The 57,671-nt window shown below is 71.1% G+C and carries 49 protein-coding genes (2 of these 49 running past the window's edge); 15 read left to right on the top strand and 34 right to left on the bottom strand.

The window, feature by feature from the left end; all coding sequences use genetic code 11:
- On the top strand, positions 1–375 hold the 3' end of the coding sequence (locus O7631_RS07615) for an AI-2E family transporter (RefSeq protein ID WP_278143622.1). The gene continues 729 nt to the left of window position 1, outside the view; 375 of the gene's 1,104 nt are visible here — the last part of the coding sequence; its start codon lies beyond the left edge, outside the window; it ends in the stop codon at positions 373–375.
- On the opposite strand, the gene O7631_RS07610 is transcribed toward O7631_RS07615, so the two are convergent.
- Positions 376–1,026, bottom strand: coding sequence for a dienelactone hydrolase family protein (locus tag O7631_RS07610; RefSeq protein WP_278143621.1), 651 nt, complete (start codon positions 1,024–1,026; stop codon positions 376–378).
- 146 nt (positions 1,027–1,172) lie between these two features.
- Here O7631_RS07610 and O7631_RS07605 point away from each other — a divergent pair, with 146 nt between their 5' ends.
- Positions 1,173–1,352 carry a hypothetical protein gene (locus O7631_RS07605; protein WP_278143620.1) on the top strand — a complete coding sequence of 60 codons (180 nt, stop codon included), beginning with the start codon at positions 1,173–1,175 and terminating at the stop codon, positions 1,350–1,352.
- A gap of 99 nt (positions 1,353–1,451) precedes the next feature.
- On the opposite strand, the gene O7631_RS07600 is transcribed toward O7631_RS07605, so the two are convergent.
- The 10 genes from O7631_RS07600 to O7631_RS07555 all read right to left on the bottom strand — a co-directional run bounded on the left by O7631_RS07600 (position 1,452) and on the right by O7631_RS07555 (position 14,946).
- Positions 1,452–3,824 carry a glycoside hydrolase family 65 protein gene (locus tag O7631_RS07600; protein ID WP_278143619.1) on the bottom strand — a complete coding sequence of 791 codons (2,373 nt, stop codon included), beginning with the start codon at positions 3,822–3,824 and terminating at the stop codon, positions 1,452–1,454.
- Entirely contained in the window at positions 3,821–4,624 is an 804-nt protein-coding gene (locus tag O7631_RS07595; protein ID WP_278143618.1) for a beta-phosphoglucomutase family hydrolase, read from the bottom strand. The genes O7631_RS07600 and O7631_RS07595 overlap by 4 nt, the downstream gene beginning before the upstream one ends.
- Before the next feature lie 59 nt (positions 4,625–4,683).
- Positions 4,684–5,148, bottom strand: coding sequence for a DUF4442 domain-containing protein (locus O7631_RS07590; protein WP_278143617.1), 465 nt, complete (start codon positions 5,146–5,148; stop codon positions 4,684–4,686).
- Between the two features lie 63 nt (positions 5,149–5,211).
- Positions 5,212–6,228 carry a hypothetical protein gene (locus tag O7631_RS07585; protein WP_278143616.1) on the bottom strand — a complete coding sequence of 339 codons (1,017 nt, stop codon included), beginning with the start codon at positions 6,226–6,228 and terminating at the stop codon, positions 5,212–5,214.
- Between the two features lie 94 nt (positions 6,229–6,322).
- Positions 6,323–7,624 carry an ABC transporter ATP-binding protein gene (locus O7631_RS07580; protein ID WP_278143615.1) on the bottom strand — a complete coding sequence of 434 codons (1,302 nt, stop codon included), beginning with the start codon at positions 7,622–7,624 and terminating at the stop codon, positions 6,323–6,325.
- Positions 7,625–7,744: 120 nt separating this feature from the next.
- Positions 7,745–9,955, bottom strand: a complete 2,211-nt coding sequence (locus O7631_RS07575; protein WP_278143614.1) for a bifunctional glycosyltransferase family 2 protein/CDP-glycerol:glycerophosphate glycerophosphotransferase — start codon at positions 9,953–9,955, stop codon at positions 7,745–7,747.
- Positions 9,956–9,970: 15 nt separating this feature from the next.
- Positions 9,971–11,887 carry a DUF5941 domain-containing protein gene (locus O7631_RS07570; protein WP_278147873.1) on the bottom strand — a complete coding sequence of 639 codons (1,917 nt, stop codon included), beginning with the start codon at positions 11,885–11,887 and terminating at the stop codon, positions 9,971–9,973.
- A gap of 41 nt (positions 11,888–11,928) precedes the next feature.
- Positions 11,929–12,675 (bottom strand): ABC transporter ATP-binding protein, encoded by a 747-nt coding sequence (locus O7631_RS07565; protein WP_269681388.1) that lies wholly within the window; start codon positions 12,673–12,675, stop codon positions 11,929–11,931.
- Position 12,676: 1 nt separating this feature from the next.
- On the bottom strand, positions 12,677–13,504 hold the full coding sequence (locus tag O7631_RS07560; protein ID WP_278143613.1) for an ABC transporter permease: 828 nt from the start codon (positions 13,502–13,504) through the stop codon (positions 12,677–12,679).
- Between the two features lie 71 nt (positions 13,505–13,575).
- Entirely contained in the window at positions 13,576–14,946 is a 1,371-nt protein-coding gene (locus O7631_RS07555) for an L-serine ammonia-lyase (protein WP_269681390.1), read from the bottom strand.
- A gap of 744 nt (positions 14,947–15,690) precedes the next feature.
- Here O7631_RS07555 and O7631_RS07550 point away from each other — a divergent pair.
- On the top strand, positions 15,691–15,900 hold the full coding sequence (locus O7631_RS07550; RefSeq protein ID WP_030329606.1) for a PspC domain-containing protein: 210 nt from the start codon (positions 15,691–15,693) through the stop codon (positions 15,898–15,900).
- Positions 15,901–16,127: 227 nt separating this feature from the next.
- Here the strand turns inward: O7631_RS07550 and O7631_RS07545 are convergent, their stop codons facing one another.
- The 7 genes from O7631_RS07545 to pdxH form a co-directional block, all read right to left on the bottom strand.
- On the bottom strand, positions 16,128–16,937 hold the full coding sequence (locus tag O7631_RS07545) for a DUF4230 domain-containing protein (RefSeq protein WP_278143612.1): 810 nt from the start codon (positions 16,935–16,937) through the stop codon (positions 16,128–16,130).
- Positions 16,938–17,036: 99 nt separating this feature from the next.
- A complete protein-coding gene (locus tag O7631_RS07540) occupies positions 17,037–18,200 on the bottom strand; it encodes an acyl-CoA dehydrogenase family protein (RefSeq protein WP_278143611.1) in 1,164 nt (387 codons plus the stop codon).
- 44 nt (positions 18,201–18,244) lie between these two features.
- Positions 18,245–18,550, bottom strand: a complete 306-nt coding sequence (locus O7631_RS07535) for a type II toxin-antitoxin system VapB family antitoxin (RefSeq protein WP_030329612.1) — start codon at positions 18,548–18,550, stop codon at positions 18,245–18,247.
- 187 nt (positions 18,551–18,737) lie between these two features.
- A complete protein-coding gene (locus tag O7631_RS07530) occupies positions 18,738–19,340 on the bottom strand; it encodes a nitroreductase family protein (protein ID WP_278143610.1) in 603 nt (200 codons plus the stop codon).
- Positions 19,340–20,269, bottom strand: a complete 930-nt coding sequence (locus O7631_RS07525; protein ID WP_278143609.1) for an aldose 1-epimerase family protein — start codon at positions 20,267–20,269, stop codon at positions 19,340–19,342. The genes O7631_RS07530 and O7631_RS07525 overlap by 1 nt, the downstream gene beginning before the upstream one ends.
- An 18-nt stretch (positions 20,270–20,287) precedes the next feature.
- A complete protein-coding gene (locus O7631_RS07520) occupies positions 20,288–21,586 on the bottom strand; it encodes an MFS transporter (protein ID WP_278143608.1) in 1,299 nt (432 codons plus the stop codon).
- Positions 21,583–22,212: a pyridoxamine 5'-phosphate oxidase gene (gene pdxH / locus O7631_RS07515; protein ID WP_278147872.1), complete on the bottom strand. Its 630-nt coding sequence runs from the start codon at positions 22,210–22,212 to the stop codon at positions 21,583–21,585. Before pdxH ends, O7631_RS07520 begins: the two co-directional genes overlap by 4 nt.
- Before the next feature lie 279 nt (positions 22,213–22,491).
- Here pdxH and O7631_RS07510 point away from each other — a divergent pair, with 279 nt between their 5' ends.
- The 3 genes from O7631_RS07510 to sepH all read left to right on the top strand — a co-directional run bounded on the left by O7631_RS07510 (position 22,492) and on the right by sepH (position 26,196).
- Positions 22,492–23,598 (top strand): citrate synthase 2, encoded by a 1,107-nt coding sequence (locus O7631_RS07510; RefSeq protein WP_278143607.1) that lies wholly within the window; start codon positions 22,492–22,494, stop codon positions 23,596–23,598.
- A gap of 202 nt (positions 23,599–23,800) precedes the next feature.
- A complete protein-coding gene (serC, locus tag O7631_RS07505; protein ID WP_278143606.1) occupies positions 23,801–24,928 on the top strand; it encodes a phosphoserine transaminase in 1,128 nt (375 codons plus the stop codon).
- 185 nt (positions 24,929–25,113) lie between these two features.
- Positions 25,114–26,196 (top strand): septation protein SepH, encoded by a 1,083-nt coding sequence (gene sepH / locus O7631_RS07500; protein ID WP_278143605.1) that lies wholly within the window; start codon positions 25,114–25,116, stop codon positions 26,194–26,196.
- A 155-nt stretch (positions 26,197–26,351) separates the two neighbouring features.
- On the opposite strand, the gene thpR is transcribed toward sepH, so the two are convergent.
- From thpR to O7631_RS07475, 5 genes are all read right to left on the bottom strand, one after another.
- Positions 26,352–26,933 (bottom strand): RNA 2',3'-cyclic phosphodiesterase, encoded by a 582-nt coding sequence (gene thpR, locus O7631_RS07495; protein ID WP_278143604.1) that lies wholly within the window; start codon positions 26,931–26,933, stop codon positions 26,352–26,354.
- A 2-nt stretch (positions 26,934–26,935) separates the two neighbouring features.
- The gene (locus tag O7631_RS07490; RefSeq protein ID WP_278143603.1) at positions 26,936–27,445 is read right to left on the bottom strand and encodes a hypothetical protein; all 510 of its coding nucleotides are present in this window, start codon (positions 27,443–27,445) and stop codon (positions 26,936–26,938) included.
- A gap of 102 nt (positions 27,446–27,547) precedes the next feature.
- Positions 27,548–28,831, bottom strand: coding sequence for an MFS transporter (locus O7631_RS07485; RefSeq protein ID WP_278143602.1), 1,284 nt, complete (start codon positions 28,829–28,831; stop codon positions 27,548–27,550).
- 73 nt (positions 28,832–28,904) lie between these two features.
- Positions 28,905–29,354: a MarR family transcriptional regulator gene (locus tag O7631_RS07480; RefSeq protein WP_197699303.1), complete on the bottom strand. Its 450-nt coding sequence runs from the start codon at positions 29,352–29,354 to the stop codon at positions 28,905–28,907.
- Between the two features lie 114 nt (positions 29,355–29,468).
- On the bottom strand, positions 29,469–30,947 hold the full coding sequence (locus tag O7631_RS07475) for an NCS2 family permease (RefSeq protein WP_278143601.1): 1,479 nt from the start codon (positions 30,945–30,947) through the stop codon (positions 29,469–29,471).
- 88 nt (positions 30,948–31,035) lie between these two features.
- Here O7631_RS07475 and O7631_RS07470 point away from each other — a divergent pair, with 88 nt between their 5' ends.
- Positions 31,036–31,281, top strand: coding sequence for a DUF2530 domain-containing protein (locus tag O7631_RS07470; RefSeq protein WP_278143600.1), 246 nt, complete (start codon positions 31,036–31,038; stop codon positions 31,279–31,281).
- Positions 31,282–31,299: 18 nt separating this feature from the next.
- Here O7631_RS07470 and O7631_RS07465 read toward each other — a convergent pair whose 3' ends face one another.
- Positions 31,300–32,139 carry a DUF3027 domain-containing protein gene (locus O7631_RS07465; RefSeq protein WP_269681403.1) on the bottom strand — a complete coding sequence of 280 codons (840 nt, stop codon included), beginning with the start codon at positions 32,137–32,139 and terminating at the stop codon, positions 31,300–31,302.
- Between the two features lie 89 nt (positions 32,140–32,228).
- Between O7631_RS07465 and O7631_RS07460 the strand changes: the two genes are divergently transcribed.
- The gene (locus O7631_RS07460) at positions 32,229–33,830 is read left to right on the top strand and encodes an MFS transporter (protein ID WP_278143599.1); all 1,602 of its coding nucleotides are present in this window, start codon (positions 32,229–32,231) and stop codon (positions 33,828–33,830) included.
- On the top strand, positions 33,827–34,477 hold the full coding sequence (locus O7631_RS07455) for a futalosine hydrolase (protein WP_278143598.1): 651 nt from the start codon (positions 33,827–33,829) through the stop codon (positions 34,475–34,477). Before O7631_RS07460 ends, O7631_RS07455 begins: the two co-directional genes overlap by 4 nt.
- On the opposite strand, the gene O7631_RS07450 is transcribed toward O7631_RS07455, so the two are convergent.
- On the bottom strand, positions 34,478–35,341 hold the full coding sequence (locus tag O7631_RS07450) for a GNAT family N-acetyltransferase (protein ID WP_278143597.1): 864 nt from the start codon (positions 35,339–35,341) through the stop codon (positions 34,478–34,480). It abuts the gene before it with no gap.
- Between the two features lie 422 nt (positions 35,342–35,763).
- On the opposite strand from O7631_RS07450, the gene O7631_RS07445 reads away from it, so the two are divergent.
- On the top strand, positions 35,764–36,594 hold the full coding sequence (locus O7631_RS07445; protein WP_278143596.1) for a 1,4-dihydroxy-6-naphthoate synthase: 831 nt from the start codon (positions 35,764–35,766) through the stop codon (positions 36,592–36,594).
- Here O7631_RS07445 and O7631_RS07440 read toward each other — a convergent pair.
- On the bottom strand, positions 36,555–36,941 hold the full coding sequence (locus O7631_RS07440) for a cold shock domain-containing protein (RefSeq protein WP_088986676.1): 387 nt from the start codon (positions 36,939–36,941) through the stop codon (positions 36,555–36,557). The two genes, O7631_RS07445 and O7631_RS07440, sit on opposite strands and share 40 nt — an antisense overlap.
- 27 nt (positions 36,942–36,968) lie before the next feature.
- A complete protein-coding gene (locus tag O7631_RS07435) occupies positions 36,969–37,592 on the bottom strand; it encodes an HAD hydrolase-like protein (RefSeq protein ID WP_278143595.1) in 624 nt (207 codons plus the stop codon).
- Between the two features lie 84 nt (positions 37,593–37,676).
- Between O7631_RS07435 and O7631_RS07430 the strand changes: the two genes are divergently transcribed.
- Positions 37,677–40,163, top strand: a complete 2,487-nt coding sequence (locus tag O7631_RS07430; RefSeq protein WP_278143594.1) for a helicase-associated domain-containing protein — start codon at positions 37,677–37,679, stop codon at positions 40,161–40,163.
- A gap of 46 nt (positions 40,164–40,209) precedes the next feature.
- On the opposite strand, the gene O7631_RS07425 is transcribed toward O7631_RS07430, so the two are convergent.
- Positions 40,210–40,446, bottom strand: coding sequence for a hypothetical protein (locus O7631_RS07425; RefSeq protein ID WP_278143593.1), 237 nt, complete (start codon positions 40,444–40,446; stop codon positions 40,210–40,212).
- 97 nt (positions 40,447–40,543) lie between these two features.
- On the bottom strand, positions 40,544–41,422 hold the full coding sequence (locus tag O7631_RS07420; protein ID WP_278143592.1) for a L,D-transpeptidase family protein: 879 nt from the start codon (positions 41,420–41,422) through the stop codon (positions 40,544–40,546).
- 171 nt (positions 41,423–41,593) lie between these two features.
- Here O7631_RS07420 and O7631_RS07415 point away from each other — a divergent pair, with 171 nt between their 5' ends.
- Positions 41,594–43,273: a DNA repair helicase XPB gene (locus tag O7631_RS07415; RefSeq protein WP_278143591.1), complete on the top strand. Its 1,680-nt coding sequence runs from the start codon at positions 41,594–41,596 to the stop codon at positions 43,271–43,273.
- A 110-nt stretch (positions 43,274–43,383) separates the two neighbouring features.
- On the opposite strand, the gene O7631_RS07410 is transcribed toward O7631_RS07415, so the two are convergent.
- Positions 43,384–43,956 carry a TetR/AcrR family transcriptional regulator gene (locus tag O7631_RS07410; protein WP_278143590.1) on the bottom strand — a complete coding sequence of 191 codons (573 nt, stop codon included), beginning with the start codon at positions 43,954–43,956 and terminating at the stop codon, positions 43,384–43,386.
- Between the two features lie 88 nt (positions 43,957–44,044).
- On the opposite strand from O7631_RS07410, the gene O7631_RS07405 reads away from it, so the two are divergent.
- Complete coding sequence (locus O7631_RS07405; protein ID WP_278143589.1) at positions 44,045–44,416, top strand: DUF4267 domain-containing protein; 372 nt, start codon at positions 44,045–44,047, stop codon at positions 44,414–44,416.
- Between the two features lie 83 nt (positions 44,417–44,499).
- Here O7631_RS07405 and O7631_RS07400 read toward each other — a convergent pair whose 3' ends face one another.
- The 4 genes from O7631_RS07400 to O7631_RS07385 form a co-directional block, all read right to left on the bottom strand.
- Positions 44,500–47,097: a right-handed parallel beta-helix repeat-containing protein gene (locus O7631_RS07400; RefSeq protein ID WP_278143588.1), complete on the bottom strand. Its 2,598-nt coding sequence runs from the start codon at positions 47,095–47,097 to the stop codon at positions 44,500–44,502.
- Positions 47,098–47,204: 107 nt separating this feature from the next.
- Positions 47,205–47,900, bottom strand: a complete 696-nt coding sequence (locus O7631_RS07395) for a hypothetical protein (RefSeq protein WP_278143587.1) — start codon at positions 47,898–47,900, stop codon at positions 47,205–47,207.
- Between the two features lie 194 nt (positions 47,901–48,094).
- A complete protein-coding gene (locus tag O7631_RS07390; protein WP_278143586.1) occupies positions 48,095–53,026 on the bottom strand; it encodes a carbohydrate-binding protein in 4,932 nt (1,643 codons plus the stop codon).
- 402 nt (positions 53,027–53,428) lie between these two features.
- A complete protein-coding gene (locus O7631_RS07385) occupies positions 53,429–54,181 on the bottom strand; it encodes a TIGR03089 family protein (protein WP_278143585.1) in 753 nt (250 codons plus the stop codon).
- A gap of 142 nt (positions 54,182–54,323) precedes the next feature.
- Between O7631_RS07385 and O7631_RS07380 the strand changes: the two genes are divergently transcribed.
- Both O7631_RS07380 and O7631_RS07375 read left to right on the top strand, forming a co-directional pair.
- A complete protein-coding gene (locus O7631_RS07380; RefSeq protein ID WP_278143584.1) occupies positions 54,324–55,418 on the top strand; it encodes a hypothetical protein in 1,095 nt (364 codons plus the stop codon).
- 54 nt (positions 55,419–55,472) lie between these two features.
- Positions 55,473–57,671, top strand: the 5' portion of a protein-coding gene (locus O7631_RS07375; RefSeq protein ID WP_278143583.1) for an esterase-like activity of phytase family protein. It continues 108 nt past the right edge of the window; 2,199 of the gene's 2,307 nt are visible here — the first part of the coding sequence; its start codon is at positions 55,473–55,475; its stop codon lies beyond the right edge, outside the window.

Here is a 57,671-nt window from a genome sequence, read left to right as displayed (position 1 = left end):
CTGCGGGTGCCCCTCGCCCTGCCGCTGGCACTGATCACCTTCCTCGGCGGGTTCGTGCCGATCATCGGGGCGACGGTGGCCGGCGCGGTGGCGGTGCTGGTGGCCCTGGCCGCGAACGGCCCCACCACCGCACTGCTCACCCTCGCCGCGGTGATCGCGGTGCAGCAGATCGAGGGCAACCTGCTGGAACCACTGGTCATGAAGAGGCAGGTACGACTGCACCCGGCGGTGATCCTGGTGGCGGTCACCGCCGGCACGCTAATCGCGGGGATCGCGGGCGCCTTCGTCAGCGTCCCGATCACCGCTGTGCTCTGGCGCGTCATCGACACCGTCCAGCAGCGCCGGTCCGCCTCGGCCCTCGTACCGACGGAGTGATCATCGGTTGAGGTGGGTGGTGAACCAGGCCCCCGCCTGGTCGGCCACCTGCTCAAGCGTCCCGGGCTCCTCGAAGAGGTGGGTGGCACCGGGGACGATCCGCAGCTCGGCGACGTCCCCCAACTTGGCCGCCGCCCGCTCGTTGAGCGTGATCACCTCCTCGTCCAGGCCACCGACCAGCAGCAACGTCGGGGTACGCACCTGGGCCAGGGCGCTCCCGGCCAGGTCCGGTCGCCCGCCCCGGCTGACCACGGCACCCACCCGGTTCGCGCGGGACGACGCCGCGACAAGTGCGGCGGCGGCTCCCGTACTGGCCCCGAACAGCCCGATCGACACGTCGCCGGCCGGCCGTTCCACCGCCAACCAGTCGACGATCCCGGCCAGCCGGCTGGCCAGCAGCCCGATGTCGAACCGGAGTTCGGCGGTGCGCGCGTCCACCTCGTCCTCGGCCGGGGTGAGCAGGTCCACCAGCACCGTGCCGAGCCCTCGACCGTTCAGCGCACGGGCCACCGCCACGTTCCGGGGGCTGTGTCGGGAGCTGCCGCTGCCGTGCGCGAAGAGGACGACACCGGCCGGCTGGGCTGGCAGCATCAGGTCGGCGGGCAGGTCCGCGTCCCCGACCGGAATCGTCACCGCTGCCTGTTCGTCCATGCCCCACCTCCGCGTGATCGCCTACCGCCCGCGTACCCCGCCGGCCGCGTCGCACGCCGCGTTTGCCCAGTGGGGCGTCGGGTACGCGACGAGCGACCGCAGACCGTGTCGGCGCAACCGCGCCCCGACGGATCGCGAGGATCGTCATGGCCAAGCAGCAGATCTCCGAGCAGCAGCAGAAGACCGAGCGGGCCCGGCGGGAACAGGACGCCCAGCGCAACCAGGACTTCGGGGACCAGGCCGCTTCGGCGCGGCTGCCCGACGATCCCAAGGCGGCGGCGCCCCGGGACGCGATCGGGCGCCCGTCCACCGGCGAACCGGTCTGAGACACGGTGACCGTCGCCCCGGTCTGAGACAGGTGGACCGGCGAGGCCGGTCCGACAATCGGTGCGAGGCGGTCGGGGCGGGTCATTCCGCCCCGACCGTCACTCTTCGTGCTCGGGCAGCCGCATCAGCGGAGACCGGCCGGGTGGCTGCTCGGGCGACGGGCCGGACGGCTCGGCCGGCGGCACCGGCACCGTCACCGGCTCGTCACACGTCACGCGTAGAAGTTGACCGTGGTGGCGCAACTCCACCACGTCGTCCGGGCCACCGTGGCGCAGCGAGTACGTCGCCTGGTGCGGCCGGACATCCACCCGCAACGCCAGCCCTCGCCACTGCAGGGAGAACTCCAGCCTGTCGAGTCGGCTGGAGAGCCGGGGCGCGAAGGACAGCTCGCCGTCGTGGTCACGCAGGCCGCCGAACCCACTGACCAGGGCGAGCCACGCACCGGCCAACGACGCCATGTGCACACCGTCGCGGGTGTTCTCGTTGAGGTCGTGCAGGTCCATCAGCGCTGCCTCGCGCAGGTAGGTGTGCGCCAACTCCGGGTGGCCCACCTCGGCCGCGAGCACCGCCTGGGTGCACGCCGACAACGACGAGTCGCGGACGGTACGGCGCTCGTAGTAGAGGAAGTTGCGCAGCTTCTGTTCGCTGGTGAACGCATCCCCCCGCCAGTGCATCGCGAGGACCAGGTCGGCCTGCTTGACCACCTGTTTGCGGTACAGCTCGAAGTACGGGTAGTGCAGCAGCAGCGGGTACTTCTCCGCCGGCGTGTGCGTGAAGTCCCACTCCTGGAGCCGGGTGAAGCCCTCCACCTGCTGGTGGACGTCGAGCTCCTCGTCGTACGGGACGTGGATGGAGGTCGCGGCGTCCCGCCAGCTCGCGGCCTCCTCGTCGGTGACCCCGAGGTGGTACGCCTCGTCCCGGTAGCGCAGCACCGCGTCGGCGGCGCTGAGCAGGTTCCGTTGCGCCATCAGGTTGGTGTAGACGTTGTCGTTCTTCACTGCGGTGTACTCGTCCGGGCCGGTGACACCGTCGATGTGGAACTGCCCGCGCCGGTCGTGGTGGCCGATCGAGCGCCACAGCCGGGCGGTCTCCACCAGCAGTTCCAGGCCGATCTCCCGTTCCAGCTGGGTGTCCCCGGTGACCATCACGTAGCGGCGCAGGGCATCGGCGATGTCGGCGGCGATGTGGAAGGCCGCGGTGCCGGCCGGCCAGTATCCGGACGACTCCGGCCCTTCGATGGTCCGCCAGGGGAAGGCCGCGCCCCTGAGGTTGAGCGTCTCGGCACGCTCCTTCGCCGAGTCCAAGGTGCTGTACCGCCACTGCAACGCGCTGCGCACCGCGCTCGGCTGGGTGTACGTGAGCACCGGCAGGACGAACATCTCGGTGTCCCAGAACGCGTGCCCGTCGTAACCGGGACCGGTCAACCCCTTCGCCGAGATCGGCCGCTGCTCCGCCCGCGCTCCGGCCTGGAGCACGTGGAAGAGACCGAAGCGGACCGCCTGCTGCACCTCGGGGTCGCCCTCGACCAGCACGTCGGACGCGTCCCAGAACTCGTCGAGGTAGTTGCGCTGCTCCCGGTGGAGGCCGTCCCACCCGTCGAGGCGGGCGCCGGCCAGCGCCGCGCCGACCTGGTCGCGCAGCGCGGGCAGCGACCGCCGACTCGACCAGCCGTACGTCAGGTACTTGATCACCCGCAGCTTCTCACCGGGCTTGAGCACGCAGGCGATCGTGGTGCGTACCCAGTCCTGGTAACCCTCGGACTCGATGGTGGTGTGGTCCGGGCCGTGCACCTCGTGCTCCATCGCGGCGGCGACCCGCAGCCCGGAGACCTTGGTGCGGTGGATCAACTGCCCGCCGTCCGGGGTGGTCAGCTCCTCCTCGGCCTGCAGGGGTGACTCCAGCACCGCCGCGACCCGGGGGTCCTTGCTCTGTGCCGGCAGTGACTCGTTGGCCACCAGCTCGGACTGCACGATCAGCCGCAGTGGGCCGTCGACGGCCTCCACCTCGTAGCTGATGGCGGCGACCGACCGCTGGGTGAACGAGACCAGGCGGGTGCTGCGGACCTTGACCTCCCGACCGGCAGGTGAACGCCAGTGCAGCTCGCGGTGCAGGGTGCCGGCCCGCAGGTCGAGGACCCGCTCGTGGGACAGCAACTCCCCGTAGCGCACGTCCAGCGGCTCGTCGTCGACGAGCAGCCGGATCAGTTTGCCGTTGGTGACGTTGACGATCGTCTGCCCGGACTCGGGGAAGCCGTAGCCCGCCTCCGCGTAGGGCAGCGGACGCAGCTCGTAGAACGAGTTGAGGTAGGTGCCGGGCAGGCCGTGCGGCTCACCCTCGTCGAGGTTGCCCCGCAGGCCGACGTGCCCGTTGGAGAGCGCGAAGACCGACTCGGACTGGGCCAGCACGTCCATGTCGAGCCGGGTCTCCCGGACGTGCCACGGCTCGACCGGATAGGCCCGCTCCCGGATCACGCGGGACCTCGTCCGCCGGCGGGCTGCTGGGTGGCGGTGCGGGCCGGTGACGGCGGGTCGGCGGCGGCGAGCAGGTCGGCAAGGTCCTTCACCACGACGTCGGCGCCGTGCGCCAGCAACTCGTCGGCCTGCCCGACCCGGTCGACGCCGACCACGTAGCCGAAGCCGCCGGCGCGGCCGGCGGCCACCCCGGAGAGCGCGTCCTCGAAGACGGCGGCGTGTGTCGGGTCGACGCCGAGCAGCCTGGCCCCGGCGAGGAAGGTGTCGGGGTGCGGCTTGCCGCGCAACGACTGGGCGCGGGCGACCAGCCCGTCGACCCGGGCCTCCAGCAGTGGTTCCAGCCCGGCGGCGGCGACCACCTCACCACCGTTGGCGCTCGCGGTCACCACGGCCCGGCGTAGCCCGGCTTCGCTCGCGGCCTTCAGGTAGTGCACCGAGCCCGGGTAGACCTCGACGCCCGAGGTGCGCAGGCGCTGCAACAACAGGACGTTCTTGCGGTTGCCCACGCCGTTGACGGTGTCGGCGTCCGGCGGGTCGTCGGGGTCGCCCTCGGGCAGCGTTATCCCCCGGGAGGCGAGGAACGACCGGACGCCGTCGGCGCGGGGTCGTCCGTCGACGTAGCGGTTGTAGTCCGGGCCCGGGTCGAACGGTTGGAACGGTTCACCGGAGCGGGTCGCCCACTGTCGAAGGAACTCGTCGAACGTCTGCTTCCACGCGGCGTTGTGGACGCGGGCGGTCTGCGTCAGCACACCGTCCAGGTCGAAGAGACAGGCGGTCACGTGAGCAGGTAGGCCCAGCACGGTACGAATCTATCCACCCCGCTGGGCCCGCAAACCAGAATCGCCCGGCCCGGTTCGGTTCAGTTCGGCCGTAGCGTCCAGATCACGGTCATCGCCGAGGTCGGCTTGCCTTCCTCGGTCGCGATCTCCACCTCCACGGGGAACTCGGGCCGCTGGCCGGACTCCAGTTCCTCGATCACCTCGAGCGCCGGCCGGCCCAGCCGCGCGGTGGCCAGCACCGCGCCCATGGCGAGCTTGCGGTAGGCGATGTCGGCCCGGACGGCGAGCGGCACGGCCCGGTCGAGCAACTGCCCGAAGGCGGCCATGACGACCGCGCCGGAGGCTGTCTCACCGAGGGTGAACATGGCACCGGCATGGGGGCCGCCGACGTGGTTGTGGGTGGCTGGCGAGTCGGGCAGCCGGACGACTGCTCGTACCCCGCCCTCCGCCTCGGGCGCCACCTCGACGAACTCGAGGCCGAGCGTACGGGCGAAGGGCACCGCTTGCAGCATGCCGGCCGCCACCTGGCGGGAGTCGATGGTCATGTCCTGACGCTACTCGTCGGTAACCAGGGCGGCAACCAGCGATTTCCCGGTAACGGCAGCTCGTCAGAGGTTGGCGATCGTGCGCAGGATCTCCGCGTAGAAGTTGCCGTCGATGCTGCGGAAGAACGAGAAATCCTGGCCCGGGTCACCGAAGAACGGGCGCAGCGTCCACGCCAGCTGGGTGCCGACGAAACCGAAGAGCAGGATCCAGATGTAGAGCAGGGTCATGCTCGCCGGCCGCTGGGTCGGCTCGCCGCGCCGCACCGGCGGCCGCTCCCACGGGCGCTGCACCGGCCCGTAGCCGGGGGGCACCATGCCGGGCGGGATCGCGGCGACGGTCGGCTGACCGCTCGGCTGCGCCGGAACCGGCGGGGTCGCCGCGGCACCGTTCGAGGTCGACCCGGCCGTTGCGGCTCCAGCCGGCACAGCCCCAGCCGGCACAGCCACCGGCTCGGCAGCCGGAACGGCGACCGGCGCCGCGGTCGGGGCCGGGTCGGCCGGTACGGCTGCGGGCACGGCCTGGGCCGGGACGTTGACCTGGGCGTACGCGTCGGCCTGGGTCCTGGTGGCCTCCGGCGCGAGCAGGCCGTGGTCGTTGAGCACCTGCATCCCGCCGGTCAGGAAGCGCAGCCCGACCAGCGCCGACAGGGTCAGGATCGCCACGTTGAGCAGCTTGAAGAACCCGTAGTCGGGCGCGGTGATCAGGAAGAAGAGGCTGATCGGCGCGAACGCCACAGCGAGCATCGAGGTGACCGTGATCGCCACCATCACCAGCGCCAACGACTGCCGCACCGAGAGCCGGGCGCCGAAGACCAGGTTGAACAGGTAGAGCGTGGGCAGGCAGATGGCAAGCGTGACCAGGAACAGCAGTGGCAGCTTCAGCGCCGAGGTCAGCGCCATCAGCGGGCTGTGGAAGGCCCCCAGCACCGCGCCGTAGCAGGCCAGCGCGATGGCGGAGCTGGCGAGCATCCGCCCGGTCAGCGCGTTGAGGTCACCCTCGGCCACGATCTGCTGCCAGATGCCCGCGCGATCCCGCAGGATGCGCTCGATGACGAGCGGACTGGGACGGTCACCCGACACGGATGCACCCCTCTCGGTGGTCTTGCACAGTGGACTGGGTGCGCAGACGGTAGGACACCAGGTGGCTGGCCCGCCACCCCGTCCCGGCGAGTCGTCAGCGCCAACCCACGTCGATTCGGGCGCCGCGCTCGTCGAAGAAGTGCAGCGCGTCCATCCGGACCGAGACGGCGAGCGGGTGACCGGCGCTGACCGCCGGATACGGCGCCAGCCGCACCGCCAACTCCGCCGGGCGACGGTGGTGCCGGCCCGGGTCGGGGAGCACGCTGGTCTGCGCGCCGCCGCCAACCGCGGGTGCCTGCGATTCGACCGGTTTGCCGGTGAGCCGCTGCATCACCGATCCGAACCGGCGCAGACCACGCTGGCCGACCGGTGGCGGGTCGAGCGGTGCGCCCATCTCGTCGACCATGATCGCGGTCGCGCCGATGTCGAGGAACGCCAACGACTCGTGCCCGTGGTGCTCCAGGTAGCGGATCCGCCCCCGCAGCACGTCGCCGGGGCTGTCCGGGGAGACCGGAGTGAGCGCCTCGGCCCGCATGCCGACCACGATCCGCTCACCGTGGTAGTGCGCCACCGCCCTGCTGCGGATGTCGTTCCAGGGCAGGTAGAGCGACTGCTCACCGAGGTTCAGCGTGACGTACCGGTCGAGGTGGACGTAGACCGACGCCTCCAACAGGTTCATCCGCGGGCTGCCCAGGAAGGCGGCCACGTAGAGCGTCGCCGGCCGCCCGTACACCTGGGTGGGTGTGCCCACGTCCTGGAGCACGCCACGACGCATGATGGCCACCCGGTCGGCCATGGTGAGCGCCTCGGCCTGGTCGTGCGTGACGTAGACGGTGGTGACGCCCAACTCCCGGGTCAGGCCCGAGATCTCCGCGCGCAGCTCCGCGCGGAGACCGCTGTCCAGATTCGAGAGCGGCTCGTCCATCAGGAACAGACCGGGTCGCCGGACGATCGCCCGGCCCATCGCCACCCGCTGCCGTTGGCCGCCGGAGAGTTGACCCGGCTTGCGGGCCAGCACGTCACCGATGCCCAGGGCACTCGCCACGTCGCTGACCCGCTCGCCCCTCGGCTCCGGCTCGACCCCGGCCAACCGCAGCGGAAAGGCGATGTTGTCGCCGACGGTCATGTGCGGGTAGAGCGCGAAGTCCTGGAAGACCATGGCGATCTTGCGGTCCCGTGGGGGCAGGTCGTTCGCCAGTTCCCCGTCGAGCATGACCGCGCCCTGGGTCGGGTCCTCCAAGCCGGCAATCATCCGCAGCACCGTCGACTTGCCGCAGCCGGACGGCCCGAGGAGCACCATGAACTCGCCGTCGTTCACATCGAGATTGATGCTGTCGACGGCCAGTGTGCCGTCCCTGAAGACCTTGCTGACATCCTTGAGCGTGACGGTGCTCACCGTCGTCCCCCCCAGCTAGTCCCTGCCGACCCAGAGACTGTGACCAGGATCATTCGATTCGCACATCGGGTAAACGTCTCATGTTTGGTTGATGACGCTGCTATTACACGACACAAGCGATCAACAGCGCGAAGAGCGCTCGCTCGGCTCCCCCAGGAAAACCTGACGCACGACCCGTTCCGCCGCGTGCCCGTCGTCCAATGTGCAGAACCGACTGCGAAAATGTTCGCGGGCCTTGCTCGCGGCGTCCGATCGCACCTCGCCGCTGCGGAACACGTCGACCAGGTCTCCGAAGGTGGTGGCCACCGCGCCGGGCGGCTCGGCCGTCACGTCGAAGTAGACCCCCCGAGCCAACCGGTACGCCTCCCAGTCCGGGGCGTAGAGCACGATCGGCCGGTCGAGTACCGCGTAGTCGAACATCGCCGACGAATAGTCGGTCACCAACACGTCGGCGACCAGATAGAGATCCTCCACCCGCTGATAACCGCTGACGTCACGAACCCGTTCCCAGTCCATCGGCCGACCGGGACGCCGGTCCCGGTCGTGGAAGTAGTGGCTGCGCATCAGCAGCCGACCGGAGTCACCAAGCGCGCGCACGAAACGATCCGGGTCGAACGGCGGCCGGTAGCCGGGGAGGTGTTCACGGTGCGTCGGGGCGTACAGCACGACCTGCTCGTCGGGACCGACGCCGAACTCGGCGCGCAGTCGGCGCACCTCCTCCGGGCCGGCCGTGACCAGGCGGTCGTTGCGGGGGTAGCCCACCTCCAACGTCGTGTACGTGGCCGGGTACGCCCGGTCCCACATCTGGGTGGAGAAGCTGTTCGCGCTGACGCTGTAGTCCCAGCGGTCCACCCGGCGCAACAGCCCGGCGAAGTCCATCCCGCTTGCGCCGATCGGGTAGCGCTGCTGGTCCAGGCCCATCACCTTCACCGGGGTGCCGTGGTGGGTCTGCAGGTGCACCTGCTCTGGTCGCTTGCGCACGAAATCCGGGAAGTTGACGTTGTTCACCAGCCACCGGGCGCGGGCGAGCACCCGGTAGTACGCCGGCGTGCCGGCCACCACGTACTCCACCCCGGCCGGCACGGCGTCCACCCGGTCCCGACGCACGATCCACACCCCGCGCACCCCCGGCGCCAACCGGCGGGCGACCTCGTAGATCGCCGCCGGGTTGCAGGAGTATCCGCGGTACCAGTACGCGGCGTACACCGCGAGCGTCGGATCGACCGGCCGTCGCAACTCGGCCCGGTAGTACTCACGCAGCAACCCGTCGCGGGTCAGCCGGGCACCGCGGCGCGCGACCGGGCCGACCCGCCGGCGGGCGGTACGGGCCTGCCGGCGGGCGACGTCGCGCGCCCGGCTGGCGGTCCGCAACGCGCTGAACGTGCGCCAACGGCCGGAGGCGACCAGCCGGTGCTTGATCCCCTCCACCCCGTCCGGCACCGGATAGCCGCCCGGCGGCAACCACCGTTCGTAGTCGGCGGTGATCTGCGCGAAGAACGTCTCCCGCAGCTCCGGGGCGATCCGCTGACCGTTGCCGAGCACCGTCAGGTAGTGCCAGATCATCCGCTCGAAGACCACCGGCCGCAGAGCGTCCGTCGCGGGCCCCCACTCGTCCATCAGGTGGAAGACCCGATGCCACTGCGGGAAGACCTCGAAGTGGCGGTCACCGCGGGTCCGGGTGATCGCGCCGGCGCGGCGCTGCCGGTAGTTGACGCACACCCGGTCGAGTACGCCGATCCGCTGCGCCGCCATCAGCACCGGATAGCTGAACGAGACGTCCTCGTACCAGCCGGGGGCGAAGCGCAGGCCCAGGTCGACCAGGAACTCCCGGCGGACCAGGCGGTTCCACGCGGTGTGCAGCAGGTGCATCGCCTCCGGCCGGTCCCGCAGCCGGAACGTCTCCGGGCCGGGCGACTCCGGAAACACCTCGGCCATCGCGCTGCGGGTGGCGGTGTCGTTCCAGTGGGTGCGCACGTGGTCGACCAGCAGCACGTCCGGGCGGGTCGCCCGCAACCGCTCGGCGACCTCGGTGAGGCACTCCGGGGTCAGCCAGTCGTCGCCGTCGAGGAACCACACGTACTCGCCGACGGCCCGGTCCAACCCGATGTTGCGGGCTGGACCGAGGCCGACGTTCTCCGGCAAGCGAACCGGACGGACCCGCCGGTCGCGGGCCGCGTACTCGTCGATGATGTCGCCGCTGGCGTCCGGCGAGCAGTCGTCGACGGCGATCACCTCGATGTCCGTCTCCGGCTGACCGAGGACGGAGTCCAGGCACTCACGCAGGTAGCCCTGCACGCGGAAGGCCGGCACCACGAAGCTGATCAGGGTCATCCGGCCGTCCCTCCGTCAGCGCGGCGCGGCACCTCCAGCGCCCACCGGCGTAACCGACGCCCGCGCGCTACGGGCCGGTCGCACGAACCAGGCCAGGACGACGCTCACCACGAAAAGCACGAGAAGGTACGCACCGAGTGTAGCCAGACCGCTACCCGCCACGCCGACAATCGCCGTCAGGGCCAGCAGCGCCGAGCGCCCCTCCCAGCCCAGCGTGGCCGCGTGCAACGGCGGTGCCGCCTGCCGCTTCTCCAGCCGGGCGGTCAGGTCGTAGTGGTGCACGGTGAGCACGAAGACGTACCCGAAGATCAGCCAACCCGGCACTCCGCCGACCACCCCGACCGCGATGGCGAACAGGTACTCGGCGGCCCGCAACGCGGCGGGGACCAGCCAGTCCAGCGGACCGTTGTGCGCCGCCCCCGCACCCAGACCACCGACCAGTAGCACCAGGAGCGCCACCGGCACCGCCCAGCGCAGCCCGTCCGGAGTGTCCGTCAGCAGCGCCGCGACCAGCAGCACCGCCGGGCCGAGCGCGGCGATCACCGCCAGGGTGAGCGGCCCCATCGGGCGGACCACCGGCAGCAGGCGGGCCAACGGGCCGTCGTCGCGGTGCAGGGTGGTGTCGACCGTGTCCAGCACCGGCACCCACATCCAGCGGGCCCGCAACGTGCGCAGCGCCCCGGTGTACGCGAACGCCAGCACCCCCCACACCAGCACCGCGGTCAGGCTGACCAGCGGGTTGAACAGCGCCACGGTCAGCGCGATCAGCGCCCACCGCTCGCCGATCGGGAAGACCACGGTCCGCTTCAGCCAGTACGACAACGACCCGGTGTCGGCCTGCACCCGGGTCGACGCCGCGTTGAGCCGGTCACCGATCCCGCCGCTGGCACCCGTCGTCGTCCGGGGTCGGCGGGCCGCCTCGTCGTGCAGCACCCCGTACCAGGTGTCGGTCATGTGCCGGACGGTCTGCAAGGTCATCGCGGCAATGGCGAGGGCCCAGCCGTTGCCCAACCCGGCGTGGCTGACCCCGAAGCCGAGCCCGGCGTAGACCAGGCACTCCTTCGCCCGGTCCGCCATCGTGTCCAGCCAGCCACCCCAGGCGCTGAAGTTCCGCGTGTAGCGGGCCAACTGGCCGTCCACGCAGTCCAGCACGAACCCGAGGTAGAGCAGCACCGCGCCACCGACCAGCGCGGGCCGCCCACCGACCCCGAACAGCACCGCCGCGGCCAGCGCGAACAGCACCGAGATCGCCGTCACCCCGGTGGGGGTGAGCCGCAGCCGGGCCGCCAACCGGACCAGGTACGGCGACCAGGTGCTGACGAAGTAGGTGGAGAAGAAGTCGTCCTTCTCCTTCACCGACAACCGCAGCTCGGCCCGGTCCTCGTCCACAGCCGTGACCGCCGCCTCGGCGGCGGTCAGCTCGTCGGCGCTCTCGACCCGGCGGGCGACGAGCAGGCGTACCCGCTGGGCGAAGATCAGGGTGCCGAGCGCCGCGAGGCCCGCGAAGAGCCGGTCCACCGCGGCCCCGGAGCCACCCGCAGCGGCCCGTGCGGCGGCGGCGAGGGTCGGCAGGTCGTCCACGCCGACCCGCAGCGCGCCGCCGAACACGCCCGTGGCGTCCCCGTCGAGGGCGTCCAGCGCGCCGGCGTCGACCACCTGACCGCGTTCCTCCCGGACGGCCGCCCGCCCGGGGACCGGTGGGTCGCCGAGCACCAGCGCCACCGTGGGCCCCACCGGGCTGGTGGCCAGGTGCCGCAGTACGGCGGTGTGGGCCACCAGGTCGGTGCCGGTGACCAGCACCGGGGCGCTGGCGTCGGCGACCAGCGTGCCCACCTCGTCGAGGGTGGCCGCGAAGCGCACGTCGGTCGCCCCGGCCTGGCGCAACTGGGCGGCCAGACGGTCGGCCAGCGGCTCCCCGGTCGCGGTGGTCAGGCCCGCCGCCGGCGACCCGGCGGCGAGCACGATCGCGAGCGTCACCGCTGGACCGCGGCGTGGTACGCGTCGAGCGCCTCGGCGATGGTGCCGTCGAGCGTCAACCGGCCCGCGTCGAGGTACAACCCCCGACGACAGAACCGGGTCAGGTCCTTTTCGTTGTGTGACACCAACACGAGCGTGCGCCCCTCCCCGAGCAGACGATCAATCGTTGCGTAACACTTCTTGCGGAACTCCGCGTCGCCGACCGCGGTCACCTCGTCCATCAGCAGGATCGGGTGCGGCAGGTGCGAGATGATCGCGAAACCGAGCCTCACCTTCATGCCCGACGAGTAGTGCCGCACCGACGTGTCGATGGCCCGTTCCACCTGCTCACCGGCGAACTCGACGATCTCGTCGAAGTGCCGCTTCAGGTAGCCCGTCGACAGCCCGTGCAGCCCACCGACCAGGTGCAGGTTCTCCCGCCCGGTCAGGTCGTTGGAGAAACCGGCGGACAACTCCAGCAACGGCGCCACCGCGCCGTGCACCCGGATGTCGCCCTCGTCCGGGATGAGCACCCCGGCGATCAACCGCAGCAGAGTGCTCTTGCCGGTGCCGTTACGGCCGATCACCCCGACGGTCTCGCCGGGCTCGACGGTGAACGACACGTCCCGCAGCGGCCAGAACTGGCCGGGCAGCGCACCGCGCTTCCCGCGATGGATGAACAACTCGCGCAGCCGCAGCTGACGGCGACGGTTACGGACGAACCGGATGCCCAGCCCGTCGGCCTCGATGATCGGGGCGGCCACGTCAGAGTTCCTTGAGCACGGCGGGCTCCAACCGACGGAACGACCACCAACCGGCGGTCAGCACCAGCAGGCTGCCGACAACAGTGGTGGCGAGCAGCCGGGCGTCCGGAAACTCGTCCGGGTACCAGATCGCATGGTGCAGTTGGAAGATCCCGACCAGCGGGTTCAGCTCGTACGCCACCTTCACCCAGTCGGGCAGGCTGGACTCCCGCACCAGGCTGAGCGGGTAGATGATCGGCGTGGCGTAGAAGAGCACCCGAATGATCAACCGCATCAACCGCTCGACGTCGCGCATCAGCACGTTCCACGCGGACAGCAGCAGGGCCAGCCCGGTCAGCAGGACGGCCTGGACCAGCACCGCCAGCGGCAGGGAGAGCAACGACCAACCGGGATGGATCCGACCGTGCGCCGCGTAGATCACCGCGATCGCGATCAGGATCGGCAGGCCGGCCGCGTACTCGGCGAACCGGCCGGTGACCCGGCCGATCGGGAAGACCTGACGCGGCACGTTCATCGTGGTGATCAGCCGGGACTGGCCGGTCAGCGCGTTGGTCGCCTCACTCAGCGCGGAACTGGTCCACATCCACGCGAAGATCCCGGTGATCAGGAACAACGGGTACGACTCGGCGGCCTCGCCGAGGTGCCGACCGGTGTCGCGGGAGTAGAGCACCCCGAACACGAACCAGTAGATCGCGCCCATGCCGAGCGGCTCGATCAACGACCAGAAGTAGCCCAGCACCGACTGCTGGTACTTGACCGCCAGGTCCCGTCTGACCAGGATGCGCAGCGAGTTGCGGTGCGACCACAGGGCCGCGACGCCAGAGGTCACCGCAGCCTCCCGCCTCCTGAAACGGACGCCAGGTTAGCAGTCGGTGAACGAATGCCCCGAATCGACCGGGCTCAGCACTCGATCACGTTGACGGCCAGACCGCCACGCGCCGTCTCCTTGTACTTAATCTTCATGTCGGCGCCCGTCTCCCGCATGGTCTTGATGACCTTATCCAGCGACACCTTGTGCACACCGTCGCCGCGCAGCGCCAGCCGGGCGGCCGTGATCGCCTTGATGCTAGCCACCGCGTTCCGCTCGATGCAGGGGATCTGCACCAGGCCACCCACCGGGTCACAGGTCAACCCGAGGTTGTGTTCCATCCCGATCTCGGCCGCGTTCTCCACCTGCTCCGGGGTGCCGCCGAGCGCCTCCGCCAACCCCGCCGCCGCCATCGAACACGCCGAACCGACCTCACCCTGACAGCCGACCTCCGCGCCGGAGATCGAGGCGTTCTCCTTGAACAACACCCCGATCGCACCGGCCGTCAGCAGGAACCGCACCACGCCGTCGTCATCGGCGTTCTCGACGAAGCGGCTGTAGTAGTGCAGCACCGCCGGGATGATCCCGGCCGCGCCGTTCGTCGGCGCGGTGACCACCCGGCCGCCCGCGGCGTTCTCCTCGTTGACCGCGAGCGCGAACAACGTCACCCAGTCCATCGCGTGCAACGGGTCGGTCGTGCCGGCGTCCGCCTCCAGGCCCCGCCGCAGCTCCGCCGCGCGCCGCCGGACCTTCAACCCCCCGGGGAGTACGCCGTCGCGCTCGCAACCGCGCTGCACGCACTCCCGCATCACCCGCCAGATCTCCAACAGGCCCGCCCGGATGTCCGCCTCGCTGCGCCAGGAACGCTCGTTGGCCAGCATCACCTCGCTGATCGACAAGCCGGTGCGGGACGTGACGTCGAGGAGCTGCGCCCCGGTCAGGAACGGGTACCGCACCTGCGTGCTGTCCGGCTTGATCCGGTCCGCGCCCGCCGCCGCCTCGTCCACCACGAAACCGCCACCGACGGAGTAGTAGCTGCGGGTCCTGACCTCCTCGCCGGCCGCATTGAAGGCCGCGAAGGTCATCCCGTTCGGGTGGTACGGCAGCGACCGGCGGCGGTGCAGCGTCAGATCCCGGTCCGGGTCGAAATCGATCTCGTGCGCGCCGAGGATGCTGATCCGCCGCTCGGCCCGGATCCGTTCGACCCGAGGACCGACGGTGTCCGTGTCGACAGTCTCCGGCGACTCGCCGGCCAACCCGAGCAGCACCGCCGGACCACTGCCATGGCCGTGCCCCGTGGCCCCCAGCGAGCCGAACAACTCGGCCTGCACCCGCGCGACGTCACTGAGCAACCCGTCGGCCTTGAGACCGCCGACGAACGTACGCGCCGCCCGCATCGGCCCCACGGTGTGCGAACTGGACGGCCCGATACCGACGCTGAAGAGGTCGAAAACACTGATCATGGCTGCGCTTCCTCGCCGTCGTCCCGGCGTACGGAACCGGCCGGGTCGTGGCCACCGGTAGGCGGCCCCGTTCGTGACCGCCCGGGGTGTGGGTTGCGGCCATCCGGGGTGTGGATGGCCGATCTGCCAGCCTACCCGCCCAGCTCACAGCCCACCTGGTCCGGGACGTGAACGCCCGATCACCATCTCCCGCCCCACGCTCACCGACCCGGTCGCCCGGCCGCTCACTCGCCCGGTTCGCCGCCTTGTCGCCGGGTCGCCCGCCTCGTCGCCGCCCGGTCACTCACTCGCCCGCCCGGCCCGCCACCTGCCACCTGCCGCCCTCCGCCCTCGCCCTCGCCCTCGCCCTCGCCTTCAAGATCGTGCTCGACCCAGGATCTGGTGGTGTCAGCGCGCGGTCGGTGCCACTACAACCAGGATCGAACGCGATCTTCCTGCCAGACGCTGAATCGTTTGCGACATCAACTCCAAAGCACACGCTCGCACTCGGCGCCGGCCCGTGGCGCGACGACCGGGCGATCAGTTCGGAGAGGCCGTGCAGTTGAGCGGCGCGCACGAGACGGGTGGCCGGCGACGGGTGGCCGGCGACGGGTGGGCTCGGGAGGCGTCAGCAAGGGGATGCCCGGGTAATGCACCTACGGGTCCACGGGTTGCCACTCCTCCTCGCGACCGAGGGCGAGCTGGTCACCCCCTTCTACCGTGGATTGCAGACGCGGCGCACCGCCGCAGAGTGGGAGTACGACGATGAGTCGCAAACTGGTCCGGCCCCGCGAGGGGCGCATGCTCGCCGGTGTCTGCGCTGGCCTCGGTCGACGGTTCGGCATGTCCGCGGGGATGGTCCGGCTGCTGTTCCTGCTGTCCCTGCTGCTGCCCGGCACGCAGGTGATCGTCTACCTGATCCTCTGGGTGCTCATGCCGAACGAGGACCGCTACCTGGCCTCCACCGGCCACTGATCCGTCCCCAGACCCCTCCGACGCCGGGTCCGGCAGCAACATCAGGGATGTTGCTGCCTCCCGGCCTCCCGAGGCACCAACATCCCTGATGTTGCGCGGATCTTGACGGGCGGCGCGGGGCGCGCGGCGTGAAGGCGCGCGGGGCGTGGGGTGCGGGCGCAACGTGCGGAAGCGCCCGCCTCGACGGGAGTCGGGGCGGGCGCTCTGCTGGATGCGGGTCGAGCAGGTCAGGGAGCGATGTAGGTGACCGTGATCTGCTGGTAGCCGAGAGAGCGGAGCAGCCCCTCCAGCATCTTGCGGGTGTTCTCCTCGGCTCGGGCGGAGAGACCACTGTCGCGGGCGGCGGCGGTGATCCGTTCCTCGGCGAGCTTGTAGACCTGCTGCTGCCGGTTGGGGTCGTTGCCGACCAGGTCACCGAGCCGGTTGAGCAGACCGCGCTGCTCCGCGAAGACGTAGCTCTTGTCCATGTCGAGGTTGGTCTCGCCGAGCTGCGGCGCCGGCAGCTTGATCTCGACGGACTTGCCGTCGGCCGACTGGACGATCGCCCCGTCACCGATCTTGGTGAAGTCGACGTACGCCTCGACGCTGCCGGCCCCGACGAACAGGGTGCGCTCGTTGAGCAGGAAGTCGGGGACGTTGCGCCGGTCGTTCTGGGTGTCGACCACAACCTGGAAGTTGCCCTCGGCGGCGACGTAGCGGCTGAGGTCCTGGATCGACTTCAGCAGCGGTGGCTGGCTGCGGTCGGTCTGCTCCTTGGCGAACGGGTTGCGGAACTCCGGCAGGAAGCCGGTCGCCTGGATGCCGAGCAGCACCACCACGGCCAGCGCGGCGGCGCCGAGCAGCAGGAGCAGGCCTCGGGCCGCCCCACCGCCGCCGCCAGGCGCCGGGCTGCCGGGGCCGTCAAAGCCTCCGGAGCCGTCGCCCGGTGTGTCACTGGTCGGCTCGGGTGTCGCGGCCGACCGCTCCTTGAGGTTGTCACCGGTCGGGTAACCGGGGAACTCCCTCGTGGGCTCGTTGGTGCCAGCGTCGCGGGCCATCACGCTCACCGTCCTTGTCAGACACGTCGTCTGTCAATGACGGTACGGCCCCCGTGCGACAGTCGCGCGCCGAGCGCCCGGAAAGCACAAACGGGCAGGTCAGGCGAACGCGGAGAGCCCGGTGAGCCGCTGTCCCACGACGAGTTGGTGGATCTCGGACGTGCCCTCGTACGTCAGCACGCTCTCCAGGTTGTTGGCGTGCCGCATGATCGGGTATTCGCCGGAGACACCGTTGGCGCCGAGGATGGTGCGGCACTGTCGTGCGATGGCCAGGGCCTCCCGCACGTTGTTCAGCTTGCCCACGCTGACCTGGTCGGGCCGCAGCCGGTGGGCGTCGGCGAGCCGACCCAGGTGCAGTGCGAGGAGTTGCCCCTTCACCAGCTCGACGGCCATGTCGGCGAGCTTGGCCTGGGTGAGCTGGAACCCGGCGAGCGGACGGCCGAACTGCGTGCGGGTGCCCGCGTACGCCAGTGTGGTTTCCAGACAGTCACGGGCGGCGCCGACAGCGCCCCAGACGATGCCGTACCGGGCCTCGGTGAGGCAGCTCAGCGGTGCCTTGAGCCCGCTCGCCTCGGGCAGTCGGGCGTCCGCCGGGAGCCGGACGTCGTCGAGCGCGATCTCGCCGGTGATCGAGGCGCGCAGCGACATCTTCCGGCGGATCTCGCGGGCCGTGACACCGGGCGTGTCCATGGGTACGGCGAAGCCGCGCACTCCCTCGTCGGTGCGCGCCCAGATCACCGCGACGTCGGCGATCGGCGCATTGGTGATCCACATCTTGGCGCCGGTGAGCACCCAGTCGTCGCCGTCGCGTCGTGCCCGGGTGGTCATCGAGGCGGGGTCGGAGCCGTGGTCCGGCTCGGTCAGACCGAAACAGCCGATCGCCTCGCCGGTGGCCATCGACGGCAGCCAGCGTTGCTTCTGCTCCTCGCTGCCGTAGCGCCAGATGGCGTACATGGCGAGCGAACCCTGCACCGAGACCAGCGAGCGGAGGCCGGAGTCGCCGGCCTCCAGTTCCTGGCAGGCCAGCCCGTACGCGACGGCGGAGGCGCCCGCGCAGCCGTAGCCGGTGAGGTGCATGCCGAGCAGGCCGAGTTTGCCGAACTCCCGGGCCAGTTCGCGGGCCGGCACCTGGCCCTGCTCGTACCAGTCGGCGACGTGCGGGCGTACCCGGTCGTCGACGAGCTGGCGGACGACGTCGCGGATCTGCCGCTCTTCGTCGGTGAGCGACGGGTCCAGGTCGAGCAGGTCCAGCGGAGCGGTCATGGACGCCACCTTAACGAAGGCTCAGCGCGCGACAGAAGGGCTCGTCACTCGATCGGCTCGGACAGCACCAGCACCCGGGCGTGGATCTGGTTGCGCTGTTGAAGGGCGGCGCGCAGCGCGCGGTGCAGCCCGTCCTCCAGGTAGAGCCCACCGTTCCACTGCACGACGTGCGGGAAGAGGTCACCGTAGAAGGTCGAATCCTCGGCGAGCAGCTTGTCGAGCGCCAGCTCACGCTTGGTGGTGATCATCTGGTCCAGGCGCAGTGGCCGGGGCGGAATCTCCGCCCACTGCTTGAGCGTCAGATTGTGCTCCGGATAGGGACGCCCGTCCCGGACCGCTCTGAAGATCACGACGGCACGCTCCCCTCCCCGTGGCCGGGCCGACCGACGGCGCCGAGCCGGGCCGCGGCGGGCACCGCGCGGCGCGGCACCGATGACCGTGCCAGCCTAGCCGCCCACCGCACGCTGCGTTTCGCTCCCTGATGTCAGTTTCACTACCGGTCGTCCGATCCTCAAGCGGACAAACAGGACGGCGCGCTCAGCTCCACCGGCCGCGCCGCACCACCTCGTCCATCGGACGACGTCCCCGACGCAGCGATGGTGACCTATGGTCGGCCGCTCGGTAACCGATTGTGACGGCACCGACGGGTTGGTACTCCTCCGGCACGCCGAACGCCTGACGATAGGTGGCCAACCGCTGCGGCGGAATGCCGAAGAAACAGGCTCCCAACCCCTCGTCCACGGCGGTGAGCAGCATCAGCAGCGCCGCGAAGCCGGTGTCCACGTGCCAGTACGGCACCGGCCAGCGGTCGACGGACTGGTCCGTCCACCCCTTGTCCGGCTCCGCGTACCGCCGCAGGTAGGCCGACTCGTTGGCGTGCGGCACCACGATCAGCGGCGCCCGGCGCATACCGACCAGCCAGCGTTCCCGCCCACCGCCCTCGGGTGTGGTGGCGGCCCAGAACCGTTCCCGGTCGGCGGGCTCGTCCAGGACCAGGAAACCCCAGCCCTGGGCGAAGCCGGCCGACGGTGCCCGGACCGCGTGGTCGAGCAGCCGGTCCACCACGTCGGTCGGGACCGGGCGGTCCGGGTCGTAGTTGCGCACCATCCGCCGACGCCGGACGACCTCGGCGAACTCCATCAGGCCCCGGGCCGGATGCCCCAGGCACCCCGCCAGGTCGTACCGGGCTTGAGAGTGAGCAGGTCCCGACCCGAGCGGAACGCGTCCGGCGGGCAGGTCATCGGCTCGATCGCCACCGAGCGGCGGTGCCGGTCACCGACGAGGGCGTCCCCGGTGAACACCTGCCACCAGCCGAACTCGGCGTCCGCCCAGATGCTGACCCCCGCCGAACCGTCCGGCGCGGCCAGGCTCACCGACGAGCCGCCGTCGGCGTCACGGATCACCTCACCGAAACACAGATCCAGCTCGGCGGCACCGATCCGGCGCGGGCCGGTCCAGTCGTACTCCGTCCCGGCCACCGGTGTCACGCCGACCGGCAGCAACCGGCCGTCCACCAGCATTCGGGTACGGGTCGGCAGCCGCATGACCAGGTCGTCGACCGCGACGCCCGGCAGTTGCAGGTACGGGTGCACGGAGAAGCCGAACGGCGCGGCCTCCTCGCCGGTGTTGGTCACCTCGTGCTCGACGCGCAGCCCGTCCGCGCCGACGCTCCACCGGCTGAGCAGCCGCAGCGGCCACGGGTAACCGGGCTGCGGCGGAAGGTCGTAGCCGACGGTCACCGCGTCCTCGGACTGCTCCAGCAGACGCCACGGCACCCAGTTGACCAGGCCGTGGATGGCCACGTGCCGCTCCGGCTCGGTCAATGGCAGCTGGTGCGTCCGCTCCCCGAACGAGTAGCGGCCGTCGCGGATCCGGTTCGGCCAGGGCGCCAGCACCTGTCCGGCGCAGCCCGGACTGACCTCGTCGGTCCGGTATCCGTCGACCAGGTCGACGCCGTCGTGCCGGTACGTCCGGAGCCCGCCGCCCACCTCCACGATGACGGCCTCGTGGCCGGCGGCGGAGATGGTCCACTGGGCGCCGGAGAACGGGCGCTGATCGGGGCTTTCCATGTCGGCGACCCTAACCGGTCACGTCCGGTCGCCGCTCGACGCCGTCGCCGCCCGGTAGCGCAGCAACGCCGGGAACGCGACGGCGAGCACCACCACGAGCACCGCCGAGGCGAGCCCGCCAGCCACCCAGGCCACCCCGCCGCCGAAACCGGCCGCCATCGTGCCGGCCCGAAGGTCACCCAGGCGTGGACCACCGGCCACCACCACCGTGTTGACGCCCTGGAGTCGGCCGCGCATCCGGTCCGGGGCGTACACCAGCAGCATCGACTGACGCAGCACCGCGCTGATCAGGTCGGCGGCACCGGCCGCGGCGAGCAGGAGCACCATCAGCCAGAGCTGGTGGGCGAGGCCGGCCGCGGCGATCGCCAGGCCCCACCCCACCACCGCGAGCACCAGGCCGACGCCCTGCCGGCGGAGTCGGCCGATCCAGCCGGAGGTCAGGCCGCCGAGCATCGAGCCGATCGCGATGGCGCTGTAGAGCAGGCCGACCGACCCGCCGCCGCCGAACCGTTCGTTGGCGATCTCCGGGAACAGCGCCCTCGGCATGGCCAGGATCATCGCGATCAGGTCCACACCGAAGGACAGCAGCAGCACGGGTGTGCTGGCCAGGTAACGGAATCCGTCGACGACGCTGGCCAGGCCGGCCCGGCGGACCTGACCGTCCTCGGCCGGTTCGGGCGGCAGCTTGGGCAGTCGCAGCGCGGCCCAGAGCATCGCTGTGAACAGCACCGCGTCCAACCCGTACGCGATCGGCAGGACCACGGCGGTGTCCGGCGACGCGGAGAGGATCAGGCCGGCGGCGAGCGGCCCGGCCACCGAGGCGGCGGTGAAGGTCGTGTAGTTCAGGGTGGTGGCGGACGCCACCAGGTCCTGCGGCACCAGGCGGGGCAGCATCGCGCTGCGGGCCGGCGAACTGATCGCGAACGCCACCGACTGCACCGCCATCAGCGCCAACAGCAGCACCGGGCTGCCGACGTCCAGCACCGCCTGGAGCAGCAGCCCGAGAGTGGATGCCCAAAGCAACAATGAGCCACCGAGCAGCACGGCACGCCGGTCGCGCGCGTCGGCGACCGCACCGCCCCAGAGCCCGAAGACCAGCAACGGTACGAAGGCCGCCACGCCCAGCAGACCCACCCAGAACGAGTCCCGGGTCAGGGCGTACATCTCCACCGGCACCGCGACGGCGGTGAACTGGAAGCCGAACATCGCCACCGTGTTGCCGAGCCACAGCCGCCGGTACGCAGGCACGCGCAGCGGCCGTACGTCGATCGCCCAGCGGCGCGCTCCGCGCGGCCGGGCCTCCTGCACACCTGTCACGGCGCCAGCCGCTCGACGACCCAGCCACCCTCGTCGAGGCGGCGGAAGCGGAGCCGGTCGTGCAACCGGCCGGACCGGCCCTGCCAGAACTCCACCGACTCGGGGTGCACCCGCAGGCCGCCCCAGTGCGGCGGGGTCGGGACCTCCGCCGCGCCGGCGAACCGCTCGGTCACCTCCCGGTAGCGCTCCTCCAGCACCGACCGGCCCGACACCACCTGGGACTGTGGGCTGGCCCAGGCGCCCAGTTGGGAGCCGCGCGGCCGGCTGGCGAAGTACGCCTCGCTCGTCGCCCGGTCGACCGGCGCGATCCGCCCGGCGACCACCACCTGACGCTGCATGGGGAACCACGGAAAGACCAGGCTGGCGTACGGATTGGCGGACGCCTCGACGCCCTTGCGCGACAGGTGGTTGGTGAAGAAGACGAAGCCTTCCCTGTCGTACCCCTTCAGCAGCACCGTGCGGCCGCTCGGCCGACCGGCCGGGTCCGCGGTGCCCACCACCATCGCGTTGGGTTCGGGTAGCCCGAAGGCCACCGCGTCGGCGAACCACCCGTCGAACTGGGTGTGCCAGTCGGTGGCCAGGTCAGCCTCGGTCAGGCCCAGGTCCGCGGCGTACTCGTTACGCATCGCAGCCGGGGCGGGTGTGTCACCCGTCACGTCCCCACTCCTTCTCGGCGCGCTCGCCGGCGCCCTCCCGCGCTGGCCAGCCCGCACTGCCCAGTCTCACCGAGTCCAGCGGAGATTGCGCGCCCGGGGATGTCGCGTGCGGCACAGTCGCAGCGGGTCGCGTATCCCTTACTCAGCAGGCAAGATGTTCCGAACACATCCCTGAGGGTCGCCTAAGGCGCTCGGCCGACCAGGCCGGATGAGCTGTTCGGGCGCACCGACCAGATCCAGGAGAGCGACATGGCCGACTTCAAACCCGGGCTGGAGGGCGTCGTCGCCTTCGAGACCGAGATCGCCGAACCTGACCGCGAGGGTGGCGCGCTGCGCTATCGCGGGGTCGACATCGAGGATCTGATCGGCCAGGTGTCGTTCGGCAACGTGTGGGCGCTGCTGGTCGACGGTCGGTTCGGGCCGGGCCTGCCGCCGGCGGAGCCGTTCCCGGTGCCGGTGCACTCCGGTGACATCCGCGTCGACGTGCAGTCCGCGGTCGCCATGCTGGCCCCGTACTGGGGGCTCAGCCAGCTGTTGGACATCTCCGACGAGCAGGCCCGCGAGGATCTGGCCCGGGTCTCGGTGACCGCGCTCTCCTTCGTCGCCCAGTCCGCCCGGGGCCTCGGCCTGCCGGCGGTGCCGCAGAAGGAGATCGACAAGGCGCAGACCATCGTCGAGCGGTTCATGAAGCGCTGGCGCGGTGAGCCCGACCCGCGGCACGTGAAGGCCGTCGACGCGTACTTCATCTCGGCCGCCGAGCACGGCCTGAACGCGTCCACCTTCACCGCTCGCATCGTGGCCTCGACCGGCGCGGACGCGGCCGCCTGCATCTCCTCCGGCATCGGCGCCCTCTCCGGCCCGCTGCACGGCGGCGCCCCGTCCCGGGTGCTCAGCATGCTGGAGGCGGTGGAGCGCAGCGGCGACGCGGAGGGCTACGTCAAGGGCGTACTCGATCGTGGCGAGCGGTTGATGGGCTTCGGCCACCGCGTCTACCGGGCCGAGGACCCGCGTGCCCGCGTGCTCCGGCGCACCGCCAAGGAGTTGGGCGCGCCGCGCTTCGAGATCGCCGAGGCGCTGGAGAAGGCCGCCCTCGCCGAGTTGCAGGCCCGCCGCCCGGACCGGGTGCTGGCCACCAACGTCGAGTTCTGGTCGGCCGTGGTGCTGGACTTCGCCGAGGTGCCTGCCCACATGTTCACCTCGATGTTCACCTGCGCGCGGATGGGCGGCTGGAGCGCGCACATCCTGGAGCAGAAGCGCCTCCAGCGGCTGGTGCGCCCGTCCGCCCGCTACGTCGGCCCGGAGACCCGCAAGCCGTCCGACGTCGAGGGTTGGGGCGCGGTCCCGCACGGCGTCTGAGTTGTGGAAGGGCCTCCGGTCGACTCCGAGCGTCGACCGGGGGCCCTTTGCTTTACGCCGGGCGGAGGTGACGTCGAGGTGTGGCGAAGGCCTCAGACCTGCCCGCCGGGGCCCGGCTTCCACCGATCGGTCCGGGTGCGAGGATGGGGGCCGGCAGTGTCGCCGGGCCCGCCCTCGCCCTTGTGGAAGGATCTTGAAGACCGTGGCTGACGCACCGACCATCCGGATTCCCGATGAGATCAAGCCCGCCGACGGACGTTTCGGCTGCGGCCCGTCCAAGGTCCGTCCCGCGGCGGTGTCCGCGCTGGCCGAGGTCGCGACCAGCTACCTGGGCACCTCGCACCGGCAGAAGACGGTCCGTGACCAGGTGGCCCGGCTGCGCTCCGGCATCGCCGAGTTCTTCTCGCTGCCCGAGGGCTACGAGGTCGTGATCGGCAACGGTGGCACCACCGCGTTCTGGGAGGTCGCCACCTTCGGCCTGATCCGCGACCGGGCCCAGTTCGCCAGCTTCGGCGAGTTCGGCGCCAAGTTCGCCAAGTCGGTGAAGGACGCGCCGTTCCTGGGCGAGCCGACGGTCCGCAAGGCCGAGGCGGGCAGCGCGCCGACCCTCGTCGCCGAGTCCGGCGTGGACGCGTACGCGACGCCGCAGAACGAGACCTCGACCGGTGTGGCGGTCCCGATCAGCCGGGTGGCCGGCGCGGACGAGGGCGCGTTGCTGCTTGTCGACGCGACGTCCGGCGCGGGTGGCCTGGAGGTCAACGTCGGTGAGACCGACGTCTACTACTTCGCCCCGCAGAAGTGCTTCGGCTCCGACGGTGGCCTCTGGTTGGCCCTGATGTCACCGGCCGCGCTCGACCGGGCCGCCGAGATCAAGGCGTCCGGGCGCTACATCCCCGCCTTCCTCGACCTGGTCACCGCGATCGACAACTCGCGGCTGGAGCAGACCTACAACACCCCGGCGCTGGCCACCATCTTCCTGGCGGCCGAGCAGACCGACTGGATGAACGCGCAGGGCGGCCTTTCCTGGGCGGCGAAGCGCACCGCCGAGAGCGCCGCCACGGTGTACGGCTGGGCGGAACGCTCCACGGTGGCCACCCCGTTCGTGACCGACCCGGCACTGCGCTCCAACGTGGTCGCCACGATCGACTTCGCCGACGGGGTGGACGCCACGGCCATCGCGAAGGCGCTGCGCGCCAACGGCATCGTGGACACCGAGCCGTACCGCAAGCTCGGCCGCAACCAACTCCGGGTGGCACTGTTCCCGGCCGTCGAGCCGGCCGATGTCGAGGCGCTGACCGCGTCCATCGACTACGTGGTCGAGCGACTCTGAGCTTCGTCACGGTCGGTGTCCGTGGCGGCCTCCACGGACACCGACCGTGATCATCGCCGCAGCTCAGTCACGACATGCGGGGTGTCGCTTCCCCCACCCCGAGGCAGATGCGCGTACGGTGGTCGGAGACGCCTGGGTGGCCGACTCGTGGCGTGCGGCCAGCGAAGCGGGACGGAGGCAACGCAATGCGCCCAGTACGCTTCGTCGCCCTCTCCGAGGACGGCCATGCCCTGGTTCTCGCCGACGAGGTCGGGCGGTTGCTCGCGCTGCCGATCGACGAACGGATCTCCGGCGCGCTGCACGCCGAGCCGGGCGCGCCGCCGCTCGTGGTGGCGCCGACCGCGGCCGACCCGACTCCCTCACTGTCCCCTCGGGACATCCAGGCCCGCATCCGCTCCGGTGAGTCCGCCGAGGATGTGGCCCGGATCGCCGGCGTGCCGGTCGACCGGGTGCTGCGATACGCCGGTCCGGTGTTGCAGGAGCGGGCGATGCTCGCGCAGCACGCCCGCCGCACCCGCCTCAAGGGAGCGGAGAAGCCGACCCCGCTCGCCGAGGTGGTCAACGGCCGGTTGAGCCAGCACGGCATCGACACCGAGAAGATCTCCTGGGACGCGTACCGGCGTGACGACGGCACCTGGCGGATCATCGCCACCTGGCCGTCCGGCAAGGCCACCGCGCAGGCCATCTGGGATCTCGACAAGACCCGGCAGTCGGTGGCCCCGCACGACGACATGGCGCAATACCTGTGCGCCGAGCGGCCCACGCCGATCCTCGGCCAGGAGCCCGCGCCGGAGCGGGGCGGGCACGCCCTGCCCGGTCCGTCGCGTGGTGAGCCGAGCCGTGGCGGGCACGGGTTGCCGGCGGCGTCCGAGCACCCGCGTCCCGGCCGGGATCCGATCCGTGCTGGCCGCGACGCGCTGCTCGCCTCACTGGACCGTCCACTCGGTGCCTCGTCCGGCCGTGGTCTGGAGCCGCGCACTCCGGCTGCTCTCGCCGGATCGGACGCGCCTCGGCAGCGGCCGGTCGGCGGGGGCGCTGCCGCGCTGCTCGGCGGCGGCCAGGGGTCGGCCTTCGACGACGACTCGGACGCACCCAAGGAGGTGCCGGCCGTGCCGTCGCTGGCGGTGCTGCGGCCCCGCCGGACGGGCGCCGCGGCGGCGGCTGCCGGCGGCGAGTCCACCGATGCGAACGGCAAGCCGCGTAAGCGGTTGCCCAGCTGGGACGACGTTCTCTTCGGCAGCGGCCCGGCGGCGCGCGAGTCCTCCTGACGCTTCGCGTGGACGGGTGGTGGTTCACCACCCGTCCAGCCAGAAGTGCGGGGCAGCAGGGCCGTGATCGACTCGGCTTCGCGGAAACCGGGCTGTCGACGCGAGCAGGAGGCCCCGATTTCCGACAACCCGAGTGGATCACGATCTCGGGGCGGTCAGAGCGGCCAGGCGGCGAGTCGTTCGTAGCTTGCCGGCCGCGCGTCGAGGTGGCTGCGCATCAGCAGCAGCTCGGGCACCGGCCACTCCGGGCCCTGGTAGTCGTCGAGGTTCGCCCGGTCGGCCTCGACATCGACCGGGGTCATCCGGTCGCCGGGCCGGGCGATGGTCAGGTGCGGGCGGAACGGCTTCTCGTCGTACGGCAGCCCGGCATGCCGCAGCCGAGACCGGATCAGCCGGGCCAGCGCGTGCAGGGCTTCGACCTCGCCCCGGAGGCCCACCCAGAGCACCGTGGACCGATCCTGGCCGAACCGACCACCGCCGCCGAGACTCAACCGGGGCGCGGCGTTGCGGTCGTCCCGGAACGACTCCGCGGCGAGCCCGAGCGCGCTCTCCACCTCTACCAGCCGGGCGGCGTCGACGTCACCGAGGAAGGCCAGCGTGACATGGAGGTGGGCCGGTTCGGCGAGCCGGACGTTGACACCCGCCGCTGCCGCCGCAGCGACCCGTAGGCGCGCGACCTGCGCGCCCAGGTGGTCGACCGACTCGGGACGGGGGTAGACCGCGACGAACAGCCGCACGCTCAGCGGTGTCGCTGCCAGTGCCCGGCCCTCGCCGCCGGCAGGCTCAGCCCGGCGGCGTGCAGCACACCCTCCACCCGGACCCGCTCGATCTCCTGGTCGACGCCGTCCAACTCGCCGAGGTGCTCGGTGATGTCGAGGGCTCGGCAGGCAAGGCGAAGACGATCGTCGTACGCCTGGAGCAGCGCGCCGTGCCAGACCATCGGTCGGCCGGGGCCACCGAGCCGCTGGCCGCCCAGACGCCGCAGGTCGGCGGCGAGCTGTTCCAGGGGCCGACGGTCGGCGCGGTCGAAGGCGCTGAGGTCGATGTCCCGGGTCAACGCGTCCGCCTCGATGGCGCGGTCGAGGCGCGCGATCGTCCGTTTCTCCCGCCGCCGCTCACGCCACTCGGACCAGCCGCAGACCACCCGGTCGACGATCTCGTCGTAGCAGAAGAGCAGGGCGAATATCGCCGGAAGACTGGCCATGGCGAGGAGCGCCAGGGCCAGCATCAGCGCGCGCTCGACTCCCACACATCGACGCTAAGCCCCATCGTGCCCCCTCGCCAGCGGTTTGCGCGCATCCGCGCCATCCGCCGATGACGACGCGGATGACGCGGAAGCCGTTCGTACCCGTCAGCAGTCGGTGGACGTGACGTAGAAGCGGGGCATCGGCAGCACCCGGAAGCGCAGCCGGGCACCGGAGCGGCGCAGCTGCCAGGTGAGGGCGACAAGCGCGGCGGCCAACGAGATCAGCCCGCCCATCCAGATGCTGGCGCCGGCGCCGAAGTGCTCCGCGACCCAGCCGATCAGCGGCGCACCGACCGGGTTGGTCCCCAGGAACACCAACACCCACAGGGCCATCACACGGCCCCGGAAGGCAGCGTCCACACCCAACTGGACCCGCTGGTTGGCGGCCTGGGCGAAGAAGACCATGAAGAATCCGGTCGGCACCAGCAGGGCCACGACCAACCAGTACGTCGAGGCGAGACCGACCAGGGTGCCGAAGCTGGCGCAGGCGATCGCCGCACCGAGGACCAGCCAGACCGACGGCCGGCTGCGCCGACCGGTGCCGCTGAGGGCACCGCCGAGCGCGCCAACCGCCAGCGCCGTGCTGAACAGGCCGAAGGAGGCGGCACCGGTGTGGAAGACCGTCTTCGCCAGCGCGGCCAGGGTGAGCTGGAAGTTGAACAACGACATGCCGATCACCGACATGACAGCCATCGGCAGCAGCAGGTCGGGGCGACGCCACACGTACCGCAGGCCGTCGACCACCTTCGCGGACGCCCGCTCGTCGCGGGGTATCAGGGCCTCGCGGTGGAGGTCGGCCGTACGCATCCGGACCACGTTGACCAGCGGCGCGATGGAGCTGAGAGCCGTGAAGAGGAACACCGGGCCGACGTCGAACGCGGCGATGGCCAGGCCGGCGACGGCAGGGCCGACGATTCGCGCCGAGTTGAACACGGCGGCGTTCAGCGACAGGGCGTTGGGCAGCAGGGGCGTGCCGACGAGCTCGGAGACGAACGCCTGACGGACCGGGGTCTCGACGGCGTTGGCGGTACCGAGCAGCGCGGCGAAGGCGAAGACGTGCCAGAGCTGCACCAGGTCGGTGAGGACCAGCACGGACATGCCGAGCGCCAGCAGGCTCCAGAAGGCGTTGGCGACGAAGAGCAGCACCCGCTTGTCGTACCGGTCGGCGAGCCGGCCGGAGAACAGGGTGAGCAGCAGCACCGGTGTGAACTGACACGCGGTCACCACGCCGAGCGCGGTCGCCGAATTGTCGGAGAGGTCGAGGACGAGCCAGTCCTGGGCGATGAACATCATCCAGACGCCGATCAGTTTGATCAGCTGCCCGGATGCGAAGAGGCGGTAGTTGCGGACCTGTAGGGACTGGAACATCGTGCTCAGCTTGGCCTGCACTCTTGGTGCGCCTCCTTAAGGACGTACGCGTCATCGACAGGTGACGGCACGGACCCGGTGGCGCGGGCGCGGCTCAGGCGCGAGCGAGCTGCTGGAGAATCTGGGCGGCCCTCTGCAGGGTCTCCCGTTCGTCCTCGTCGAGCGCGGCCAGCCGGTGGGCCAGCCATTCGTCGCGGGCCCGCTCGAACTGGTCGAGCACGGCCTGCCCCCCTTCGGTCGCCGCGAGGATGACCTGCCGGCCGTCGGTCGGGTGGGGTGTCCGCCGCACGAGGCCGCGGTCCTCCAACTTCCCGACGATCTTGGTCATCGTCGGTGGCTGCACCCGCTCGACGTCGGCCAGTTCCCTGGGCGTCAGGGCGCCCGCCAGCCGCAGGCTGGTGAGCGCGGAGACCTGGGTGACTGTGAGGTCGCCGACCGGCCGGGCCTGGCGGACCCGCCGGTTGAGTCGGGTGATCGCATCACGCAACTGGGGAGCCAGTCGCGCCGGTGGCACGCGTTCCGCCGTCACCGTCCGCTCCATCACGTTAGTTAGCTTAACTAATGAGCCTGGCTAACGACATCTCATATGACCAGGCTCACGAGGACATTGGTGCACTTCCGGGCGGGGAATCCCGTTCGACTCCCCGCCCGGACGACGTCAGAGCACCAGGGACTCGATCGGCCCGCGCAGGAAGTACAGCACGAACAACGCGGCCACCCCGTACAGCAGCGGGTGGATCTCGCGGGCTTTGCCCTTCGCCAACTTGACCACCACGAAGGTGATCAGGCCGGCGCCGATCCCGTTCGAGATCGAGTACGTGAACGGCATCAACACGATGGTGAGGAACGCCGGAATGGCGATCTCGTAGTCGGACCAGTCGATCGTCCGCACCGCAGTCATCATCAGGAAACCGACCACCACCAGGGCCGTCGAGGCCGCCTCGAAGGGCACGATCACCACCAGCGGCGCCAGGAACATCGCCAGCAGGAACAGCACGCCGGTGACCAGGTTCGCCACACCGGTCCGGGCGCCCTCAGCGACACCGGCGGCACTCTCGATGTACGACGTGTTGCTGGACGTGCTGGCCGCGCCACCGGCCGCCGCGGCGATCGAGTCGACGAGCAGGATCTCCTTGGCCCGCGGCGGGGTGCCCTTCTCGTCGAGCAGGCCACCCTCCTGGCCCACGGCCACCATCGTGCCCATGGTGTCGAAGAAGTCCGTGATCAGCAGCGTGAAGACGAACATCAACACGACCAACCAGCCGGCCCGACCCCACGAGTCGAGCACGTTGAACTTGCCGAGCAGCGACAGGTCGGGCAGGTCCACGACCGTCTTCGGCAACTCCGGCACGTTCAGCGACCAACCCTTCGGGTTGGGTTGACCGTTGACGAACGACGGGCCGATGTTGCCGATCGCCTCCACGATCACCGCCAGCACCGTCGAGGCGAGGATGCCGATCAGGATCGCGCCCCGCACCCGGCGGACCACCAGCACCAGGGTGATCAGCAGACCCACCACGAAGACCAGCATCGGCCAGCTCACCAGCTTGCCGCCGATGCCCAGACCGACCGGGACGGTGGTGTTGGCGTCGTCCGGGATCCGCCGGACGAACCCCGCGTCGACCAGGCCGATGATGGTCAGGAACAGACCGATGCCGACGCCGATCGCGGTCTTCATCTGCGTCGGCACCGCGCGGAACACAGCGGTCCGCAGACCGGTCAACACCAGGACCGCGATGATCACACCCTCGATCACCACCAGGCCCATCGCGTCGGCCCAGGTCATCTCGGGGGCGATCTCGTACGCCACCAACGCGTTGACGCCCAGACCAGCGGCCAGCGCCAACGGGAACCGGCCGACCACACCCATCAGAATGGTCATCAGGCCGGCGACCAGCGCAGTCGCGGCAGCCAGCGCGGGAATCGGGAGGGTCTTGCCGTCACCGTCGACGGCACCACCCAGGATCAGCGGGTTGAGCACCACGATGTACGCCATCGTGAAGAAGGTCGCCAGGCCACCGCGTACCTCGCGGCTCATCGTCGAGCCACGGGCGGAGATCTCGAAGAACCGGTCGAAGCCGTTACGCGGTTGAGCGGGGTTGGGAGGTGTGCCGTTCTCGGGCGGCGCTACTGCCATCAGGTCCTCGCAGGTGATCTTCCGGTTGTCGCGCGCATCGTCCCAGATCAGCGACGGGCAGGGGAAGTCAGTCGCGTACGCTTGCCGAATGCCGAACGAGCAGCCACCGCGGCCCGCACCGCTGGACCCGCCGATGGTGCCGTTCGCCCTCGCCGGGTTGATCGCGTGGGCGGTCGCCGGGCTGGTCCTTCTGATCTTCTTCCGGGGCTGGCTGACCGACAACGGTCACCAGAACTGGCTCTGGACCTGCCTCGCCGGTTTCCTGTGGGGCTTCCCGGGGCTAGCCGTGATGATGCGGCACGACGCCAACCGACGCCGACGCCGCACGAGCTGAGCCGCCCGCCGCGAACGGTCAGGGGTGCCCGTACGGCTCCGCCGGCTCGGCGTCCTCCACGGAGCCCGGGGCACGGCTGACCGACATGGCCTCCACCGCACTGTCGTCGTACACCGTGGGTAGTTCTTCGACGGCGGTCTCGGCCGCCTCGATGAGCGTCTCCGAGTGCGCGCCGCAGCCGTGGTCGGCGCTCACCACCCGGCCGTCGTCCGGGGCGAAGAAGTTGCCGCACGCACCGAAGGCCTGCCGCATCGCACCGGCCAACGGCAGGTAGAAGCCGCAGCTGCCGCAACGGGCGGCGGCCGGCGCGGCGGTGGAGATCGGAGCGTCGGGGCCGTGGTCGCCGTCGTACCAGCGCTGCGCCGCCTCCATGCGGCCCTCGCGGGAGAACACCCGCGCCCGCCCGAGGCCCAACTCCCACGCGGTCTCCTCGACCGCCGGGTCGTCGGAGAGCAGGTAACCGGGGACCAACCGGTCGTCGTCCGGCGGAGTCGGCAGCAGATCGCCCGGACCCAGGTCGCCCGGCTTGAGGCGCTCCTGCCAGGGCAACCAACCGGGCGCGAGCAGCGCGTCGGGCCCGGGCAGCAGCACCGTCTCGCAGATTGTCACCGTCTTGCTGCGCGACACCCGGGTGACGGTGACCGCCCACCGCCAACCCCGGTAACCGGCGAGGCGGCATTCGAAGTAATGGGTGACCAGCCGTTCACCTTCGGCCACGACCTGCAGGTGGTCGCCGACATCGTCGGCGTCGACCTCGGTGATGCCAGCGCGGGCCACCTCGACGGCGGCGGCGCAGACCTGGTCGAGACGGGCGGCACGGGTGGAGGCGGGCCTGGTCACCCGACCATTGTTCCCCATGCGCCCCGCAGGGGTGACAGGGACTCCCGGGGAACCTTTCCGCGCAGTGGTGTGGGCGCGTTCGGATCAGATGGGCGAGGATGGTGCACATGCCGTCGTACTCCCGCTCCGAGCGATCCCTCCTCGGGCGTACGGTCGGCACCGGCATCCGCGCCGTTCGTCTGCTGTTCCGCGGTTCGATGGGCGGCGGCCGCTGGGTGACCCGCCGGGCCGGTCGGGCCCGGGCCCGGGGCGCCGGCGGCGAGGTCGGCATGGTGCGCCTGTTCGACCTGCACGCGCTCTCCTGCGCCGGTGACACCCTGATCGCCATCGGCCTGGCCGGGACGATCTTCTTCAACGTGCCGCTGGGCGAGGCCCGCAGCAAGGTCGCGCTCTACCTGCTGGTGACCATGGTGCCGTTCGCCATGCTCGCCCCCGTGGTGGGCCCGCTGCTCGACCACTTCCGGCACGGTCGGCGGTACGCGCTGGCCGCGACGATGCTGGGCCGCGCCTTCCTGGCCTGGTTGATCTCCGACTACATCCACGGCTTCGGGCTCTATCCGGCCGCGTTCGGGGTGCTCGCGCTGTCCCGTGCGTACGGCGTGGCCCGGTCCGCGGCCGTGCCCCGGTTGCTGCCGGAAGGGCTCGGTCTGTCCCAGGTGGGAGCCCGGGCCAGTGTCTACGGCACTGTCGCGGGCGCGCTCGTCGCTCCCATCGGGTTGGCCGCGTTCTGGTTCGGGCCGCAGTGGCCGCTGCGCGTCGCGTCGGTGATCTTCCTGGTCGGCATGGTGATCTCCCTGCGCTTGCCGCCGAAGGCCGACTCGGAACCACCGGAGCGGGTCCCCCGGCCATTGCGCGCGCTGGGCCGTCACCGTGGCGACCGACCGCTGGGCCGGGGTCGACCCGCCGGCCGCCTGGTGATCGCGACGCTGATCGGCGCCGCGACGCTCCGCGCGGTGTACGGCTTCCTGCTGCTCTTCCTCGCCTTTGCGATCAAGAAGGGCGACCTGACCACTGTGGCGTTCGGCCGGGATCTGGGCGCCGAGTGGGCGTTGGGGGCGGTCGGCGGCGCGCTCGCGGTCGGCACGTTCCTGGCCACCGCCATCGGGACCCGTCTGCGCATCCACCGGCCGGCCGCCATCCAGTCCAGCAGCATGATCATCGTGGCCGGCGTGGCGGTTCTCGCCGTCATCCAGTTCTCGCTGGTGATGGTCGCCCTGCTGTGCCTGGTCGCGGCCCTGGTCAGCGGGATATCGAAGCTGGCCGTGGACGCCTCGATCCAGGAGCGCATCCCGGAGCGGCTGCGGGCGAGTTCCTTCGCCCATTCGGAGACGGTGCTGATGCTCGCCTTCGTCGCCGGTGGAGGGCTGGGGCTGGTCCCGTTCAACGGTCGGATGGGCATCGCGGTGGCCGCCGGGGTCGGCGTCCTGGCCGCGATCCGGGGTGTGCTGGTAGCCGCCCGGCTGCGGGGCGAGAAGCTGGCCGGCCGGCCGCTCGGTGACGACGAGCTGACCGAGGACGAGCCGGCCGACGAGCCCACTGATGTCGCGCCCACCTCGCCGGCTCCGACCCAGGCCAGCTCGCCACGGTACGACGACCCGAGCCTGGCTCCTCCCGGCTACCACATCTACCGTCCGTCCTCGGCGGTCGGCGGCCCGGGTGGCGGGGCGGACGACGAGACCCGCCGCGAATCCCCCGGCTCGGTCTCGTGACCGGTCTGCTGGTGGTGACGGCGGTCCCCGCCGAGGCGGACGCGGTCCGCGCCGGCCTGACCGACCACACCGTGACCGTGACACCGGTCGGCGTTGGCCCGGCCGTCGCCGGTGCTGCCACCGCCCGGCTGCTGGCGCTGGCCGAGGCCGCCGGCCGCCCCTACCGTGCGGTGATCAGCGCGGGCGTTGCCGGCGGCTTCACCGGGCGGGCCGAGGTCGGCGACACCGTGCTCGGCACCGCCAGCATCGCCGCCGATCTGGGTGCCGAAGCACCGGACGGGTTCATCCCCGTCGACGAACTGGGAATGCCGCCGGCGATGCTGGGCGTCGGCGGCGTGGTGCCGACCGACCCGAGCCTGCTGGCGGCACTGCGGGCCGCACTCCCGGCGGCCACGACCGGGCCGGTGCTCACCGTCAGCACGGTCACCGGCACCGAGGTCAGCACCCGGGAGCTACGCCGACGGCATCCGGAGGCGGTCGCCGAGGCCATGGAGGGGTACGGAGTGGCGGTCGCCGCCGCCCAGGCCGGGGTGCCCTTCGCCGAGCTGCGCACCATCTCCAACCCGATCGGCCCGCGCGACCGAGACGCCTGGCGGCTACGCGAAGCCCTCGCCGCCCTGACCACGGCAGCGCCGGCGCTGCGCTGACTACGGCCGGGCGGGACGGACGTCGAGGGTAAGCGCCGAGGGCCGACCCGCCTGTAGCTGGAACCCGCAGGCGAGCAGAAAGTCGACGGTGCCACCGGCGGCGGTCGCGTGTGCGGTGTGGATGCCTGCCGCTGCCATCTCCCTGGCCAGCAGCCCGATCAGTTGACGACCGATGCCCAGGGTTCGTAGGCCGGGAGCAACGACGACGCCTTCCAACACCAACTCACGCCGGTCGCCCCAATCCTCGCCAAGGAGCAGATCCAAGCTCCGCTCATGAGCCCTCAACTCACCGACCGGACCCGCCCCGGGCACCTCAGCGAGGAATCGCCACGACGTGGCCGGCAGCCCCTCGGACGCACGCCGATACCGCACCTTGGCCCTTGTCTGGTGGCGCATCCGTCGCTCGTCCCGCCGCGTGCGATCCAGGTCATAGCTCAGCTCCGGGACACGCACCGGCCACAGCCGTTCCGGGAGGGTGTACGAGTGCACCCACCAGGCCCCCGGCCAGTCGCGGAGGGTCAGAACACGGCGGACGTCGAGATGCGCCGGGTACCGCCGACCTGCCTCGTCCCGCAGCTCGGCCTCTCGCTCCTCCTCGGGGACGGCCACCGTGCTCGCCGTCTCGCTCGCCGGGACGCAGCAGTGGTCACCGGGCAGCTTGAGGGCGACCTCGCCGCCGACCGCACGGACGAGCCGCTCCACCGTCCGGAAGGACGGGCTGGCGCCTTGCCCCGCCTCGATGCGGGCCACGGTGCTCTTGGGTATGCCGGACCGCTCAGCCAGCTGTCGTTGGCTCAGATCGACACGTCGACGCAGGTCCCGAAGGGCTGCCCCCACGTCGACGGCGTCCCCACCGTTAGTCACACGTCCATGCTTTTCCGCGACCCCTTCGGCCGTCAACGGCAGCGGTCGAGCTGTGGACAACCTTGTGGATAACGCCGTTGTCGCTGTGCATAGCTCGTTCGGCTCCTGTAGAGCTGCCCCGTAGATGGGGCATGCCGACGAAGGTCGGAGCAGACCACCACGCCGCTGACACCAGCCACACCACCGACCCGCCACACCGCCGACCCCGCCGCATCACCGACCCCCGCTGCCCCACAGGTGGGGCAGCTCTACAGGCAGCGACCCACTTCCTGGCAGCGGCTGGCGCGCTGGTTGTGGGCGGCCCGACCAACACCAGCGCAGCCCGAGACGGCGCATGACCCGTTTCGCCAGACCCCGTCACGGATCACAGTGGGTGGGGTGGGCACGGGCCTCGGGGCGGGGGCAGGGCTAACGTGAGGGGCGTGGCGCTCTCCCTGGCGATCTCGCCCTGCCCCAACGACACGTTCGTCTTCCACGCGCTGGTGCATGGTCGGGTTCCCGACGCACCGCCGGTGGAGGTGACCTACGCGGACGTGGACGTCACCAACACAGCGGCCGAGCGAGGCGCTTTCGACCTGGTCAAGGTGAGCTTCGCGGCGCTGCCCTGGCTGCTCGACGACTACCACCTGCTGCCCTGCGGTGGCGCACTCGGTCGTGGCTGTGGCCCGCTGGTGCTGACCAGGGGCGACCGCCCCGACCTGACCGGCGCGACGGTGGCGGTGCCGGGCGACCGGACCACCGCGTACCTGCTGTTCCGGCTCTGGTCGGCCGGGCAGCCGCCGGCCCGGATCGAGGTGGTCCCGTTCCACGAGATCATGCCGGGCGTCGCGGCCGGGCGTTACGACGCTGGGCTGGTCATCCACGAGGCCCGGTTCACCTACCACCGGCACGGCCTGAGCGCGCTCGTCGACCTCGGCGAGTGGTGGGAGGCCGACACCGGCCTGCCCATTCCACTCGGTGCGATCCTGGCCCGACGCGGCGCCGTCGACCCGGAGGCCGCAGCCGGCTGGGTCCGCGAGTCCGTCCGGCAGGCGTGGGCCGACCCGGCCGCCAGCCGGGAGTACGTGTTGGCGCACGCCCAGGAGATGGAACTCGACGTGGTGGACCGGCACATCGGTCTCTACGTCAACGAGTTCACCGCAGACCTGGGTGAGGCCGGTTTCGCCGCGGTGGCGGCACTGCTCGACCGGGCCGCCACCGCCGGCCTGGTGCCTCAGACCTCCAGCTCGCGCGCCACCGCGTGGACCAGCTGAGCGATCTTCTGCGCGGTCTTCTTGTCCGGGTACCGGCCCCGGCGCAGGTCAGGCTGGACCTTGGCCTCCAGCACCTTGATCATGTCTTCGACCAGGCCGTGCAGCTCCTCGGCCGGTCGACGGCGCAACTCCGCCATCGACGGCGGCGCGTCCAGCAGCTTGACGCCCATGGCCTGCGCGCCCCGACGGCTGTCCACCACGCTGAAGTCGACCCGTTGGCCACCCTTGAGGTCGGTGACACCCGCCGGCAACGCCCCCTTGGGCAGGAACACGTCCCCGCCCTCGTCACTCGTGACGAAGCCGTATCCCTTGGCCGTGTCGTACCACTTCACTCGACCCGTAGGCACCTGAAAACCCCTGCTTCACTTGAGCCGCTACTGCTCCAAGGCTAGCTGGATCATGCCGTCGAGTGCCGCTGGGAATTCGGTGAGCCGATCCAGCACCACCTCCGCCCCGGCCGAGCGCAGCTCATCCCGGGAGCACGGGCCGGTCGCCACAGCGATGCCGGGCACCCCGGCCGCTGCCGCCGCCACCATGTCCGCGACATGGTCACCGACGTAGTGGGTGGCACCGTGCTCGCGTAGGGCGGTCGCCTTCTGCTCGGCGAACAGGTCACCGGCCAACTCGTCGACCTCGAGACCGAGGTGGTCCAGGTGCAACCGGGCCAGCCGGCCGATCTTGGACGTGACGACCAGCACCCGCCCACCCCGCGCACGGATCGCGTCGATGGACTCCCGCGCGCCGGGCAGCAGGAGCGTCGGGGTGATCGCGTACGCCGGGTACAGCTCGCGGTACGCGAGCACGGCCGACTCGACCTGCTCCGGTGGGAACCAGTGCGCGATCTCGGTGCGCAGCGGCGGCCCGAGGCGGGACACCGCAAGCTCGGCGTCGATCGGCACGCCGGTCTTCGCGGTCAGCGCTCGGTACGCCGCGGCGATGCCGGGGCGGGAGTCGACCAGGGTCATGTCGAGATCGAATCCGACGGTCAGTGCGGGCATGCCGAAAAACGTACCCGGCCACCCCCGTCCGGCCGAACGTCCGAGGGGCGCGGAAGCCCGCTGCCGGGCTAGCGTGGAAAGACGATGACCACCTCACTCGCCGACCACCTGCGGTCGCTGCCCGACGAGTCACTGGCCGCGCTCCTCCAGCTGCGGCCCGATCTCGTCGTGCCCGTGCCAGCCGACGTCTCCGCCCTGGCCATCCGGGCCCAGTCCCGGGTCTCGGTGGCGCGTGCGCTGGACGGGCTGGACCAGTTCACCCTTCAGATCCTCGACGCCGCCCGCCTCACCCGGAACCCGGACGACGGCACCACGGCCACCGACGCCGTCCTGGCCATGGCGACCTCCGGGCCGCACCCGCCGGCTCCGACGGCCGTCCGGGCCGCCGTGGGTCGGCTGCGCGCGCTCTTTCTGCTGTACGGCCCGGAGCACGCGCTGGAGGTGGTGCCCGCCGTCGACGAAGTCGCCCCGTACCCCGCTGGGCTCGGCCGGCCGGCCGCGGAGCTGGACCCGCGCACGGCCGCGCTCTGCGCGGACCCGGCGAAACTACGCCGGACGCTGCTCGCCGCCCCGCCGTCGGCCCGGGCGATCCTGGACCGGCTGGCTGCCGGCCCGCCGGTGGGCAGTGTGCCCCCGGGCGCGTTGCAGGCGCCACCGCTCGGCGCGGAGGATCCGGTGCTCTCCGACCCGACAAACGGTGGTGCCCCGGCCGGCTCCCCGGTGCGTTGGCTCGTCGACAACCGGCTGCTGGTCCCCGTGACGACGGGCTCGTCGACGGCCAGCGGCACGGTGGAGCTGCCCCGCGAGGTCGGGTTGCTGCTGCGCCGCGACAGCGGCCCTCTCGGCCCGCTGCGCACCAGCCCGCCGCCGGTTGCCGGCGCGCCACGCGAACCGAAGGCCGTCGACTCGGCCGGTGCCGGGCAGACGATGGAGGTGGTCCGGAACACCGAAGGGCTGCTGGAGCAGCTCGCCGACGAACCCGCGCCGGTGCTGCGCTCGGGCGGCATCGGCGTACGGGACCTGCGGCGGCTGGCGCGCACCGCCGGGCTGGACGAACCGACGACAGCGCTGCTGCTGGAGGTGGCGTACGCGGCGGGGCTCCTCGGCGAGTTGGAGATGCCGGGCGCGGCCACCGGCCGGTACGGGGCCGATCAGCAGGTGCTGCCGACCGGCGGGTACGAGGTGTGGCGGGCCGCCTCACTGGCCCAACGCTGGGAGCAGTTGGCCCGGGCCTGGCTGACCATGACCCGGCAGGTGGGGCTGGTCGGCCGCCGGGACGACCGGGACCGACCGATCACCGCGCTGTCCTCCGAGGCCGAACGGGCGAGTGTCCCGGGCGTCCGGCGGGCCGTGCTCGGCGTGCTCGCCGACCTGGAGCCGGCCACCGCACCCACCCCCGACGAGGTGCAGGACCTGCTCGACTGGCGGGCGCCCCGACGCAGCCGGGGTCGGGACGCCGCGCACCGGGAGGTGCTGGCCGAGGCCGCGCAGTTGGGTGTCACAGGTCTGGGCGCGCTCACGTCGTACGGTCGGCTGCTGCTGGGTGACCTGACGTCGACCGACGAGCGGGGCGGCGAGGATCCGCTGGGCGTGCACGCGGACGTCGAGAGCGGCGACCCGTCCAGTGCGGCCCGGGCGTTGGACGCGCTGCTGCCCGCACCGGTCGACCACTTCCTGGTGCAGGCCGACCTGACAGTTGTGGTGCCCGGCCCACCCGAGCCGGCGCTCGCCGTCGAGTTGGAGGCGATGACCGAACTCGAGTCGGCCGGCGGCGCCAGCGTGCACCGGGTCACCACGTCGAGCGTGCGACGTGCGCTGGATTCCGGCTACACGGCCGACGACCTGCACGACGTGTTCCGGCGGCGGTCGCGTACCCCGGTGCCGCAGGGCCTCACCTACCTGGTGGACGACGTGGCCCGTAAACACGGCGGGCTGCGGGTCGGTCTGGCCGGGGCGTACCTGCGCAGCGACGACGAGACCCTGCTCAGCGAGGTGCTGGCGGACCGCCGGCTGGAGTCGTTGGCGCTGCGTCGGCTCGCGCCGACGGTGCTGTGCACGCAGTACCAGGTGGGTCGGTTGCTGGGTGCGCTGCGCGACGCCGGGTACGCCCCGGTGCAGGAGGACGGCACCGGCGGCACGGTGCTGGCCCGGCCGCGGATCCGCCGGGCCCCGGCGCGGGTGTCGGTGACCACCCGGACGCTCGACCCGTTGGTCACCCCGAAGCTGCCCATGCCACGGCTGCTCGGTGTGGTGGAGCACATCCGCAGGGGTGAGGCGGCGGCGCGGGCGGCCCGGCGGGCCCCGGCGGTGGTGCGTGGCGGTGCGGCGGGGCTGGGCGGCGGGCCGGTGCCCGCGCACACGCACAGCGAGGCCCTGGCGGTGCTCCAGCAGGCGGTGCGGGACAAGGCGCTGGTCTGGGTCGGTTACGTCGATGCTCACGGGGCGACCGCGTCCCGCCTGGTAAAGCCGGTCTCGATCGGCGCCGGCTACCTGCGCGCCGAGGACGAACGGACCGAGATGCTGCACACGTTCGCGCTGCACCGGATCACCGCGGCGGTGCTGGCGGACTGACCGGCTCGGTACGACCGGCCGGCGGCGCCACCGCGGGCGCTGCCGGTCAGCGGCGGCTGCGGCGGACGGTGCCGACCACCGAGATGATCAGAAGTAGCGCGAAGCCGGCGCCGGCGGACTCCCCGACCGAGTCGACGAAGCCCTGCCGCAGCACCAGCCATCCGAAGAGGAACCACCCGAGGAGGAGTGCCGCCGCGACGGCGTACGCGATCACCGTCGCTCGGGACACCTCGTCGGGTGGCGCCTGCTCATGTTCCGTCATCACGTCACGGTCGACCGTCATGCCCAGCCTCCCCGCCCGGTCTGGCCCTGGACTCCCAGGGTGACACTCGTTGGACCGGTCGGACAGGGGTTAAACCCCCGATTCGCGGCCGTGTCGGTCAGGTGCCGGGACGGCGGCCGATCAGCACCACCCGGGTTCCGACCTTCCCGAGTTCCCACATCTTGACCGCATCGACGTGCAGAAGGTTGACGCAGCCGTGCGAGCCGATGGACTTGTCGTGCAGGTAGGTGGTGGTCTCGTGGAAGCCCATCCCCTGGGTGAAGTGCTGCCAGTATGGCAGCCACACCTCGTACGGGTCGGACCACTCCTTGGGATTGCGGAAGTTGACGGTGAACGTGCCGGCCGGGGTGCGGTAGCCGGACATGCCGGTGCGGGTCACCGTCGGCTCCATGATCACCTTGCCGTCTCGGATCGCCCAGACGGTCTGCCGGGTCAGGTCGACGCAGAACGTGGTGCCCGTGCCGGCCTTGCACCGGCTCGGCTCGGTGGTGGCGAGGCGCTGGGCCACGTCGAGGGTGGTCGGTCCGGCGCGACCCTCGACGGGGCGAATGCCGTACCTCTTCTGGAACTTCTTGATCGCGGCGCAGTCCGCGGCGGACTGCCGGCCGTCCACGGTGACCGTCCCGAACCCGCCCAACTGGGCCAGGTAGGTCTCCACCTGGCGCTGGTGCTGGCCCTGCGGGCAGCCGGCGACTGTCGGCGTACCCGTGCTGGGGGTTGGTTTGGGTGTGACGGTGCGAGTGGGTTTCGGCTTGGGTTTGGCTGTGGCGGAGGTGGGTGCGACCGGCGTGGGTCGGTCGCGCTGGTCCGGCCCGGGCGCGCCGCTCGCCCCCGTTGCCCTTTCCGCCGCACCGGCTGGGGCGGCTCCCCCGCCACCACTCCCACCGGACTGCGGATCGAACGTGCACGCACCGGAACCGACCAGCACGACCACCAGCAGGGCGACCAGCCGGGAAGTGTCGCTGACACGCTTCATGGCACCTCCCCAGAGATTCGCCCCTTTGCTAGACGTTCGTGAGTGCCGTCACGGTTGCACCTGGTGAGCAACTTTCTTTGGAGATCCCGCCCCGTGCAACACTGGATGGTCGGCCATCTGCGGGTATGTGACCCGCCGGGGCCGAAGACCGACCGAGGAGAGGACGCTGGCGTGAGCGGTGGACCACTGATCGTGCAGTCGGACAAGACCCTGCTGCTGGAGATCGACCACCCCGACGCGCAGGCCTGCCGGATGGCGATCGCACCCTTCGCCGAGTTGGAGCGCTCGCCGGAGCACGTGCACACGTACCGGCTGACGCCGCTGGGTCTGTGGAACGCCCGCGCGGCGGGGCACGACGCCGAGGGTGTCGTCGACTCGCTGCTGAAGTACTCCCGCTACCCGGTGCCGCACGCGCTGCTGGTGGACGTGGCCGAGACGATGGACCGGTACGGTCGACTCCAGCTCGCCAACGACCCGGCGCACGGGTTGGTGCTGCGCGCGCTCGACCGGCTGGTGCTGATCGAGGTGGCCAAGAGCAAGAAGCTCGCCGGCATGCTCGGCGACAAGATCGACGACGACACCATCCGGGTGCACCCGTCCGAGCGTGGCCGGCTCAAGCAGGCGTTGCTCAAGCTGGGCTGGCCGGCGGAGGACCTGGCCGGCTACGTCGACGGTGAGGCGCACCCGATCGAGCTGGCCGAGGCCGGCAAGGACGGCCGCAAGCCGTGGACGCTGCGGTCGTACCAGCGGGAGGCCGTGGAGGCGTTCTGGGCCGGCGGGTCGGGTGTGGTGGTGCTGCCCTGCGGTGCCGGCAAGACCCTGGTCGGCGCGGCGGCGATGGCCGAGGCGAAGGCGACGACGCTGATCCTGGTCACCAACACGGTCGCCGGTCGGCAGTGGAAGCGGGAGCTGATCGCGCGCACGTCGCTGACCGAGGAGGAGATCGGCGAGTACTCCGGCGAGCGTAAGGAGATCCGCCCGGTCACCATCGCCACGTACCAGGTGCTCACCTCGCGTCGCGGTGGCGCGTTCACCCACCTGGACCTGTTCGGGGCCCGCGACTGGGGCCTGGTCGTCTACGACGAGGTGCACCTGCTGCCCGCGCCGATCTTCCGCTTCACGGCGGACCTTCAGGCCCGTCGTCGGCTGGGCCTGACGGCGACTCTGGTACGCGAGGACGGCCGCGAGGGTGACGTGTTCAGCCTGATCGGCCCGAAGCGGTACGACGCGCCGTGGAAGGACATCGAGTCGCAGGGCTGGATCGCCCCGGCCGAGTGCACCGAGGTACGCGTGACCCTGACCGACGCGGAGCGGATGTCGTACGCGACGGCCGAGGCCGAGGAGCGTTACCGGATGGCGGCCACTGCCCGCACGAAGTTGCCGGTGGTGAAGGCGCTGGTCGATCGGCACCCGGAGGACCAGGTGCTGGTGATCGGGGCGTACATCGATCAGTTGCACCAGCTCGGCGAATACCTCGACGCGCCGATCATCCAGGGTTCGACCACGAACAAGGAGCGGGAGCGGCTGTTCGACGCGTTCCGGTCCGGTTCGCTACGGACGTTGGTGATCTCCAAGGTCGGCAACTTCTCCATCGACCTGCCCGAGGCGGCGGTGGCGATCCAGGTGTCCGGGACGTTCGGGTCCCGCCAGGAGGAGGCGCAGCGGTTGGGGCGGGTGCTCCGGCCGAAGGCCGACGGCCGGCAGGCGCACTTCTACACGGTGGTGTCCCGGGACACGATCGACACCGAGTACGCGGCACACCGGCAGCGCTTCCTCGCCGAGCAGGGGTACGCGTACACCATCGTCGACGCCGACGACGTCCTCGGCCCGCCCCTGCCGACCGTCGACTGACGCTTTTCGCCTTGGGGTTGCGCCCGGATGCCTTGATCCACTCCAGATCGCCGAAAGTGCGGTATCCCAGACGCTTCGATACCGCACTTTCGGCGCAACGGAGTGAATCTTCACCGGGAGAAGCGGTCCACCAGCACCGCCAGCCGGCGGTCGTGGTCGGTGCGGCGGAGCCTGCCGCTGCGCATCAGCGTGACCAGGCCGTGCAGGCCGCTCCAGAACGTCTCGGTGAACGTCTCCAGGTCACCGTCGCCGGCGAACGGGCGCACCGTCTCGGCCAGCTCGGCGAAGCCGCGGGCCAGGTCGGTCGGGACGTCCTGGCTGGCGAACGGTAGGTCGACGGCGAGGGTGAACATCGCGTCGTAGATCGCCGGCCGTTGCTCGGCGAAGTCGGTGTACGCGGCCGCGACGTCGGCGACCGCCCGGCGGGGATCGGCGGCGGAGGTCCGGGCCGAGGCGAGCGCCGCCGCCAGTTCGGCGAAGCCCTCGACGGCTACCGCCGCCATGATGGCGTCCTTGCCCTTGAAGTGGCTGTAGAGGACGGGCTGGCTGTACTCGATCTCGGCGGCGAGTCGCCGGGTGGTCACGGCGTCCCAGCCCTCCGCCAATGCCAGGTCGCGTGCCGCGGCGATGATCGCCTGTTCCCGTTCAGCCCGCTCGCGCTCCCGGCGTGCCTGTGTCGACATGACAGCAACCCTAGCACCGCTAGCGTTGCTGTCGATGCTCTGCTAGCGTCGCTCTCGCATCTAGCAGCGCTAGGAATTGGAGCAGACCATGCTGGCACCCCTCGCCTACGGGCTCGCCGTCGTCCTCAGCCTCTTCGTCGTCTTCATCGGTGCACGGTTCCTGCTGGTGCCCCAGGCGGCGGCAGCGGGGTACGGCGTTCCGGCCCGGCCGGACGGCGATCCCGCGTACCTGACGGTCAAGGGCCTGAAAGACCTGACCTTCGGGTTGCTCGGCCTCGCGCTGATCGCCTTCACGACCGCCGACGCGGTCGCGTGGTACATGCTGATCGTCGCGCTCGTTCCGCTGGGCGACACCGTCATCGTGCTGCGCAACGGCGGAACGAAGGCCGTCGCCTTCGGCATCCACTTCGCGACGGCCGTTGTCGTCCTCCTGAACGCCGCGCTGCTGTTCGCCCTGTGACCCACTTCGACGCCGGGCTCGTTCCGTCCAGACACATCGGCAGTGGCCGCGCCCCGACGGGGGCGCGGCCACTGCCGGGACGGTCAGTACTGCGGGGTGACGAAGATGCCCGCCTGGTCGGCGACCACATGGGCGGTGCCGGAGCTGCTGTTGTAGAGGTTCAGTCCGCCCTTGGTCCCCACGATGGCGAGGTTCGACGATGTCTCGCCCGTCACGAAGTTGAGGTTCGACACCGGCGGACGCGCCTCGGCGCCCGGATGCGCGATGAGGAAACCGGAGCTGGCCGGCGCGGTGACGGTAAGGTTCGCCACCACGGCGGCGGCCGTCACGCAGCAGGCCAGGTTGTCGACGTACGGGCTGATGTTCACCGACTCCCACGGCTGAAGTGGCTTCGCGCCTCCCCGGTTGGGCAGGCCCGTGGCGTCCCGGCTGTCGGCGATCCGCAACGGCCCGTTCGGAACGTAGCTGAGCTGCCCGTCCACCCCGAAGTATCCGGCCAGGTCCGCGATCACGTGGACGCTGCCGGAGCTCTGGTTGTGGATGTTCGCCTTGAGGTCGGTCACCGGCACGATCACCAGGTTCGGGATGGTCTGGCCGGCGACGAAGTTCAGGTTCGACGCGGTTGGCACGGGCGAGCCGTACGGGAAGACCTTCAACACGCCGCTGGTCGTCGGCGCGGTGACGGTGACGTTGAGGACGACGGCCGTCGCGCCCGGCGAGACCTTCCGGTCCAGGTTGAGCGTGCGCGTGCCGTTCGGCGCGAGCGCGCCGCCGTCGGTGCGGGTGTCCAGGACCCGCGTCAACGGCTGGGTGGCGAATCCGTCGCCGGCCTCCGCGTACCAGCCCTGGAGATCGGCGACCACGTGCACAGTGCCGCCGCTGCTGTTGCGAATCCTGATCTTTCCGTTGCTCATCGGTACGGTCACCAGGTTCGGCACCGTCTCTCCCGCAACGAAGTTGACGTTCGAGGCGGTCGGCGCGTTCGTGCCGTCCGGGTAGACGGTCAAGAACCCGGCGGCCGTCGGCTGGGTCGCTGTCACGTTCAGCACCAGGGCGCTGATGTCCGCCGCCGGCACGCCGCCGATGCTGTCGACCGGCACCACCACCTCGGACTTCGGCGGCACCGGAGTGCTGGTACCCACGCCGACCGCGGACCGGGTGTCCAGGAGCCGCTTTGGCGCCACCGCCGTGTAGTGCGCCCCGAGCACCGTGCAGCTCGGGGAGCTAGCACTAGCGGACCGGAAGCCGGTCGTGCTCCACTGCACCTGCACACAGGCGCTACCCGCCCGACGGAACCGGTGGTTCTCGTTGAGCGACGGCGTGCCGCCCCGCCAGAGCGGGGAGTCACCGTACTGGTAGACGAAGGATCCGATCGGCCCGTCGGTCGTCCACTGGGTCGAGGCGCTGGCGCGGAGCGTGGTGTCCAGGGGGCCGGCGCCGATCGTCCGGTGCAGGCGCTCGACCCGGAGGGTGGTCGGCCCGAGCCGCTCAACCGCCCCCCGGTCGTGGTAGCCGTTGCCCGTGCCCGTATTCGCCCACGTCGGGTCGTCGGCGTGGGCGTTGCCCATCAGGTCGGTGGCCAGCACCCCGGGTGCGTTCGCGTCGGCGGAGTCGATGGCCGGGGAGCTCTGCTTCAGCGCGATGAAGCCGCGGTCCTCGAACCTGGGGTCGAGCAGCGGGTCGGCGACGATGTCGAACGCGCCCTGCCCGGTGGCCGCCTGGAAGTCTCCGAGCGTCCGGTACGTGGTCGCGCCCCAGCGGTAGAGGGCCCAGCCGGTGGTCGGATCGATCAGGTTGTGGTGGACGGTGGTCTGCGGAACCTCCACCGGAAGGACCATGATCGCCGTCTTCACCGTCGGCTCGCCCTCGCAGAGCCTCTGGTCCGGCAAGGGCTTGACGATGTTGTTGGCGACAGTGACACCCGGCGAGGCGACGAGCGTGATGCCCGGAGCGCACCCGGCCTGGATGGTGTTGTTGGTGACTATGGCGCCCGCGGCCCGGGTCAGATCCATCCCGCCGTTCGGAATCTGGTTGGCGATCACCATCGTGCCCGTCGAGTCGCCCTCGACGGCAAGCGCGGTCGTACCCGGGGAGTTCAGAAAGTTCCGGCTGATGGTCACATCGGTGGAACCACCGGTGACCTTGATCAGGGGCCGGCTGGTTCCGGTGACGGAAACGCCGTCGACGGTGACCCGAGACGCGCCGTCGACAACGACCGGCACCTCTGTGCGCCCGTAGACGGCGAAGCCCTCGACGACGACGTCGTGCACCTGGCGCAGGGTGAAGACCGATCCGGTGCCGGTGTCCGCGCCGTACCTGCCCACCCGGACGACGCCGTCCCGGGTGTTGACTGCCTTGAAGGTGATCGGCGCCGCTGCGGTGCCCGATCGGGTGACCGCGACACTCTCCGGGTAGAGCCCCGGCTGCACCAGCACGGTCTGACCGGGCTGCGCGACGGCCGCGGCCGCGGAGATGGTGCAGAACGGCGACTCGGCCCTGCCGTCGCCGTTGGGCACGCAGTCCGTCGCACTGACGAAAAGCTCCGAGCCGGTGGACGTTGGCGCCGCCGAGGCGGAGGAGGGCGCGGGAGCCGCGGTGGCAGCGGGAATCACCGGCCCGACCAGAGTCGCGGCACCGACCAGTGGTACGAGCGCGAGCAGGGAGCGAACGGCTCTCTTCATGAATGCCCCACGATGATCAGGGATGGTGTGCCGCGGCAGCCTACCCCGCTGAGGGCGTGCCCGAGCGTCCCTCGACCACCGTCCATCTGTCGATCGGACGGGCCGTGTCAGGGCGTCGGGGGTGGGCAGCGGTCGGGGAGGGTCACCTGGCCGGGGCGGTGGTCGAAGCTGTCCATCGTGAACCACTCGTCCAACTCGGGGTCGAAGAGGTTCTGGAGGCCGAACTGGAGCACCTGCCACCACCGGGTCGGGTCGCGCTGGTCGACGTAGATGTCACCGAGCGCGAGCGGGAACCGGAAGAACTCCCCCGGCACGGTGGAGCCTCCGACGACACCGACCCGCCAGTGGTCGACGTGCCGGTCCTTGTCCCCCTGAAGGATCTCGGGCCCGACGAAACGGGACGTCTTCAGCTTGTCGTTGAAGATCTGCCGGTTGAAGAACCCCGGGACCTTGCTGCACTCGCGCGGCGGGAACAGCGGGATGTTCGGCCACTTGTAGGTGAGCGTGTAGAGCGTGTTCTCGTAGATCAGGTTGGTGAACCAGATCGGATGCTCCGGGCCGCCGGCGACCATCTGGCTGTTGCCGTCGCGGCCCTGCCAGGTGAACGGCACGTCGATGCCGAGGTCGCGCACGATGTACCGGCCGGTGCCCTGGAAGTCCGCCGGCAACTGCGGTGGGCGCGGCTCGGTCGGCACTGGCGTCACGTCGCCGTCGGCCTGGGCCGCGCGGGGCAGCGGGGCCGCCGCCGGGCCGGGCGCGACCACCCCGAGGGCGAACAACGCACCGGCCACCATCGAAACCACAGCCCGACGTGTACGCCTCGACACCACCATCGCCCCCGCCACTGTGGAAAGACCACGCACCTGCCTTCGGCGAAGCGTATGAGCAGGCAGAACGTGAAGAGCGGCCGAACCTGTCGACTCCACCGGAAGGGTGAGGCGGTAAACGCACCGGCCCGGGACCGATGCGGTCCCGGGCCGGCGTATCGCGAACCTGCCTACTTGATCAGCTTCCAGGGGCCGTTCTTGTCACCGGGCTCCTGTCCGCGCGTCCACCACTTGGCCTCGTACACGTGGCCCTTGAAGGACACCCGGTCACCCGCGTTGTAGACCTTCGTGAGCGTCCAGGCTGCCGGGCTGTTGTCCGGCGGGGTGGGCGCGATCTCCTCCCAGGAGCCGTTGCGGTCGCCCGGCTTCTGGTTGCGGGTGTACCACTGGGCCCGCCACTTCCTGCCGTCGTACATGGCGAAATCGCCCGAGTTGAAGATCCGCGACGCGGTCCAGATCGCGGTGCCGTCCTCGGTCATCGCGAGTTCCTGCCACGCGCCGTTGGCGTCGGCGCCCGGCTTCTGGTTCTTCGTGTACCAGGAGGCCCGGAAGACCCGACCCTGGTAGGTGGCCCGGTCCCCGTCGTTGTAGACGGTCGACGGGTTCCACTCCGCCGGCAGGTTCACCGTCACTGTGGCGCTGGCCTCGACCGGGGTGAGGTGGTCGCTGCCCGGGTACGACGCGGTCAGGTTGTGCTGCCCGCCCGCGAGGCCCACCGGCAGGGTGAACGTGGCGGTCCCGTTCGTCAGCGTGGCCGAGCCACGAACTGTCGTACCCTCGCGCAACTCCACCGCGCCGGTGACCGGCGTGCTGCCGGCCGCTACCTTGACGGTCACCGTCGCCGCGGCGCCCCAGGCGGTCGGGGCGGCGGTGACGGTCATCGTCGGGACCTGCTTGGCGGTACGGAACACGGCCGGCTGGGCCACCGCCTCACCGCCGTCGGCGCTCTTCGCGGAGACGATCCAGCCGTACGAGGTGCCCGGCAGGAGCTTGCCCCAGGTCGTCGTGGCGACCCCGTTCGCTGTCACCTCGTCGGTGCCGATCGTGCCGGACGGCACGTACGCGGCGAGCGAGTCGGTGGTGAACGACGTCTTGCGGGTGCTGAGGTCCACCGGCAGGGTCAGGTTGTCCTCCGAGCCGTTGTAGCGCGGCTTGGTCTGGCTGCCGTCCTGGCGGATGTCGTACTCGGTCGCCCCGAAGTTCTTGAGGAACGGCGAGTACGTGTCGATGTGCATCTCGGCGCGGTCCACGTCGAACTGGAGCAGGCGCAGGAAACTCGCCCCGAACTGCAACCGGTCGGTGGCCTTGTGGTCCGGCCTGCCGTCCCCGTTGACGTCGATGGTGCCGTCGGGGGCGACCTGGCTCGGCCACAGCTCCGCGGCGGTGACCGTGTAGAACTGGTAGTCCGCCAGCAGTTCGACGACGTCGTGGCTGACGGTGACGCCGATCTTCGACTTCAGGTTGGTGCCGACGCCGTGCTCGTGACCGGCGAGGACCAAAAAGACGTTCGCGTTGGTCTCCACGACCTGCTTGAACAGCGGCGAGCCGTCCGGCGCGGAGAAGTCCGCCCCGCGCCCGTCGGGGTTGGCCGACGGCTTCAGGTAGTCGTGGGAGAGCAGGATCCCGTTGCGGTCCTTGTACCGCTTGAAGATCGAGTCAGCCCACTTGGCCTCGGCCGGCGTCACCCCGTACGACAGGCCGACCGCGACGAAGTCCAGTCCACCGGCGGAGAACAGCAGGTAGTTGTTCTGGTTGTCAGTGCCCGGCGTGACGGAACCGTCGGCGTTGGTCACCTCGTCCCACGCGTGGTATTCGGTGCCCTTCGGCCAGGACTTCGCCGTGCCGTAGTACCGGTCGGCGCTGAAGGTCCGGCTGAACCGCGAGGTCGGGCCGGTCTCCGCGCCCAACTGGTCGTCGTGGTTGCCGGCGATGACCTGGTTGACGACGCCGTTGTCGTCGAGGATCTTCTGGAAGCCGGAGGCGACGGCGAGTTCCTTCTCCACCTGCTCGTGCAGGCCGGGCCGCTTCAGCGAACCGTCCGGGTTCTTCGCCAACGGGTCGTAGTAGTCGTTCTCGATGATGTCGCCGGTGTGGGCCGTATATGCGATCTTGCGGCTGTCCGCGTTGTCGGCGATCCACTGCATCTGGTCGCGGTAGGCGGCCGACCAGATCGCCTGCTCCTCGGCCGTCTCGACGTCGGAGGGCTCGGCGTTACCGTCAAAGTCGTCGTACGTGCCGCCGGCCGCACCCTCGGTGATGTACTGGGTGTCGGTGAAGTGCGCCAGCGAGAAGTCGTACGACGCGGGGTCCTCGAAGCGGTCCTTGTCGTTCTGCGCCGTCGAGTCGCGCGGGGACAGGTCGTCGGCGAACGGGTCCTCACCGGTGACCAGCACGTGCACGACGCCACCGTCGCGGTAACCGGCCTCCACCTGCGCGGTCAGGACGGTGTCCTGCCCTGCCTGGCCACGGGAACTGGTCAGCACGACCCACTTCTTCGTGGCCGGGTTCCAGACCCGCAGCGCCACGATCCGGGCCGGGTCGATGGTGCCCGACCAGCGCAGCGTCGGCTCCTGCTTGGCCGCCGCCAGCGGCAGGTCGTACCGCTGGAAGACCACCCCACGGCCGGACGCGCTGTCGACCGTCGCGCCGTCGAGCGGACGCAGCGAGGTGACGTCCACTGTCTTGTCGTGCTGGACGTCGAGCGCGGTCGGCACGTCGGCCGCCTCACCCTGGTAGCCGGCGGTCGGCAGGACCACGTCGGCCTTGGTGAAGGTGGCGGTCAACCCGACACCCTCCGCTCCGGGGATTCGGGCGGACAACTCGGCGGAGAGCGGGTCGGTGCCCTTGACCGTCGAGTTCAGCTCGGTCGGGACGTCCGGGATGCTGGCGCTGCTGAACCGCACCTCACGGGTGGCGGTGTTGCCGAGCGCGTCGGTCGCCGTCACCGCGATGGTGTGCTCCCCGGCGGGCAGGCCGTGGCCGATCTGGTCACCCTGCTTGACGGCCGCGCCGTCCAGCGTGAGGACCGGCGTCCCGGCCAACCCGGTGGCGTCCTTGATCCGGACGTCGAGCGCAACCGTCGACGTCAGCCGCTGCCCGGCGGCCGGGACGCTGCTCTCGATCTCCGGGGCGGTGTTGTCGCTGGTGAAGCGCCGCGTCGAGGTCTTGTCCCCGACGACCGCCGTGATGGTGTGCGCACCGTCCGCGATCGTCGTCGTGTCGACGTCAGCGCGCTTGCCCAACGCCGGCAACGCCGACCCGTCCGGCGCGGTGACGTCGAACATGACCATCTTGGTCAGCACCCCGTTGAAGCTGCTGCCGCAGGTGCCGTCACCGACGTACGTGGTCACCTGGGAACCGGCCGGGTAGCTGGCCGAACCGATGGTGACCGTCGTCTGCGCGATCGACCGGGTCAGCTGCGTCGCCTTCGCGCCGGTCGGCAGCAACTGGAAGTCCCGCAGCGTGAAGTCGTCGAAGTTGTCGCAGCCGCCCGGCTTGGCGCTGCCACGGTCGTTGCCCGCCACGAACTCGACGGCGTTGACACCCGGCACCAGCCACTCGTTCGGGAAGCTGAGGTCGGCGACCTCCTTCTCCCACATTCCGATCTCCAGCGGGATGCCGTTGACCAGCACCTTGTTGTCGTACCCGTTGTCGCTGCCGTTGCCACCGACGAACACCTTCAGGTGCGCGTCGCCCCCGCTGCCGAGGGTGTCGACGGTGCGCGTCGTCGGTGCGCCCTCGACGGTGAAGTGCAGCTCGGCCTCCTTGTTGGGCCCGCAGGTGCCGTCGCCCAACGCCAGCGAGGCGGCTGTCGTCTCCGCCTTCGTCACTGTCGTACCGCTGGTGGTGACGACGAACGTACTGCCGGCCGTCACGGTGCCCGCCGTGCTCAGCGTGAGGCTCGACGCGGCCCGGGTGAGCTTGAAGTCGTCGTGGTTGGCGCAGGTCGCACCGTTGAGCGTGCCGTTGTAGTCGCCGGTGCGGACCTCGACGACGTTGTCCCCGAGATGCAGGAACCGGGTGGGGAACGCCAGCTTGACGTCCTCCACGCCGGTAGCGCCGTAGTCGCCGCCGACGTCGACGCGGTGGCCGTTGACCAGCACATAGTTCTGGTACCGCGCCTCGATCGAGTTGCCGGCCTCGACGGTGAGGCCGAGGGTGGCAGTGCCGGCAGCCAGTGTCTCCGCGTTCTCGGCGGGCCTGTCGTCGATCGCCAGCGACTCGACGTGCTCCTTGCCGCCGCTGGGCAGCGCCGCGATCACCGGGCGGGTCCCGCGTACGCGGGCACCGTCGGCGGGAGTGACAGCCGCCGCGCCGGCCGGAGAGTTGTTGACGTCCACAGTCACCGACGTCTTCGCGCCGGAGACCGTGGTGGCGCTGACGGTGTGCGTACCGTTGCTGAGCCTGGTGGTGTCGAGGTCGGTGCGCAGGCCGGAGGTGCTGCCCGGCGCACCGGAGATGACGAAGGTCAGGTCCTGGTTGAGCAGCTTCGCGGAGCTGCCGCAGGTGCCGTCCCCGAAGCTGTAGCTGAACAGGTTCTGCTCGCCGTCGGCGACCACCCCGAGCAGGCTGAGGCTGATGCTGCTCAGCGCGTAGTCGTCGTAGTTGGGGCAGCGACCGCCCTCGCCGTTCGGCAACTCCTCGTAGCCGACGGCGGTCTTGGTGGTCGTGTCGACCCAGGCCGCTCCGGCGTGGACGGTGACGGTGTTCGCCCCGACCCGCAGCCAGTCGCCCGGGAAGTCGAGGCTGCCTACCTGCCCGCCGGGAATGTCCGGCAGATAGACCCGGTCGGCCTCGGCGGTGCGGCCGTTCACGGTGATGTAGTTGCGGTAGCGGGCCTCGGTGCCGTTGCCGCCCATCTCGAAGGCGAAGTGGGCGGTGCCGGCGGTCCGGTCGGCGTCGATCTTGTCGCCGTCGACGGCGAGCGTGGTGACCGAGTCGTTCTCGGTGACCGGCTCGACGACGACGGGGACCTTGCCCTCGACGTTCTGCCCGTTGGTGAGGTTGATCAGCGGGGTGTTGCCACTGGTCGCGGTCGCCTGCGCCCCGGCGAGGGTGGGGTTGAGGGTGGTCGCCGGTCCGGCGAGCAGAAGAAGCGCCACGGCGGACAGGAGTCCACGTGTTCGCTTCCTACGCGCACGTCTCTCGTGCGTCATGGCGGGGTCTCTCCTTGGTGGACGGATCAGTGATCGCCACCGACGTGCGAAAAGATCCACCACGGGACTGCGAGGACGCGAGCGGTCGAGGACATGCCAGCGCCACGGTCCACAGGTGCGGTGGCACGCCGGCGGCGCGGCCGTTGGATGACCCTGCCGCCTCTGGGCGAACGTGCCAGCCAAGCCTGATGAGAGGCGGGCGGTGTACGGGTGAACAGTTAGTTGATCAACCGAGCTTTTCGGCGTTCACCACAGGCACCACCTCGGCGAAGTGGCGGTGTCCGAGCGGATCGATGGCCCCACTTCGGCGATCTGGAGTCGATCAAGGCAAAGGTGCGTCCTCGGCGGTCAGAGGACGCGGGTCACCCGTTCGGCGGCGACGACCGCGTCCCGTTGCGCCGGGTCGAGGTTGGCGCTGATGACCACTGACGCGCCGGCGGAGAGCGGCGCGAGCAACCACTTCAACGGCTCCTCGTGCTCGGCCGCGTCGACCAGCAGCCGATCACCGGCACGCAGGTCCAGCATCTCGGCGATGCCCTGGGCGACAGCGCCCCACTGGCCGTAGGTGGTGCCGTCCGCGGTGGCCGGGTCCGACGGGTGGATGGCCGTGTGGTCGGGCGTGGTGTCGGGGTGGCGGAGCACCTCGGCGAACCAGTCCAACCAGCCCAACGGCACATCGGCCAGCGGACCCGGCCCGGTGCCGACGAGGTAGCGGTGCGGCGCGTCCGGCACGTCCTCCAGCCAGTCGTCCTGCCGCTCCGGCGTCACGAGGACCGCGTCGAACGGCCGGTCGCCGCCCGCTTCGAGGACCGGCAGGCCCGCCGTGGCGCGGGGCCGGAACGACACCGCCAGGCCGCAGGCCCACGCGCCCAACAACACCGCTGCGGTACGCCAGTGCGGCGGCAGCAGCACCGCTACGCGGCTGCCGGGGCCGAGCCCGCAGCCGTCTCGCAGCAGGCCGGCGCTGCGCGCAGCCCAGGAGCCGACCTGCTGGGCGGTCAGGTCTACGCGCTCACCGGTCGCCTCGTCGCGGTAGCTCAGCATCGGGCGCTGGGCGTCGGCGGGCGGGACCGACAGGTCGGCCGTGACGGTTGGCTGCATCTCCACGCTCCCCGGGTCGAGGTCGGCACCACAGTACTCAACGACTTTGGTCGCTCCCGTCGTCGGCCGATGGCCGTAGCGGCTGGCCGGGTGGCCACCGCACGGTGACAGGCGACCCCCGACGCGCCGCCGAGGAGCGCAGATGCCGACCGAGCCCGACCCCGCCGACAGCACCGCCCCGCCGCACTCCGCCACGGACCGTGTCACCACCGACCGTGCCGCCACCGATGGCCGCCTCCCCCTGCACCGTCGACTCCTGCCGGTGGTCGCGTTGCTGCTGCTCGCGCCCTGGGCGGCCGAGTGCTCGTGGGGTGGGTTCGCCATCGACGACTTCCTCCCGGTGCTGATCTTCCTGGGTCCGATGTACGGCGGCGCGGCGATCCTGGTCCGGGAGACCGCCCGGCACCTCGGCGCGGGCTGGCCGACGATCGTGCTGCTCGCCGCCGCGTTCGGGGTACTCCAGGCCGGGCTGGTCGACCAGTCGCTGTTCAACCCCGATTTCCTCGACGACACCCAGTACGCCGACACCCGGGCCACCGCCGAGGCGACACTGGTGCCGGGGCTCGGATTCAGCCTCCGGCAGGCCTTCGACTACGTGGGCAACCACATCGTGCTGACGATCTGCGCGCCGATCGTGCTGATCGAGTCGTTCCTCGGGGCGGACCGCCGACTCCGGCCATGGCTGGGTCGACCAGGTCTCCTCGTCGTCGGTCTGGTCTACCTGCTCGGCAGTCTGTTCATCTTCTCGGACATCCACGGGGACAAGGGTTTCCTGGCCAGCCCACTGCAACTGACCTTCGCGACGTCGCTGGCCCTTGCCCTCGTCGCGACGGCCGCGCTGCCGCGCTGGCGTCGCCCCTCTCCGCGCCGCGCACGCCGGGTGCCGCATCCGCTGTGGGTGGGCCTGCTGGTCGTCCTCGTCCGCTTCGGCAGCGACCTCACGCCGGGCTGGACGGGTGTGGCCATCGCGCTGGGGCCCGCCGCCATCGTGGGCGCCACCATCGCCTACTGGTCGTCGCGCAGCGGTTGGGGGCAGCGGCACGTACTCGTCGCCGGCTCGGCGAGCCTGGTCACCGCCGCCGCCTTCGCGTACCTCGTGCCGCCCTACTCCCCGGCGAGCCCGGCGGCGGCCCTGGCCGGCGACGTCGCCGTCACCGTCATCACCGTGGCCCTGGTCGGCGGCGCCTGGTGGCGGCTGCGCCGTGCTTCGCCCGCTGTTCACGTCGGCGCAAGCTGATGCTCCCCGACAGGTGTCAGCCTCCGTGCGGGTACGACCTAACGGAGGAAGTCCTTGACACTCAGAAGAGCATTCACCGCGCTCACCGCCGCCGGTGTCGCCGCCGCCAGCCTGACCGGGGCCACCCCCGCGTCGGCCGGTGGACACCACCACCCGGGCGCGTCTCTCGCCTTCGACCGGGTCGCCACGTACCCGGTGTTCCAGAACCGCCCGGCCGGCGAGGACCCGGCGACCGCGACGGTCGCCGAGATCTCGGCGGTCAGCGAGGACGGCCGCACCCTGATCCACACCGACGCGCTGGCCAAGCGGATCGGTTTCCTGGACATCTCCCGGGCCGACCGGCCGCGCGGCCTCGGCACGCTCTCCCTGGCGCAGCTCGGCGACGCCGAGGACGAGCCGACCTCGGTCGCCGTGGTCGGGAAGTACGTGCTGGTGGTGGTGAACACCAGCAGCAGCTTCACCGAGCCTTCCGGTCGGCTCGACGTGATCGAGTTGGCCAGCCGCAAGCGGGTGGCCAGCTTCGACCTGGGCGGCCAGCCCGACTCGATCGCGATCAGCGCTGACAAGCGGTACGCCGCGATCGCGATCGAGAACGAGCGCGACGAGGAGGCCACCCCGCCCGGCGGCGAGGAGGGCGACCTGCCCCAGGCACCCGCCGGTTTCGTGCAGATCGTCGATTTGACCGGGAAGTCCCCGGCCGGTTGGCGGCTGCGCCCGGTAGCGTTGACCGGCGCCGACGGCAGCGCGTTGCCCGCGTTGGTCCAGGCGGGCCTGGCCGCGCCCACCGACCCGGAACCGGAGTACGTCTCGATCAACAGCCGCAACCAGCTGGCCGTGACACTTCAGGAGAACAACGGCGTCGTCCTCGTCGACCTGCCGACCGGCCGGGTCACCCGGGTGTTCAGCGCGGGTACCGCCACGATCAGCGGGATCGACACCAGGAAGGACGGTGTCATCGACCTGACCGGCAGCATCACCGACGTCCCGCGCGAGCCGGACGCGGTGGCCTGGATCGACGACCGGTATCTCGCCACGGCCAACGAGGGTGACTGGCACGGCGGCACCCGCGGCTGGTCCGTCTTCGACAGCCGCAGCGGCCGGGTCGCCTGGGACGCCGGCAACACCTTCGAGCGGCTCGCCGTCACGTACGGGCTGCACAACGAGGACCGGGCCGGCAAGAAGGGCACCGAGCCGGAGGGCGTGGCGGTCGCCGAGTACGACGGTGTGCGGTACGCGTTCGTCGGCTCGGAACGCAGCAACTTCGTCGCCGTGTACGACCTGACCAACCCCACCAGACCGGTGTTCAAGCAGGTTCTGCCGACCACCAACGGGCCGGAGGGGCTGCTGCCGATCCCGTCGCGCGGGCTGCTCGCGGTCTCCAGCGAGGAGGACGACGCGTCGGTGAACGTCCGGGCGTCGGTGTCGCTCTTCCAGCTCGGTAAGGGCACGCCGACGTTCCCGAGCATCGTGTCCGGCACCGACCGGGGCGGCGCACCGATCGGTTGGGGCGCGCTCGGCGCGTTGAGCGCGGCACCGGGCAAGCGGGACCAGCTCTACAGCATCACCGACGCGGCGTACACCCCGACCCGCATCCTCAGCATCGACGCGAAGCGGACGCCCGCCGTGATCACCGGCGCGCTGCCGGTGAAGGACGCGGCCGGCGCACCCGTCGGGTACGACGCGGAGGGCGTCTTCGCCCGTCCGCAGGGTGGCTTCTGGCTGGCCGTCGAGGGCGCCAAGGGCGCGGAGAACAGGCTGGTCCGGCTCGACGCGGCCGGGGTGACCCGGCAGACCGTGGCGCTGCCCGCCGAGGTCGCCGCCGGTCTCGGTAAGCAGGGCCTGGAGGGCGTCACGGCGACCACCGACCGGCAGGGCCGGGAGATTGTTTGGGTGGCCGTGCAACGGGAGCTGAGCACCGACCCGGTTGGCGTCGTCCGACTCGGCCGGTACGACGTCACGGCGGGCACCTGGAGCTGGTTCGGCTACCAGTTGGGCACCACCACCGTGCCCGGCGACTGGATGGGCCTCTCCGAGATCGCCGTGGTTGGCGACCGGTTGGCGGTCATCGAGCGGGACAAGCTGAACGGCCCGGCGGCCACGGTCAAGCGGATCTACACGGTGCCGCTGCCGGGTGCGGCGGCCACCGGTCCGCTGACGGTGCTGCCGAAGACGCTCGCCGTCGACGTGTTGCCCGCGCTGCGCGCCACCAACGGCTGGACCCAGGAGAAGCTCGAGGGTCTGACGGTGGCCGGC

Source organism: Micromonospora sp. WMMD967 (genome assembly GCF_029626165.1).
GTDB classification, from domain to species: Bacteria; Actinomycetota; Actinomycetes; order Mycobacteriales; family Micromonosporaceae; genus Micromonospora; species Micromonospora taraxaci.
The sequence above is the reverse complement of the archived record's forward strand: the minus strand, read 5'-3'. Positions and strand labels throughout refer to the sequence as shown.

What these genes read in the sequence shown, in the direction of transcription:
- O7631_RS07475 (WP_278143601.1), bottom strand. Translation starts at nt 30,947, where the DNA reads ATGGCAGTAGCGCCGCCCGAGAACGGCACACCTCCCAACCCCGCTCAA.
- O7631_RS07575 (WP_278143614.1), bottom strand. Translation starts at nt 9,955, where the DNA reads ATGACCCTGATCAGCTTCGTGGTGCCGGCCTTCCGCGTGCAGGGCTAC.
- O7631_RS07385 (WP_278143585.1), bottom strand. Translation starts at nt 54,181, where the DNA reads ATGCAGCCAACCGTCACGGCCGACCTGTCGGTCCCGCCCGCCGACGCC.
- O7631_RS07400 (WP_278143588.1), bottom strand. Translation starts at nt 47,097, where the DNA reads ATGAAGAGAGCCGTTCGCTCCCTGCTCGCGCTCGTACCACTGGTCGGT.
- O7631_RS07405 (WP_278143589.1), top strand. Translation starts at nt 44,045, where the DNA reads ATGCTGGCACCCCTCGCCTACGGGCTCGCCGTCGTCCTCAGCCTCTTC.
- O7631_RS07465 (WP_269681403.1), bottom strand. Translation starts at nt 32,139, where the DNA reads ATGGGGAACAATGGTCGGGTGACCAGGCCCGCCTCCACCCGTGCCGCC.
- sepH (WP_278143605.1), top strand. Translation starts at nt 25,114, where the DNA reads ATGCGCCCAGTACGCTTCGTCGCCCTCTCCGAGGACGGCCATGCCCTG.
- O7631_RS07430 (WP_278143594.1), top strand. Translation starts at nt 37,677, where the DNA reads ATGACCACCTCACTCGCCGACCACCTGCGGTCGCTGCCCGACGAGTCA.
- O7631_RS07410 (WP_278143590.1), bottom strand. Translation starts at nt 43,956, where the DNA reads ATGTCGACACAGGCACGCCGGGAGCGCGAGCGGGCTGAACGGGAACAG.
- O7631_RS07425 (WP_278143593.1), bottom strand. Translation starts at nt 40,446, where the DNA reads ATGACGGTCGACCGTGACGTGATGACGGAACATGAGCAGGCGCCACCC.
- O7631_RS07420 (WP_278143592.1), bottom strand. Translation starts at nt 41,422, where the DNA reads ATGAAGCGTGTCAGCGACACTTCCCGGCTGGTCGCCCTGCTGGTGGTC.
- O7631_RS07460 (WP_278143599.1), top strand. Translation starts at nt 32,229, where the DNA reads ATGCCGTCGTACTCCCGCTCCGAGCGATCCCTCCTCGGGCGTACGGTC.
- O7631_RS07540 (WP_278143611.1), bottom strand. Translation starts at nt 18,200, where the DNA reads ATGACCGCTCCGCTGGACCTGCTCGACCTGGACCCGTCGCTCACCGAC.
- O7631_RS07555 (WP_269681390.1), bottom strand. Translation starts at nt 14,946, where the DNA reads ATGATCAGTGTTTTCGACCTCTTCAGCGTCGGTATCGGGCCGTCCAGT.
- O7631_RS07605 (WP_278143620.1), top strand. Translation starts at nt 1,173, where the DNA reads ATGGCCAAGCAGCAGATCTCCGAGCAGCAGCAGAAGACCGAGCGGGCC.
- O7631_RS07550 (WP_030329606.1), top strand. Translation starts at nt 15,691, where the DNA reads ATGAGTCGCAAACTGGTCCGGCCCCGCGAGGGGCGCATGCTCGCCGGT.
- pdxH (WP_278147872.1), bottom strand. Translation starts at nt 22,212, where the DNA reads ATGCGTAACGAGTACGCCGCGGACCTGGGCCTGACCGAGGCTGACCTG.
- O7631_RS07525 (WP_278143609.1), bottom strand. Translation starts at nt 20,269, where the DNA reads ATGGAAAGCCCCGATCAGCGCCCGTTCTCCGGCGCCCAGTGGACCATC.
- O7631_RS07470 (WP_278143600.1), top strand. Translation starts at nt 31,036, where the DNA reads ATGCCGAACGAGCAGCCACCGCGGCCCGCACCGCTGGACCCGCCGATG.
- O7631_RS07590 (WP_278143617.1), bottom strand. Translation starts at nt 5,148, where the DNA reads ATGACCATCGACTCCCGCCAGGTGGCGGCCGGCATGCTGCAAGCGGTG.
- O7631_RS07610 (WP_278143621.1), bottom strand. Translation starts at nt 1,026, where the DNA reads ATGGACGAACAGGCAGCGGTGACGATTCCGGTCGGGGACGCGGACCTG.
- O7631_RS07435 (WP_278143595.1), bottom strand. Translation starts at nt 37,592, where the DNA reads ATGCCCGCACTGACCGTCGGATTCGATCTCGACATGACCCTGGTCGAC.
- O7631_RS07530 (WP_278143610.1), bottom strand. Translation starts at nt 19,340, where the DNA reads ATGGAGTTCGCCGAGGTCGTCCGGCGTCGGCGGATGGTGCGCAACTAC.
- O7631_RS07545 (WP_278143612.1), bottom strand. Translation starts at nt 16,937, where the DNA reads ATGGCCCGCGACGCTGGCACCAACGAGCCCACGAGGGAGTTCCCCGGT.
- O7631_RS07380 (WP_278143584.1), top strand. Translation starts at nt 54,324, where the DNA reads ATGCCGACCGAGCCCGACCCCGCCGACAGCACCGCCCCGCCGCACTCC.
- O7631_RS07510 (WP_278143607.1), top strand. Translation starts at nt 22,492, where the DNA reads ATGGCCGACTTCAAACCCGGGCTGGAGGGCGTCGTCGCCTTCGAGACC.